Annotated in this window: 41 protein-coding genes and 2 pseudogenes; 16 read left to right on the top strand and 27 right to left on the bottom strand. The window is 62.6% G+C overall.

The window, feature by feature from the left end; genetic code table 11:
* The coding region (locus J7E80_RS21510; protein ID WP_215054246.1) for an IS30 family transposase at nt 1–467 on the top strand (467 nt) is incomplete at its 5' end.
* A gap of 91 nt (nt 468–558) precedes the next feature.
* Here J7E80_RS21510 and J7E80_RS21505 read toward each other — a convergent pair.
* Complete coding sequence (locus J7E80_RS21505) at nt 559–927, bottom strand: hypothetical protein (RefSeq protein ID WP_215054245.1); 369 nt, start codon at nt 925–927, stop codon at nt 559–561.
* Between the two features lie 116 nt (nt 928–1,043).
* On the opposite strand from J7E80_RS21505, the gene J7E80_RS21500 reads away from it, so the two are divergent.
* A complete protein-coding gene (locus tag J7E80_RS21500; protein ID WP_311380909.1) occupies nt 1,044–1,307 on the top strand; it encodes a hypothetical protein in 264 nt (87 codons plus the stop codon).
* Nucleotides 1,308–1,417: 110 nt separating this feature from the next.
* Nucleotides 1,418–1,533, top strand: a pseudogene (locus J7E80_RS24075) (cupin); the annotation flags it as partial.
* A gap of 37 nt (nt 1,534–1,570) precedes the next feature.
* Here the strand turns inward: J7E80_RS24075 and J7E80_RS21495 are convergent.
* From J7E80_RS21495 to J7E80_RS24485, 3 genes are all read right to left on the bottom strand, one after another.
* Nucleotides 1,571–2,032 (bottom strand): HtaA domain-containing protein, encoded by a 462-nt coding sequence (locus J7E80_RS21495; RefSeq protein ID WP_215054244.1) that lies wholly within the window; start codon nt 2,030–2,032, stop codon nt 1,571–1,573.
* Complete coding sequence (locus J7E80_RS21490; protein WP_215054243.1) at nt 2,032–3,246, bottom strand: cytochrome P450; 1,215 nt, start codon at nt 3,244–3,246, stop codon at nt 2,032–2,034. The genes J7E80_RS21495 and J7E80_RS21490 overlap by 1 nt, the downstream gene beginning before the upstream one ends.
* A 78-nt stretch (nt 3,247–3,324) precedes the next feature.
* Nucleotides 3,325–4,302 carry a PDR/VanB family oxidoreductase gene (locus tag J7E80_RS24485; RefSeq protein WP_215054242.1) on the bottom strand — a complete coding sequence of 326 codons (978 nt, stop codon included), beginning with the start codon at nt 4,300–4,302 and terminating at the stop codon, nt 3,325–3,327.
* 157 nt (nt 4,303–4,459) lie between these two features.
* Between J7E80_RS24485 and J7E80_RS21480 the strand changes: the two genes are divergently transcribed.
* A complete protein-coding gene (locus J7E80_RS21480) occupies nt 4,460–5,356 on the top strand; it encodes an IclR family transcriptional regulator (protein WP_215054241.1) in 897 nt (298 codons plus the stop codon).
* Between the two features lie 450 nt (nt 5,357–5,806).
* Here J7E80_RS21480 and J7E80_RS21475 read toward each other — a convergent pair whose 3' ends face one another.
* Nucleotides 5,807–6,595 (bottom strand): phenylacetate--CoA ligase family protein, encoded by a 789-nt coding sequence (locus tag J7E80_RS21475; protein ID WP_215054240.1) that lies wholly within the window; start codon nt 6,593–6,595, stop codon nt 5,807–5,809.
* A 57-nt stretch (nt 6,596–6,652) separates the two neighbouring features.
* The gene (locus J7E80_RS21470; RefSeq protein ID WP_215054239.1) at nt 6,653–6,856 is read right to left on the bottom strand and encodes a hypothetical protein; all 204 of its coding nucleotides are present in this window, start codon (nt 6,854–6,856) and stop codon (nt 6,653–6,655) included.
* 172 nt (nt 6,857–7,028) lie between these two features.
* On the opposite strand from J7E80_RS21470, the gene J7E80_RS21465 reads away from it, so the two are divergent.
* The 6 genes from J7E80_RS21465 (at nt 7,029) to J7E80_RS21440 (ending at nt 14,351) form a co-directional block, all read left to right on the top strand.
* A complete protein-coding gene (locus J7E80_RS21465; RefSeq protein WP_215054238.1) occupies nt 7,029–8,660 on the top strand; it encodes a tannase/feruloyl esterase family alpha/beta hydrolase in 1,632 nt (543 codons plus the stop codon).
* A 468-nt stretch (nt 8,661–9,128) separates the two neighbouring features.
* Nucleotides 9,129–9,584 (top strand): hypothetical protein, encoded by a 456-nt coding sequence (locus J7E80_RS21460; RefSeq protein WP_215054237.1) that lies wholly within the window; start codon nt 9,129–9,131, stop codon nt 9,582–9,584.
* 244 nt (nt 9,585–9,828) lie between these two features.
* Nucleotides 9,829–10,593, top strand: a complete 765-nt coding sequence (locus J7E80_RS21455; protein ID WP_215054236.1) for an IclR family transcriptional regulator — start codon at nt 9,829–9,831, stop codon at nt 10,591–10,593.
* Between the two features lie 100 nt (nt 10,594–10,693).
* The gene (locus J7E80_RS21450; protein WP_215054235.1) at nt 10,694–11,665 is read left to right on the top strand and encodes a PDR/VanB family oxidoreductase; all 972 of its coding nucleotides are present in this window, start codon (nt 10,694–10,696) and stop codon (nt 11,663–11,665) included.
* A gap of 28 nt (nt 11,666–11,693) precedes the next feature.
* Nucleotides 11,694–12,902 carry a cytochrome P450 gene (locus J7E80_RS21445; RefSeq protein ID WP_215054234.1) on the top strand — a complete coding sequence of 403 codons (1,209 nt, stop codon included), beginning with the start codon at nt 11,694–11,696 and terminating at the stop codon, nt 12,900–12,902.
* A 114-nt stretch (nt 12,903–13,016) separates the two neighbouring features.
* On the top strand, nt 13,017–14,351 hold the full coding sequence (locus J7E80_RS21440; RefSeq protein ID WP_215054233.1) for an MFS transporter: 1,335 nt from the start codon (nt 13,017–13,019) through the stop codon (nt 14,349–14,351).
* Between the two features lie 358 nt (nt 14,352–14,709).
* Here J7E80_RS21440 and J7E80_RS21435 read toward each other — a convergent pair whose 3' ends face one another.
* From J7E80_RS21435 to tkt, 8 genes are all read right to left on the bottom strand, one after another.
* A complete protein-coding gene (locus J7E80_RS21435; protein ID WP_215054232.1) occupies nt 14,710–14,934 on the bottom strand; it encodes a hypothetical protein in 225 nt (74 codons plus the stop codon).
* A 527-nt stretch (nt 14,935–15,461) separates the two neighbouring features.
* Nucleotides 15,462–15,620, bottom strand: a complete 159-nt coding sequence (locus J7E80_RS21430) for a hypothetical protein (RefSeq protein ID WP_215054231.1) — start codon at nt 15,618–15,620, stop codon at nt 15,462–15,464.
* Nucleotides 15,614–15,970, bottom strand: a complete 357-nt coding sequence (locus J7E80_RS21425) for an MFS transporter (protein WP_215054230.1) — start codon at nt 15,968–15,970, stop codon at nt 15,614–15,616. Before J7E80_RS21425 ends, J7E80_RS21430 begins: the two co-directional genes overlap by 7 nt.
* A 146-nt stretch (nt 15,971–16,116) precedes the next feature.
* Nucleotides 16,117–16,929, bottom strand: a complete 813-nt coding sequence (tpiA, locus tag J7E80_RS21420; RefSeq protein ID WP_215054229.1) for a triose-phosphate isomerase — start codon at nt 16,927–16,929, stop codon at nt 16,117–16,119.
* 109 nt (nt 16,930–17,038) lie between these two features.
* Nucleotides 17,039–17,350 carry a putative quinol monooxygenase gene (locus J7E80_RS21415; protein WP_215054228.1) on the bottom strand — a complete coding sequence of 104 codons (312 nt, stop codon included), beginning with the start codon at nt 17,348–17,350 and terminating at the stop codon, nt 17,039–17,041.
* Between the two features lie 102 nt (nt 17,351–17,452).
* Nucleotides 17,453–17,659, bottom strand: coding sequence for a hypothetical protein (locus J7E80_RS21410; RefSeq protein WP_215054227.1), 207 nt, complete (start codon nt 17,657–17,659; stop codon nt 17,453–17,455).
* Nucleotides 17,660–17,749: 90 nt separating this feature from the next.
* Nucleotides 17,750–18,865: a transaldolase gene (gene tal / locus J7E80_RS21405; RefSeq protein WP_215054226.1), complete on the bottom strand. Its 1,116-nt coding sequence runs from the start codon at nt 18,863–18,865 to the stop codon at nt 17,750–17,752.
* A 29-nt stretch (nt 18,866–18,894) separates the two neighbouring features.
* The gene (gene tkt, locus J7E80_RS21400; protein WP_215054225.1) at nt 18,895–21,045 is read right to left on the bottom strand and encodes a transketolase; all 2,151 of its coding nucleotides are present in this window, start codon (nt 21,043–21,045) and stop codon (nt 18,895–18,897) included.
* A 175-nt stretch (nt 21,046–21,220) separates the two neighbouring features.
* On the opposite strand from tkt, the pseudogene ribB reads away from it, so the two are divergent.
* A pseudogene (ribB, locus tag J7E80_RS21395) lies at nt 21,221–21,820 on the top strand (3,4-dihydroxy-2-butanone-4-phosphate synthase); the annotation flags it as partial.
* Nucleotides 21,821–21,853: 33 nt separating this feature from the next.
* On the opposite strand, the gene J7E80_RS21390 reads toward ribB, so the two are convergent.
* The 9 genes from J7E80_RS21390 to J7E80_RS21350 all read right to left on the bottom strand — a co-directional run bounded on the left by J7E80_RS21390 (nt 21,854) and on the right by J7E80_RS21350 (nt 31,521).
* Nucleotides 21,854–22,624, bottom strand: a complete 771-nt coding sequence (locus J7E80_RS21390; protein WP_251037210.1) for an SDR family oxidoreductase — start codon at nt 22,622–22,624, stop codon at nt 21,854–21,856.
* A 17-nt stretch (nt 22,625–22,641) separates the two neighbouring features.
* Nucleotides 22,642–23,622 carry a sugar-binding transcriptional regulator gene (locus J7E80_RS21385; RefSeq protein ID WP_311380908.1) on the bottom strand — a complete coding sequence of 327 codons (981 nt, stop codon included), beginning with the start codon at nt 23,620–23,622 and terminating at the stop codon, nt 22,642–22,644.
* Between the two features lie 58 nt (nt 23,623–23,680).
* Nucleotides 23,681–25,168 (bottom strand): sugar ABC transporter ATP-binding protein, encoded by a 1,488-nt coding sequence (locus tag J7E80_RS21380; protein ID WP_215054222.1) that lies wholly within the window; start codon nt 25,166–25,168, stop codon nt 23,681–23,683.
* A 71-nt stretch (nt 25,169–25,239) separates the two neighbouring features.
* Nucleotides 25,240–26,202: a substrate-binding domain-containing protein gene (locus tag J7E80_RS21375; protein ID WP_215054221.1), complete on the bottom strand. Its 963-nt coding sequence runs from the start codon at nt 26,200–26,202 to the stop codon at nt 25,240–25,242.
* Nucleotides 26,203–26,269: 67 nt separating this feature from the next.
* Nucleotides 26,270–27,196 (bottom strand): ABC transporter permease, encoded by a 927-nt coding sequence (locus J7E80_RS21370; protein WP_251037209.1) that lies wholly within the window; start codon nt 27,194–27,196, stop codon nt 26,270–26,272.
* Nucleotides 27,197–27,313: 117 nt separating this feature from the next.
* Nucleotides 27,314–28,120 carry an SDR family NAD(P)-dependent oxidoreductase gene (locus J7E80_RS21365; protein WP_215054219.1) on the bottom strand — a complete coding sequence of 269 codons (807 nt, stop codon included), beginning with the start codon at nt 28,118–28,120 and terminating at the stop codon, nt 27,314–27,316.
* A 5-nt stretch (nt 28,121–28,125) separates the two neighbouring features.
* Nucleotides 28,126–29,682, bottom strand: coding sequence for an FGGY family carbohydrate kinase (locus tag J7E80_RS21360; RefSeq protein WP_215054218.1), 1,557 nt, complete (start codon nt 29,680–29,682; stop codon nt 28,126–28,128).
* On the bottom strand, nt 29,675–30,646 hold the full coding sequence (locus tag J7E80_RS21355; protein WP_215054217.1) for a transketolase family protein: 972 nt from the start codon (nt 30,644–30,646) through the stop codon (nt 29,675–29,677). The genes J7E80_RS21360 and J7E80_RS21355 overlap by 8 nt, the downstream gene beginning before the upstream one ends.
* Entirely contained in the window at nt 30,643–31,521 is an 879-nt protein-coding gene (locus J7E80_RS21350; RefSeq protein ID WP_215054216.1) for a transketolase, read from the bottom strand. Before J7E80_RS21350 ends, J7E80_RS21355 begins: the two co-directional genes overlap by 4 nt.
* Before the next feature lie 166 nt (nt 31,522–31,687).
* On the opposite strand from J7E80_RS21350, the gene J7E80_RS21345 reads away from it, so the two are divergent.
* The 5 genes from J7E80_RS21345 (at nt 31,688) to J7E80_RS21325 (ending at nt 37,142) form a co-directional block, all read left to right on the top strand.
* The gene (locus J7E80_RS21345) at nt 31,688–32,182 is read left to right on the top strand and encodes a ribose-5-phosphate isomerase (RefSeq protein ID WP_215054215.1); all 495 of its coding nucleotides are present in this window, start codon (nt 31,688–31,690) and stop codon (nt 32,180–32,182) included.
* Nucleotides 32,183–32,380: 198 nt separating this feature from the next.
* Entirely contained in the window at nt 32,381–32,833 is a 453-nt protein-coding gene (locus J7E80_RS21340; protein WP_215054214.1) for a 6,7-dimethyl-8-ribityllumazine synthase, read from the top strand.
* Between the two features lie 764 nt (nt 32,834–33,597).
* Nucleotides 33,598–34,878 (top strand): glycosyltransferase, encoded by a 1,281-nt coding sequence (locus J7E80_RS21335; RefSeq protein WP_215054213.1) that lies wholly within the window; start codon nt 33,598–33,600, stop codon nt 34,876–34,878.
* Nucleotides 34,879–35,954: 1,076 nt separating this feature from the next.
* Nucleotides 35,955–36,269 carry a DUF3892 domain-containing protein gene (locus tag J7E80_RS21330; protein ID WP_251037208.1) on the top strand — a complete coding sequence of 105 codons (315 nt, stop codon included), beginning with the start codon at nt 35,955–35,957 and terminating at the stop codon, nt 36,267–36,269.
* 111 nt (nt 36,270–36,380) lie between these two features.
* Complete coding sequence (locus J7E80_RS21325) at nt 36,381–37,142, top strand: adenylate/guanylate cyclase domain-containing protein (protein ID WP_215054212.1); 762 nt, start codon at nt 36,381–36,383, stop codon at nt 37,140–37,142.
* A 1-nt stretch (nt 37,143) separates the two neighbouring features.
* Here the strand turns inward: J7E80_RS21325 and J7E80_RS21320 are convergent, their stop codons facing one another.
* The 4 genes from J7E80_RS21320 to J7E80_RS21305 all read right to left on the bottom strand — a co-directional run.
* On the bottom strand, nt 37,144–37,863 hold the full coding sequence (locus J7E80_RS21320; RefSeq protein WP_215054211.1) for an antibiotic biosynthesis monooxygenase: 720 nt from the start codon (nt 37,861–37,863) through the stop codon (nt 37,144–37,146).
* A gap of 83 nt (nt 37,864–37,946) precedes the next feature.
* On the bottom strand, nt 37,947–38,405 hold the full coding sequence (locus J7E80_RS21315; protein WP_215054210.1) for a hypothetical protein: 459 nt from the start codon (nt 38,403–38,405) through the stop codon (nt 37,947–37,949).
* A gap of 124 nt (nt 38,406–38,529) precedes the next feature.
* On the bottom strand, nt 38,530–39,981 hold the full coding sequence (locus J7E80_RS21310; protein ID WP_215054209.1) for an FAD-binding protein: 1,452 nt from the start codon (nt 39,979–39,981) through the stop codon (nt 38,530–38,532).
* A gap of 63 nt (nt 39,982–40,044) precedes the next feature.
* On the bottom strand, nt 40,045–41,472 hold a 1,428-nt coding region (locus J7E80_RS21305; protein ID WP_215054208.1), incomplete at its 5' end, for an aldehyde dehydrogenase.

The following is a 41,472-nucleotide window of genomic DNA, read 5'->3' as shown; positions in this document are numbered from 1 at the left end:
CACAACAACACCGTAAGGAAGGGGATTTAATAATCGGCAAGGGAAATCAGTCCGCGATCGGGACGCTGGTCGAGCGGACCACCAATTACACGATGCTCGTGCACCTGCCGGACGGGTACAAGGCCGAGCAGATGCGTGATGCGCTGGCCGCGAAGATCAAGACGCTCCCTGAGTCGCTGCGGCATTCCCTGACCTGGGATCAGGGCATCGAGATGCAGGACTGGAAAACCATGAAGATCGACACCGGCATCGAGATCTACTTCTGCGACCCGCACTCGCCCTGGCAGCGCGGCATCAATGAAAACACCAATGGCCTGCTGCGCCAGTATTTCCCCAAGGGCACGGACCTGAGCATCCACAGCGCCGCAGACCTCGACTGGGTTGCCCAGGAACTCAACGACCGGCCGCGCAAAAGACTAGAGTTCAGGAAACCGATCGAACTGATCGAAAACCTCCTGTTGCAATGACCGCCTGAATCCGCCGACCGGCTAACGGGCACTGAGCCGTTGGCCCCCACCAACGTAACAAAGGCATGCGTCGCCTTGTCGGCATTGCCCCCTACGCGACGATTGCCAAGGCCGCTACCAGAGTCTTAGCTGCCTCTGCAGCCTTCACCAAAGCCCTGGCGTCGAACCTCCAACTATGAACGGCGAGCAACGTACCACCGGCAGCCCGCGCCGCGAATTCGGCATCCCACGTGTGATACCAGGTGTCGGTTCGGTCGCTACCACCCCAGGCTGTGCCGTTTACGCCGAAGGCTTGCACAGGAGTAGCGTCTATGAAGAAACCGTTCTTGTCGTAGACAATCACGGCTACCGTCCCGACGTAGCCGCCAAACCAAGTTACCGATTCAGTCCTAGTCCACGCAGCAATTCCCCCGTTGTCGTAGAAATCAGCGTGCGTTCGCATGTAGTGGCCAGCGCCCATATTCTTGGACCTCGTCGCCGCACGCACCGGCCTCCGCGACCACGAAGCCGTCGCCGCCGGCTACACCCCGCAGCGGAACCGCGATCGCGGACGACCACAAGGCGTACTATCCAGGGGTGAAGCCGCTGAGCATCCGCATCACCGGCGACACCGACACCGGACTCCTCCTCGGCGCGCAGCTCCTCGGCGCCCGCGGTGCCGAGATCGCCAAACGGGTCGACACCTACGCCACCGCCCTGCACCACGGCATGACCGTCGACGCAATGAGCGACCTCGACCTCTCCTACACACCCCCGCTCGGCTCCCCGTGGGACGCCGTGCAGGTCGCCACCCAGGCATGGAGCCGGCAACTCCGCGCCGCAGGCATGGTGACGATCTAGCCGAGAACGTTGTTTCACGGGCTCGTCAGCAGCAGGTTCATCCGTCGGCGCATTTGGGGCATACAGAGGCGTTCCGAAGGTGTCACCTCTCTGGACACCGCACGATGAGGGGCGCGCGTCGAGCGGTAGGTCTGACCAACCCGGGTCTGCCGGGCACCGGCACGCCACCCCAACGCTGTGGCGTGCCATTCAGTACTTGGCTGGATTCGAGACTGCGCCGGAACACGGTAGTGATGCCCCTCAACTGAGGTCGTCCCTCGATCTCACCATTGCACGGTGAGGGGCTCGAGATGAGTACCGACAGGGTAGTTGTCATTGAAGAAGAACTTGCCTTCTTCATCAAGGGATGTCTCGAACACTTCACGAATGCCAGGGGTAACGGCCGCCGGATGGGGAGTCCTGAGGCGTGCCAGGACAAATCGCGATCCTCCCGCCTCGAGATCGATCGCCGACAGCGTCCCGCCCTCCGCCTCTGTGATGGTGAGGCGCAAGCCAGTCAGTTCGAGGTCAAGCGATCCTCCGTGCCCGATGATTCTCAAGCTCCCCGAGAATTCCGCAACGACCGTGTCGCCGAGCACGGTCGTTGCAGTCAGCGGCCAGAAATAGCGTCCGTCCTCGGTCTGACTCATGCCTGACGCGAAATGAGCGCCCCCCGCTGCCTCAAAGACGTATTTCAGAAAGCTGGTCTTTATGCCCCACGAGAGCCCAGGTGCCGTTTCGGGCATCACTTCAGGGTGATCCTCAGCGGGAGTGTCTCCCACGCCCGGAGTGTGTTGTTGAGGTGTCGGCTGGGCGCGTCGGTCAGTTCGATCGTATCGATTCGTTCGATCATTGCTAGCAGCAGCGTGGCCGCTTCGAGTCGCGCGACGTGCTGCCCGATGCACTGATGGACGCCCATGCCGAAGCCTACGTGCCCGGAGGGATCGCGCGTGAGATCGAAGGCGTCCGGGTTCTCCCACCGACGCGGATCGTGGTTGGCCGAGCCGAGGAACATGAGGATCTTCTGTCCGTCGGGGATGGTGACGCCGTCGACCACGACATCGGTCGTCGCTGTTCTGAAGAAAGTCTGCACCGGGGACTCCAGCCGCACGGCCTCATCGAACGCCGTGCGGACGAGGCCGGGGTCGGCTTTGACCGCCTCCCATTGCTCCGGATTGGTCGCGAAGTAGTACAGCACCGAGCCCACCCCATGCACGGTCGTATCGATGCCTGCGGAGAGCAGGGAGCGAACGATCAGGGGCGCCTGCGCCTCGGTGATGTCTCCTCGGTCCGCGGCGGCCCAGACATCGGCGCCAAGACCCGTCTCTGCTAGCTGGTCCCGGGCACACATGGCGTTCACGGCCGCCGAGAGCTCGCCTGCACGCGGCGCCCCCTTCGCGGTGAGAAAGTTCTCAGGGCCGAAGGCATTGAAGAGGTGATCGCCGTAGGGCAGCAGGAGGTCGCGCCCGTCCTGGCGCAGGCCCACTGCATCAGGAAAGACGCGGAGTGGGAACTGCTCCGACAGAGCCTCGACGCCATCGAACTCGAGACCCGACGAGATGACTTTGTCGATAAGCTTGTCTGCATCATCACGCCAGGCGGGAGCGAGCCGGTTCAGCGAACGAGGGCTCAAGATCTTAGCCAGCGCCGCGCGAGGCGCATTGTGATGCGGTGGATCCGCCTCGAGGAGCAGGCTCGGTGGCCGCCAAGGTTTCTCGAATCGAAAGTTGCTCAGGCCGACTCCGGCCCCCGACTGGAACTCCGGCCAATTGCGGAGCGCGAACTCAACGGTGTCGTAACGGCCCATTGCGTAGGTGCCGTATTTCTCCAAGAGCACGACAGCACCTGCGTCGCGCAGGCGCTCCTGAAACGGCAGCGGATCGTTCAGGATCTCCTCGGAGAAGGGATCCTCATCGCTGACGGGGAGGGACGGGCTGTGAACAGGTGCGGCGATGCTCATGATCGAGTCCTATCTGGTCGTAACGGTCGTTGTCGTGACAGCGGATGCATCCGGCCCTCAGCGGCGCCGGATCCAGATTCACGCGTCGAGGACGAGTCGGTCTGTGAGTGCCCGGGACAGGCAGACGAACATGCAATTCTGTGCCTGGCGCTCCGAGTCATCGAGAATGGCGTCCCGGTGGTCTGCCTCGCCGGCGAGCAACGAGACCTCACAGGTGCCGCAGACGCCTTGACCGCACGAGGTGAGCACGGTGGCGCCGGCGTCGCGGATGGCTTCGGCCACCGTGACATCCGGATTGACGGTGACGAGTCGGCCTGTGCGCGCGAGCTCGATCTCGAAGGGCGCTGTGCGGACCGGTGCGGGGTGCCTCGCGGCCTGGAATCGTTCCAGACGCACCCATCCGGTGCGCCACGATATGGTTGAAGCTTCGACCTCATCGAGCAGTCCGGTCGGGCCGCAGACGAAGACCTTGGTATCTGGATCGGTCGCGCCAATCCAAGCGGCGAGGTCGGCGCGGCCAGAATCGGCGGAGGTATGTATGGTTACCCTGTCGCCATAACGGACCAGGTCGTCCAGAAACGCCATCGTCTCCCGTCGCCGACCGAGGTAGAGCAATTCCCAGCTCGCACCGAGCTGATCGGCCGCGACGATCATCGGCAGGATCGGAGTGATGCCCACGCCCCCCGCAATGAACTTGTAGCGGTTCGACGGCACGATCGCGAAGTTGTTCCGCGGGCCACCGAGCCCCACCGTTGAACCGACGGTCAACTCGTCGTGGATGGAAGCCGAGCCGCCGCGGCCGTCCGGCTCACGCAGCACCGCCACGCGATAGCGATGGGCGTCGCGGGGGTCGCCGCACAGCGAGTACTGGCGGGTGAGACCATTGCCGAGCATGACATCGATGTGCGCTCCCGGCGTCGAATCGGGGAGCCGGCCGCCGTCAGCGCGCTCCAGATCCAAGGTGATCAGCCCCTCGGCCGCCACTTCTCTCGTCGCGATCCGGAGGGTCGACCCCGGCGTGCGCTCCGCGAGGGTGGCACTGCTTATCTCGTTCACGGTACCTCCTGAGTCGCCTTCGACTTCGTGAGACCGACGCTACTCATCAGGGTCGGGGTGAGCGAGGATACTTCCGTTCATCGAGATGCTTTCTTCGAACGGAAACATGCTCGACTAGGCTTACGCTACTTTCGTGTGCGTGGTCCGAAGGAGAATCATGGCGAATCGATCCGACGGCCAGTCCATCCTCAGCCGCTACGTGCAGGTGCTCACCGCCTTCGATGTGGATGCACCGTTTCTCACACTGTCCAAAATCGCCCGCAAAACCGGTCTGGGCTTATCCACGACTCATCGACTCGTCGCCGAACTCGAAAGGCAGGGCCTTCTCGAGCGGCGAGACGACAAGACCTACCGGCTCGGGATCCGGCTCTGGGAGATCGCGTGCCGTACTCCGGGCGCGCTGGGGCTGCGAGAGATCGCGATGCCGCATCTTCAGGATCTCCACTTGTCCATCCGGCAGCACGTGCAACTAGGAATCCTCGAAGGTCACGAGGTGCTCTTCCTCGAAAGATTGTCGATGCGGGATGCTGTGGTCAACATCACTCTGATCGGCGGACGGCTGCCTCTGCACGCCTCATCCTCTGGGCTGGTTCTCCTCGCCCATGCGCCGAAAGAACTCCAAGACGAGGTGATCGCAGCGCCACTAACTCGCTTCACCGACAACACCATCGGATCGGCAGAGGAGTTGCGACGGGTGATCCACTCGGTGAGGCACGGAGGCTACTCCGTGGCCGATGGTCTTATTCACCCGGATGCTCGAGGCGTCGCGGTCCCGGTGTTCGGCCCAGGTCGGTCGGTGGTCGCTGCGATATCGGCGATCGTTCCGAACGACAACTCACCCATCGCTCCCATCGTGCACGGGTTGCGCACGGCGTCCGACGCGATCACCTCGGCACTGCAGGCCGCCTACCTGCCGGCGGGTTCGCCAGGGGCGACTCCGGGGGGGCGGTTCCGACCTCTCGTGAACTCTTCGCGTAAATCGATGGAGTATCTGGCAGCCACCGCGGGCTCGCGCCAGCGCGCCAGCGCGAACGACGGGAGTTCGCCCGCCTGAGCGATTCGCCGGTGCGGCCGGACGGGCCTACCGGAGCCGAGCCAGATCGAACTCGAGAGGACGTGCCGGTGTGCGCCCGAGCAATGCGCTGACCTCGGACTCCACGAATGCGCGCTCCAGTGGGAGGTGACGTGGCCGGTCAGGGCGATGGCGACCTGACACGCGCTCTCCAGCGAGTCGCTCCCGAGGTTGATTTCCGAGCCGTAGGTGATTCGTTACAGCGTGATCGGACCGGATCGCACGAAGGTCACTTCGGCGTCGAGCTTCTGCGCCGACACGTCGAGAGAACGCGGGTGGAAATACTCTGCGACCACGGGACGTGCCTCGTCGGACTCGACCGTCCGAACACGACCGCGAAGCATCGGGGCTCGTTCAGACGCGTTGCCAGTTGCGGCGTGGAGTGCTCATCATCGGACACTGCTCATCCTCCAGGCTCTCGATGACGGGTACTCATGCTGGTTTCAGGAAGCGGAGCTGCGGAGAACTCTCCGAGTTGAGGTTGGTGCACACGGAGATGCCACGCTCGCCCTGGGCGGTCGGGGACAGAGTCTCCCGATCTACAGTCTCCCAGACCTGAATGTCCTCCATGAGGTGGATGAAGTTCTCGTCGTGGCTCTGATACTCCGGGCAGGAATACCCCCCACAGTGGGGTGACGCCTCTGTGCAGCCATAGAACTCGACCGATGTCGCGCCCCACAGATCCTGGATCCGCTCGATCGTGCCCGAGACTCCGGAGAAAGGCTCTCCTCCCTGCACGATCCACTCGACCGAACTCGTGGCAGGGTCGAGCCCGAGCTCCTGCATCGTGCGAGCGAGATAGAGCGTGTACGACGGCGTGCACACAAGCACACGCGGTCGGAAGCGGTCGACCACGCCGGCTCGGGCCTTTCCGTCCATTCCACCACCGGGGATCACCGGTAGTCCCATCTTGCGAAGGGCGTACTGCACGCCCCACGCGAAGACGTGCGGGCCGAAGCCGACCATCGGGAAGGCGCTGTCGCCGCGGCGGAGCCCCCCAGAGTACAGCGCCCGAGCGTTGGCTTGCTCCCAGTACTTCCGATCGAAGTGGGTGTAGCGGAAGACGCGGGGGGTGCCGGTAGATCCCGACGAGGAGAAGAGCATCCAGCCGCGATCCGCCCAGTCCGCGTCGCCGGTGGTCGAGTAGGTGCCGTAGGGAGGGTTCTGCTGGGCGTCCTCCATCATCTCCTGCTTCGTGACGACGGGCCAGTTGGCGATCATCGTCTCGACGGAGTGGGCATCGATGGGGGCGACCCAAAGTCGGTCGAACCGACGGCGCTAGAACGCGCTGTTCTCGTAGAGGAACGGGGTGAGAGATGCGATCTTCTCATCCTGCACCGCACGGATCCGGTCGCGACTCCAAGTGTCTTTATCAGACCAGTAGTACCCGTCGAGCGGCTCGCTGCGATCCTCGTGGTAATTCTCCAGCACGGTCTTCCATGCGGTGCAGGTATCGTCTGCGCGGAACACATGCGTTGTCATCCGATCCTCCTTGATGCTCGACCGAACGCGTGAGGAGATCGTGACAGCGCGCGAGGGCGGGCGGCACCACCCTTCCGTTCAACAGAAACCTCCGTTGCGGCCGATCTTGACCCCCGCTAGGGTCAGTTCACAATCAGAACTGAGCACGACAAGGAAGTTTGGAGCCACTTCGATGAATGAACACAGAAGCCGACTGATCACCTGGATGCCCACCGACGGTTCGACAGAGACCGACGGCGTCGAGCGACGATGCGCGCCCGATGCGATCCAGCGAGGACTAGCTGACATCCCGGGCGCCACGGTCGTATCGGCCACGATCAATCGGGCGGGCGTGTTCCAGCCACCACCGAGCCCGTTCGGGCCTCTGCCTCCGGAGACCGAGCTGCCTCCCTACTGCGACGTGCAGGTCGACTTGGTCAGCGAGGGCGGACATGTCGAGCGCATCGAGGTGTGGGTGCCACTCGCCTGGAACCAGAGGTTCCTGGCCGTCACCGGCGGCGGAAACCGCACCGGGCAGCAGTATTTTCCCGAGTTCGTAAGAGCGGCCAATCTGCCACGTGGCGCCCGCAACGGCTTCGCGACGGCGGCATCGGATGGGGGGAACAAAGACCCGCGCTTCGCCGACTGGGGTCTCAACATCGAGACGGGGGAACTGGACTGGGATCTGATCAGGATCTGGAGCCACCTTGCCACCCACCACACCGCGCTCGTCGGTAAGGCCGTCACACAGGCCATCCACGGGACCGCACCACGCTACTCGTACCTCCAAGGTACATCGGGGGGTGGCCGCCAGACGCTGATGAGCGCCCAGCGGTACCCGGAGGACTTCGACGGCATGTGGGCCGCGGACCCTGCTCTCAACTACGCCAAGCTCGCTATCGGCCAGCTTTGGCCGCTAGTGGTTATGAAGGAATACGGCAACTACCTGTCTCCGGCGAAGCTTTCGGCGTTTCGGGACGCCGCCGCCGAAGCTCTCGATCCCGCTGCGGCCACAGACAATGGTGTGGTCGGCGTGTTCGAAACATGGGAGTTCGACGTGTCACAGCTCGTGGGGAGGGTCACCCACGACGGGCCGATCACCGAGACCGACGCGCTGGTGATGCATCGGATCTGGGACGGCCCCCGAGACGTTGACGGGACTCGACTGTACGGTGGTGTCGTCCTGACGACGGAGACGTGGGGCCAGAACGTCCACCAAACTGGCGTGGCCGTCACCGTGGAAGGGGGCGGCGAGCGTCTCCCCGTCCCTTTCGTGATATCGCAAGCGATGGGCGTCTGGCACTCCGGTGACCCGGCGTGGGATTGGTCCACACTAACAGTCGAGAACTTCGGGGCGTACTTCAACAACGCCGCAGAGCGTTTCGGAGAGTTCGGTGCAATCGACCCCGACCTCTCCCGTCTGCGGGACAGTGGCCACAAGTTGATCCTCAGCCACGGTGTCAACGACGAGGTCATCACCCCATGGGGTCCGCTCGAGTATTTCCAGGATGTCTTGCGTGAGATGGGCGGAGTCGAAGCCACCCGCGACTACGTCCGCTTCTTCCTAGCCGCGGGCGACGGTCACTCGCACATGACGCTCGGGCCGGGCATCTCGCTTGCCGCAGGGATGAGGGCGCTCATGGCGTGGGTGGAGGACGGCGTCGCTCCGGAGGTCATCGACGGGGAGAAATTCGACCTGAGCGTCGAGCGGATCACGCAGACCCAGCCGATCTACCCCTATCCGTATGCTCCGCGGTACACCGGCGGCGGAGACCCACTCGACGGATCGAGCTACGAGAAGGTCCTCGTTCCCGAGCGTAGCTGAGGGCATCACAGGGGGCCGAGGGGAGCGGCCCCGCCCTCGGTGGCCCTCGACGCATCTGGCACGTCCGGTCAGGTGTCTCCTCAGGAGGGCAGCGGCGGTGGACAAAATGGCTCATCTCACTTGAGGGTCCATGCGCATGCGGGCGACGATGGCCATCCGGAGCGCCCAGTTTACGCGGGTCAACGTTGCGATCGACGCTGGTGGCCGCACCTTGACGGCCGGGCGGACGCCGTCATCGGCCCCCGGGATTCGCCGCGGTTGCGTGTCGCGCAGCCGCGGCGACGCGGGGCCAGGGATACCACTATCCGGCATCCGCCGTGGGTTCCGGTGCGTTCAATCATCGGGCTTCCGTTCATCAGGAGCTCTCTTCTGCGGATGCGCGTCCGCGTATTGCGGCCCGGTAACCGCGGCCGGTCCTGTTGACTGAACTTTAGAGGCTGATCCGCAGCCTCGCGGGAGGTGGTCATCGTGGACGAAATGCGGCTGAAGTTGATCGAAGGGCAGATCGGATTGCCGCGCATTGGCGCGGTCCGCCAGAACGCGACGGGCCTGCTGCCGTACGCAGTTGTCGATGAAGCGGAGCGGGAGATCGGAGTGTTTTCGGTTTTTCTCAGCGATCTCGTGTTGACGGACATGAGTCCGTTGACGGTGCGTTCCTACGGGAATGATCTCTTGCGCTGGTGGCGGGTGCTGCAGCTGATCGGTGTCCCCTGGGACGAAGCGGGCCGTGTGGAGGTTGAAGTTCTGGTTGGCTGGATGCGTTCGGCCGTGAATCCGCAGCGAACGAAGGAACGCGGACGCAAGGACATAATCCGTACATCGGACGTTCTACAACAGCCGCAGACACCATTCAGCACCTCAAATACCAGCAACCGAACGAGGTCCACTGCAGTTACCAGCAGCCAGCCGGCTACGGCAGCCTAGAGCAACCACTAATCCGCTGTCCGAAAACTCTGAAGCAGCCTAGCTCAAGACAACTGTCTTCTTCGGACAAGCTGAGGCTGTCACAGGGCATCCTGACTACTAGGGATCGAATGCTCGTTCCCGGGTTTATATATTTCGATTCCCCTCTTGGAGGGGGCGACCCAGCGTCCGCCGCAAGGTTGGGGGTCCCCGGTGTAAAGCGTTGCGTTCGACAAGGATTCGGCGATCGAGGAAGCTGTTGGACATGCCCCGCACCCAAGGGGGAGAGTCAGTACTTTCCCGTGCCGTCAGAATTATTGAGGCCTTCAGCCCCGGTGATACCGCTTTAAGCGTCTCTGAAATCGCAAAGCGGTCAGGGCTTCACATCGCCACCGCCTCGCGCTTGGTAGAGGAGCTGTGCAGTTTCGGCTGGCTCCAGCGGGACGAGGACCGGAAGGTGCGGATCGGGGTCCGGATGTGGGAGGTGGTCGCACGCGCCTCGCCGACCATGAGTCTGCGTGAGGCTGCGATGCCTGTGATGGAGGACCTTCACGCCATTGTCGGCCAGCACATCCAGCTTGGCGTTATGGAAGGCGATGAGGTGCTCTTCGTGGAACGCCTGACAGCACCGGGCGCAGTCATCAACTACACCCGCGTTGCTGGCAGGTTGCCGCTGCACGCATCGTCGTCGGGGTTACTGCTGCTGGCGTACGCGTCGCCGGCGCAACAGGAACGGATTATTGCCCGGCCCCTGAAGGTCTACACGGACAAGACCATCAGCACGCCGTCACAGCTGAGATCTGCGTTGGCGGAGGTACGCCGCCAGGGCTACGCTTTCCTGGCTGGCCACATTCATCCCGCAGCCACGGGCATCGCGGTCCCGGTTCGTGATCCGGCGGGTAACACGGTCGCAGCTCTGGCCATAATCCTGCCCAACGACGAAACTGCCCGATCCCGAATCGCTGTCCTTCAGGCCGCCTCGGCTGCAGTTTCCCGGGCCATGGCCTACCCGGCCCCGCCTATCCCGTAGCCCCAAAATTTTTCGCTCTCAACCATTGAGAGTTCTGTAGTGACCCGCGACACCTTAAAGCGAACCTTGGACAAGAACAAGGCGAGCAAAGGAGCCCGAGATGTTCACTGGAAAGAATAACGTAGCTGACGCGTCACAGGTCAAGCTGGTCGTGACTGCGAAAACGAAGGCCGCCGACGGTGTGGTGGCATTGACGCTGGACCATCCCGAGGGGCGCAGGCTGCCGGACTGGACACCCGGCTCACACATCGATATTGTCTTGCCTTCCGGCATCAACCGGCAGTATTCACTCTGCGGGGACCGGTGGGATGCCCACAGCTACCGCATCGCCGTGCTGCATGAAGCCCAGGGACGAGGTGGCTCCGCCTACATACATGAGCAGCTGACCGAGGGAACGACGGTAGCCTTGGGCGGACCCCGGAACAATTTTCCCCTCGCGCCCTCCGAAAAGTACCTGTTCATCGCCGGAGGCATCGGCATCACCCCCATGTTGCCGATGATCCAGCAGGCCGACCTGCTGGGCGCGGAGTGGAAGCTGCTCTACCTGGGTAGATCCCGGAACACCATGGCCTTCCTGGACGAGTTGGCCGCCTACGGGGACCGGGTGGTCGTCATGGCAAAAGACGAGTCGGGACCGTGCCGGCTGCAGGAACTCATCGGGGACCCGCAAGCTGATACCAAGGTCTATGTGTGCGGCCCGCAGAGACTGCTCACCGCAGTAGAACGCCACTGTGCAGACTGGCCCGTTGGCCTCTTGCGGGTGGAGCATTTCGCCGCGAAGGCCCACGGCGCGCCGGCGCGGGCCACGGCCTTCGAAGTAGAGCTCGCCCGGGCAGGACTTTCCGTGACCGTACGCCCCGACCAGAGCATCCTGGACGCTGTCCAGAACGCGGGGGTCAGCGTTCTGACGTCCTGCAGGGAAGGCACGTGCGGAACCTGCGAGGTCACCGTCCTTGACGGGGATCCCGACCACCGCGATTCCATCTTGGGCGACGCCGACCGGGCGGCCGGGCACTGCATGTTCCCTTGCGTGTCCCGCTCCTGCAGCGACCGCCTCGTTCTTGACCTGTGACCCGGCTTCCCGACGAAAGGCCCCACAAATGACCGCTCCGCTTTCCACGATTGACGCGCCCCTAAGCGACGCCGACCCCTTCAGCTACGACATTCTTGAGGATCCGCTCCCATTCCAGGCTGAGCTCCGCGCCGCAGGCCCCGTTGTCTACCTGAGAAAGTACGACGTCTATGCCATGGGCCGCTATGACGAAGTGCACGCAGCCCTGACAGACTGGCAGACCTTCCAGTCAGCAGCGGGCGTTGGGCTGAGCAATTTCCGTTACGAAAAACCTTGGCGCCCCCCGAGCCTGCTCCTCGAGGCGGACCCTCCACACCACGACGCCCCCCGGGCGGTCCTCACCAAGATCCTCGGCCCGCGCGAAATACGCGGGCTCGCCGATGCCTGGGCCGCCGACGCAGAGGAACTCGTTGAAGACCTGCTGGCGAAGGGCACAGAATTCGACGCGGTCACAGATCTGGCCGCAGCGTTTCCCCTTCGGGTCTTTCCCGATGCCGTGGGCATCCCCAAGGACGGCCGGGAGCATCTCCTGCCCTACGGAGACCACGTCTTCAACGCCTTCGGCCCGCCGAACGAGCTCGTCGCCAAAGGCGCACCACGTGTCGCCGAGCTCTCCGCCTCAATAGCCACCAAATGCGCCCGCGATGTACTCACCCCGGACGGATTCGGCGCGCAGATCTGGGCCGCGGCCGACAGGGGAGACATCACCGAAGCTCAGGCGCCTTTGATCATACGGTCCCTGCTCACGGCGGGAGTCGACACGACGGTCAACGGCCTGGCCGCCGTCCTCTACGCGTTCGCCACCAACCCGGACCAGTGGGCCCGGCTGCGGGAAGACCCTGCTTTGTCCCGCACCGCCTTTGACGAGGCCGTGCGGTTCGAATCACCCGTGCAAACATTCTTCCGGACGACAGCCCGGGACATCGAAATCGGTGGGACCGTCATTCCCGAGGGCAGGAAGATCCTCATGTTCCTGGGATCAGCCAACCGGGATCCGCGCCGCTGGGAGAACCCGGACGCGTTCGACCTTAGCCGGGACCCCTCCGGCCATGTCGGTTTTGGCTTCGGCATCCATCAATGCGTCGGCCAGCATGTTGCACGCCTCGAGGCAGCAACAATCCTGAACGCATTGTCCAAACGGATCGCGTCCATAGAAATTTCCGGGCCGACCCGCAGGCACCACAACAACACTCTTCGGGCGTGGGAATCCCTGCCCGTCCGGGTCAAGCTGGGCTGACCCACAAGTCAGCCAGCACGCAACCATCCCCCAACCTAGTGAACATGCTGTGACTTGGCAGCCGCGCTTCCGCGGCTGTCCGGGTCAGTGCACCCAATTTACAAGGACGTAAACATGGACCTGCTCGACGAAGTCCGCAAGGCACCAATGAGCCGCCTTCAGATCCGTGCCGTTGCCGTGGCAATTGCTCTGATGATGATAGACGGCATGGATGTCGCGGTGGCGGCCTACGCAGCCCCCGCACTGTCAAAAAGCTGGAGCCTTGACCCCGTGACGTTGGGCTTCCTGCTCAGCTCAGGGCTCTTCGGCATGGCCGCCGGCTCGCTCTTTCTGACGCCGTTCTCGGACAAGATCGGCCGACGGAAAATGATGCTGGTGGCCCTGATCCTGGTCAGCGCCGGCATGACCTTGTCCGTCTTCGCTGGCGACGTCGTGCAACTCATTGCCTACAGAGTGCTGGCCGGTCTCGGCATCGGAGGCATGATCGCTAACCTTAATGTCTTCGTCTCGGAATATTCATCGGACAAGCGCCGGGGGAGTATCTTCGGGCTGTACACGGCCGGATTCGCTATCGGTGCAACCCTGGGCGGCTTCATCGCGGGACCACTGATCCCGCAGTTCGGCTGGCGCTCAGTGTTCGTTGTTGGCGCATCAGCCAGCATCCTGATGCTCGCAGTGACGTGGCGTTTCCTTCCCGAATCCCTGGACTATCTGGTCAGCAAGCGCCCACGCAACGCTCTCGCCCAAGTAAACGCCATCCTCGTCCAAATGCGGCGGCCCGCTCTCAGTGCCCTTCCCGAGCTTCCCCAGGACCAGCAGACCGGGCGCGGTATCAAGGACCTGCTGACCGGGCGCATGGCAGCCCAGACGGTCCTGCTCTGGGTCGGCTACGGCCTCATGATCGCTGCCTACTACTTCGCGAGCACCTGGACGCCCAAGCTCATCGCCACCTCCTCGGGCGACGATAACCTGGGCGTAACGATGGGACTGGTCGTGAACTTCGGCGGCATCATTGGCTGCTTCATCTTCAGCATCCTTGCCGCCTTCCTGCGCAGTCGCCACCTGCTGCTCGGGTCCTTGCTGATTTCAGCACTCATCTACGTCGCCTTCGGGATGACGTTCACCCAGACATCCCTAGCCATCGTCATCGGTGCAGCTCTCGGTCTGGTCACCTCAGCAAACGTGGCGGGCTTCTATGCCACCACCCCGGCCTTGTTCCCGCCGGCGCTTCGGGGGACGGGCGTAGGCTGGATGGTCGGTATCGGGCGGCTGGTCTCAATCGTTTCCCCCATCGTCGTCGGCTACCTGCTGGCCGGAGAATGGAAGGCAGAGAACATCTTCATGCTCTTCGGTCTTCCCCTGGTTGTGTCGGCTCTGTCCATGGCCGCCGTCTGGGCACTGTCCACCAAGACCAAACCGTCAACGCCGGTCCCGACCATGATTTCCTGATCTCGGCAGGCGAAAACAGAATCTGGTGGGGCGGCGCCACCGTCCCCACCTCTCATCCCGCCTCAGCAATCCCCTTGACCCGGATCTTGGAAGCATCGACAGGTCCAGAGCTGCTTAAAGGGGGCTAATAGCTGAAGCGAGTTCATCACTAAGAGGTTTGATTCCGTTCAAACCCACCGCCGGAAGGCGTAGCGAACGCCTGCCGAAACGGGTTATGTAGCCCCTAGCAGAAAGCGCGACGCCAGAAAGCTCCGAATTCTGGGCGTGCCGATCAGCTTGGCCATGAGGCCTGTCACATGTGTCTACTAAGAAAACGAAGGTGAGCTCCCTGCGGAAAGTGGGTGAGCTTGGGCTCGAATCAGAGCGAGACCATTCGGCGTTGGAGGCGTTTCTTGGCGCGTTCGGAGTTCGTTTTGTCGAAATGATCGACGCCGAGTGCGTCATAAGCGACTCCGTCGTGGAGCATGTTCCAGACGATGACGAGCAGCGTGTGTTGGAGAGCGACTACGGCACGCAGGGCGCCGACATGGGACTGAATGCGACGGTATTTCACGGCGAGATAGGTCGTTTTTGATCGGGACACGGCCAGCGCCGCGATTCCCAGTGCGGCTTTGAGGTAACGATCACCGGGTCGGGTTTGAGTGACTTGATTCGTCCAGGACTCGTTCTGGCTTTGACACTCCCGCCCACGATGCCACATGGCCCGCAGTGTCAAAGACGTTCATGTCCACGCCGGCTTCGGCGATGCTGCTGACGTTAGCGACATTCTTCGAAAATCCCAGGGACAGTCATCAGCAGCTCCCGGGCTAAGGAAAACGTTCCATCACCCTATCGATGCGGGCGTCCAGGGCCGCGAGGGTCGCGTCGATCTGATCGATGCGGTCCAGATGCAACTGCACCAAGCCGTGAAGCGCCGAGGACCGGCCGGCGGTGACCGGACCGCCTGCCTGCTTTGACGTTAGAGAATGCCCCGTTGTGTAGCCTCTCCCCAAGCCAAACCGAGATCCGATAACCGGCCTTTTGTAAGCTCCAAAGTGTTGGCGGTTACCCCGCCCTAGAAAAGCCCGCTGGAGGAAGCGTCTACGCGACGCTGCCGCTCACGCCGGGGCTTCAACTGCCGAGCGTCGGCAGGCCGCCGGTGAAGGCGAAATAGAACCAGCCGACAGCGGAGCCGAGACGCTTCGCCGGGCTTGCGGCCAGGATCCATACGAGGAAGCCGTACGCGAACAGGGGGTATCCGAATCCACGGACGCCGTAGAGGATCAGCATAGTGCGAAGTCCTGTGCGGGCACGGCAACCGCTAGGAAGAGCACTTCAAATACGCCCCAAATGATCAGCCCGGCCAGCATGACCCGCCGCGGTCCCCATACGTCCGAGAGCGCGCCTGCCAGCCATGAGCCCGCCGTAACGATCAGTCCGTAGGCGGTGATGATAACTGCGGCTCCGGTTTCAGTCCCGGCCCCGTTCGCCACTAGGAAGGGGGCTATGTACCCGGATTCGACTCCGTCGCCGATCATGAATAGGAGAAGCCCGACGAAGCCCCAGATGAGGGGCTTGGGCAGGCCGATCCGGTCCAGGAGTGCCGGGCTGCCGCGACGGGCTGTGTGTGGTGCGGTCATGGGTGGGGTCGTGTGCTTTCTAAAGGAGGCGCTGAGGCTGCAGGAAAGGAAGAATTGCCGGTTGAAGACTTCGAGGGGTGCGGTGCAAGCGGCGTCGCACCCCTCGGGCCGTCGGCAAGGTGGGTCGTCTGAGAACAGAATGTGGTTTAGCCGGCCAGTTGGCGCTCGAAACCTGCGATGTTGGCAAATTCAGCGGCATCAAGGCTGGCCCCGCCGACCAGGACGCCGTCGACGTCGGTCTCGTTCAAGATGGCTGGGGCGCTGGCTGCCTTGACCGAGCCGCCATAGAGGAGCCGGGTCTTGGCTGCGGCATCCGTGTCGAAGAGGCTGGCAAGTTCGGCGCGGATCGCGCCGCACTTCTCCTGTGCGTCTTCCGGGCCGGCGCCTTCCCCGGTCCCGATGGCCCACACGGGCTCGTAGGCAACCACGAGCCGGGCGGCCTGCTCGGTGGAGAGACCGTCGACGCCGGCGCGCAGCTGGGCCAGGGTGTGCTGGACGTGGGTGCCGGCCTGCCGGATGTCCAGACCTTCGCCGACGCACAGCACCGGAGTGAGCTCGTGGCGGTAGGCTGCGCGGACCTTGGCGTTGAGTGTTTCATCGGTTTCGCTGTGGATGGTGCGCCGTTCACTGTGACCCACGAGTACGTACTTACAGCCGAGCTTGGCCAGGAACTGGCCGCTGATGTCACCGGTGTAGGCGCCTGAGTCGAACTGGGAAAGGTCCTGTCCGCCGGTGACCAGGTCCAATCCATCATCCTGGATCAGGGTTTGCACGGCGCTCAGAGTGGTAAAGGGCGGAAAGACTGCAACTTCCACCCGGCCGTAACCGTGCTTTGCCTCAGAAAGGGCCTCGGCCAGGTGTTGCAGCAGGCTGCTGCCCTGGGCATGGTCCATGTTCATCTTCCAGTTGCCGGCAATAAGCGGCGTGCGCCCAGAGTGGGCACCAGTGATTTCATTCATAACTTTCTCCAAAGTGTTGATGTGCAGCCTTGAGTCGTTTGGCGGCTGTTGTACGTGGGGCTTCGGGTGGGACAATCCTGTTGTCCGCCAGGGCCCTTTGGTGAGGCACTCAGAGTTCTCCCTGGCTGGGGTTTCCTGCTGGGAGAGCCTTTAGCCGTGTGACTTCAACCGGTTTTTGCAGCAGCCCTTTGAGTGCGGTGTTGAGGCGTTTAACTGCTGCCCCTGCCTCGTGCTCATCGAGCAGCTCGGCCGATTCCCACTTCTCAATCATGAGAATCTGGCCGTCCGGTGATTCGTGGATGGCATAGAGCAGGCAGCCCGGCTCCTGGTGCACTTCGGCAATTGCTGGGCGGAGGGCACCTACGACCTGGTCAAATGCCCCTTCCTTAGGCGTAAAAAGGGCTGTTACGGCTATCGACATTCAGTGGGCTCTCTTTAGTTGGTGTGCTGTCTGTTCAAAGTTCGATCACGGCAGCGGTATCGCTGGCGGCCCCCAGGAGTGCCATGTGTCTTGGGCATGTTGCTAGGATTCCGGTGCTGCATCGAAGCCGTCGTCAACGTGAAAGAGTTTTCGTCCGCTTCCCACCGTGAGAACCCAGACGAAGGCGCCGTCATCGGTGCGTGCGTCAACAACACCCTGGTATTGATCTCCGCCTGCCCCTGTAAGCCTTACTTTCTGGCCTGGGTACAGTTGCCGCCAGTGGCGTTCCCGCGTTCTTGCGCCTTTCATGAGTGTTTCCTTTACTGCTGTATGACGCTTTGCTTCCTAGGTTGGTGCTCGCGATTCTCTGCTGAGCAAGCCGCTGGCAGAGAATGCAGGTCAGCGCTTCCGTGCGGAGGCGAGGGCACCTTCGACGTCGGCCAGCAGTTCCTTCCAGCTGGCGACGAACTTGTCGAGGCCTTCGGATTCGAGGAGCGCGACGACGTCGTTGTAGGAGACCCCGAGGTTTTCCAGGGCGTTGAGCGTGGCGTTGGCTTCTTTATAGGTGCCGGTCACGGTGTCGCCGGTGATGACGCCGTGGTCGAAGGTGGCGTCCAGGGTCTTTCCGGGCATGGTGTTCACGACACCGGGTGCGACGAGTTCGGTGACGTAGAGGGTGTCCGGGTATGCCGGGTCCTTCACGCCGGTCGAAGCCCACAGCGGACGCTGCGGCAGGGCGCCGGCCTCGGCCAGGACGGCCCAGCGCTCGGTAGCGAACTGCTCTTCGTAGACCTGGTAGGCCAGGCGTGCGTTGGCCAGGCCGGCCTTGCCCTTGAGGGCCTTGGCTTCCTCGGTGCCGATGGCGTTGAGGCGCTTGTCGATCTCGGTGTCCACGCGGGAGACGAAGAACGAGGCGACGGAGTGGATCTTGGACAGATCGTGGCCGTTGTCTCTGGCCTGCTCCAGGCCGCACTGGAAAGCGTTGATGACCGCGCGGTAGCGCTCGAGGGAGAAGATCAGGGTCACGTTGACGCTGATGCCCTCGGCGAGGGTGGCCGTGATGGCCTCGAGGCCTTCAAGGGTCGCGGGGATCTTGATCAGGACGTTGTCCTTGTTGACCTTCTTGTACAGGTGCTTGGCCTCGGCGATGGTGCCGGCGGTGTCCCAGGCCAGGCGCGGGTCAACCTCGATGGAGACGCGGCCGTCAACACCATTGGTCGCAGCGGCGACCGGGGCGAACAGGTCGCAGGCGTCGGCGACGTCGGTGGTGGTGATCTCGAAGATGGTGTCCTCGATGGATGCGCCGGCCGCTGCCTCCTTGGCGATGACGGCGTCGTAGTCGTGGCCGGTGGTTATCGCGGCGTGGAAGATGGAGGGGTTCGTGGTGACACCCACAACGTTCTTCTCTTCGATCAGCTTCTGCAGCGTGCCGGTCTTGAGGCGGCCGCGGGAGAGGTCATCGAGCCAGATGGAAACGCCGGCGTCGGAGAGCTGCTGGGTGGGGGTGGTATTCATGTCAATTTCTCCTTGAAACTGGGGTGCTGTCAGGACTGGAGTCCGGCGAGGGAATCCTTGGCGGCGGCGGTGACAGCTTCCGCGGTGATGCCGAATTCCTGGAAGAGGCGCTTGTAGTCGGCGGAGGCACCGTAGTGCTCGAGGCTGATGGAGCGTCCGGCGTCGCCGACGAACTCCTTCCAGCCCAGGGCCAGACCGGCTTCGACCGAGACGCGGGCCTTGACCGCTGCGGGCAGGACTGCCTCGCGGTAGGCGGCGTCCTGCTTGTTGAACCACTCGACGCACGGCATGGACACCACGCGGGTGGCGATGCCCTCGGCCTGCAGCGCTTCGCGGGCCTGGACGGCAAGCTGGACCTCGGATCCGGTGCCGATCAGGATGACCTGCGGCTCTGCGCTCTGGCCGTCCTTGGACGCCTCGGCAAGGACGTAGCCGCCCTTTGCCACGCCGGCGGTCGACCCGAAGGTGTCGCCGGTGGCGTCGCCTTCGCCGCGTTCCCAGGTGGGAATGTTCTGGCGGGTCAGAACGATGCCTGCCGGGTTCTCGTGGTTGGCGAGCATGGCCTTCCACGCTGCCGCGACCTCGTTGGCGTCACCCGGGCGGACAACGTCCAGGCCCACGATGGCGCGCAGGGAGGCCAGCTGCTCCACCGGCTGGTGGGTGGGGCCGTCCTCGCCGAGGCCGATCGAGTCGTGCGTCCAGACGTACAGCGACGGCACGCCCATGAGCGCGCCGAGGCGGATGGCGGGGCGCTGGTAGTCGCTGAAGATCAGGAACGTGCCGGAGAACGCGCGGGTCTTGCCGTGCAGGGCGATGCCGTTCACGATCGAGGCGGCGGCGTGCTCGCGGATGCCGAAGTGCAGCACCCGGCCGTAGGGGTTGCCGGACCAGGCGTCCGTCTGCTTGGAGGCGGGAACGAACGACGGCGAGCCTTCGATCGTGGTGTTGTTCGACTCCGCGAGGTCGGCCGAACCGCCCCACAGTTCCGGCATGACCGGGCCGATGGCGTTCAGGACCTTCCCGGAGGCGGCGCGGGTGGAAACGTCCTTGCCGGCGGGGAAGACGGGCAGGGCAGCGTCCAGTTCGGACGGCAGCTCGCGGGCCTCGACGCGCTCGAGCAGGGCAGCGGCCTCGGGGTTGGCGGACTGCCAGGCAGCGAAGGACTCTTCCCATGCCTTGCGGGCGTGGGCACCGCGGTCAACGACGCCGCGGGCGTGGGCCAGCACGTCCTCGTCCACCTCGAAAGACTTCTCCGGGTCGAAGCCCAGGACTTCCTTGAGTGCTGCAACTTCTTCCGAACCCAGGGCCGAGCCGTGGATCTTGCCGGTGTTCTGCTTCTTCGGCGCGGGGTAGCCGATGATGGTGCGCAGCGAAACGATGGAGGGCTTGGACGTTTCAGCCTTGGCCGCCAGCAGCGCCGAGTGCAGCTCCTGGATGTCTTCCTTGTATTCGCCCGTCTTGGTCCAGTCGACGCGCTGCGTATGCCAGCCGTAGGACTCGTAGCGCTTCAGGACATCCTCGGTGAAGGCGATGTCGGTGTCGTCCTCGATGGAGATGTGGTTCTCGTCGTAGATCACCACGAGGTTGCCCAGTTCCTGGTGGCCCGCGAGGGAGGAGGCCTCGGAGGTAACACCTTCCTGCAGGTCGCCGTCGGACGCGATGACCCAGACGGTGTGGTCGAACGGGCTGGTGCCGGGGGCGGCGTCGGCGTCGAACAGGCCGCGCTGACGGCGCTGGGAGTAGGCGAAGCCCACAGAGGACGCGAGGCCCTGGCCGAGCGGGCCGGTGGTGATCTCCACGCCGGCCGTGTGCTTGTACTCAGGGTGGCCCGGGGTAAGCGAACCCCAGGTCCGCAGCGCCTGCAGGTCCTTCAGCTCCAGGCCGTAGCCGGAAAGGAAAAGCTGGATGTACAGGGTCAGGGACGTGTGGCCAGGGGACAAGATAAACCGGTCACGCCCGATCCACTCCGGGTTCTGCGGATCATGGCGCATCAGCTTCTGAAAGAGAAGATATGCGGCCGGAGCCAGGCTCATCGCGGTGCCGGGGTGACCGTTGCCCACCTTCTCCACGGCATCGGCGGCCAGCACACGCACAGTGTCCACTGCACGCTGGTCCAGGTCAGTCCAGGACAGTCCGCGGGAAGCGGTATGGCCGGAGGCAGGAACGTTTTCTGCTGACATGTGAATCGTGCTCTCGTTAGACGCAGGGGATGAGGATGAGGCTGACCTTCCACGTTTCTGGGAAGATGGGTCAGCCTGCCGCCGGGTACGTTCCGGGGCATAATGCAGTAGTGAATCATTATTCACTACTGCATTTATATGAACTATAGATTTGGAAAAATCAGACAGGAAAAACATGGCACTTGCTGACATCGATGAGGCAGTCTCTGCCCTCCAGGCCGGACAGCCGATCATCGCGGTGGACGATGAGGACCGGGAGAACGAGGGCGACATCATCATGGCCGCCCAGCACGCAACGCCCGAGTGGCTTGCCTGGATCATCCGGGTTTCCAGCGGCTTCGTGTGTGCGCCGATGACGAACGAACTGGCCGACGCCCTGGAGCTGCCGCTGATGACGGAGGACAACAAGGACTCCCTCCGCACGGCATACACGATCACTGTGGATGCCGCCGGCCAATCAACGACCGGCATCAGCGCGACCGACCGGGCACGGACCTTGCAGGTTCTCGCGGATCCTTCCTCCGGCCCGACAAACCTGATCCGTCCCGGCCACATCCTCCCCCTTCGTGCCGTCGATGGGGGTGTGCGGCAGCGTCCCGGCCACACCGAAGCCGCCGTTGACCTGCTGAAGCTCGCCGGCCTCACCCCTGTTGGTGTCATCGCCGAAGTCGTCGCCGAAGACGGTGAAATGATGCGGCTTCCCGGACTCCTGGACCTGGGGCGCGAAAAGGGCTTGCCCGTGATCAGCATCGCCCAGCTGGCGGCCGCCCTGGATAACTGACCCAGGGCCGCCACCGGACGGCACCGGCTATTGGGCGCAGAAACCGCCGTCGACCAGGAGGTCGATGCCGGTACAGAACGATGCTGCGTCCGAGAGGAGGAACACCGCCGGGCCGGCCATTTCGGACGGGTCGGCGATGCGCTTCATCGGCGTCTCACTGGCGAAAATCTCCATCTGGTGGACCATCTCGGGCCGGGAGTTCATCTTGGTCATGGTGTACCCGGGGCTGAGGGCGTTGACGCGGATACCTCGCTCAGCCCATTCCATGGCCAGGGATTTGCTCAGGTGGATAACAGCGGCTTTGGCGCTGTTGTAGTGCGCCTGCAGCAGGCCACGGTTGACGATAGTCCCTGACATGGAGGCGATATTCACGATGGAGCCGCCGCCGTTCCGCAGCATGGCGCGGCCTTCGGCCTGGCAGCTGAGGAAGACCCCGGTGACGTCAATGTCATAGACCTTCTGCCACTGCGCCAGCGGCATGTCCTCGGCAGGTGCGGCGTTCGCTATTCCGGCAGAGTTGACGGCCAGGGTGAGCGGGCCAAGGTCGGCTTCGATCTTAGCGACGGCTTCTTCAAGTTCATCCGCCTTCGTCACGTCTGCCGCGACGAAGATGGCCCGTCCGCCGGCTTCCTTGATGCGGTACACGGTTTCGTCCGGTCCTTCTCCCGGGAGGTCAACGATGCCGATGGCGCCGCTTTGCTGCGCGATGCCGAACGCGATGGCCTGCCCGATGCCGGACCCGCCTCCGGTCACGAGAGCTGTCCGCCCGTCCAGGGCGAAGCTGAGTTTCGGGTTCAATTGCTGTCCTTTAAGTTTTAGGGCGCCTTGTCTGATTCCAGCTTCAGCGCGGTCGTTTTGTCCGTGATAAGTACGTTGATCCATTTGCCTTCAACGGCCGCCCGTATCGCGGCGTACTTCCTGGTGCCGCCGGCGATGCCGATGCGCCTGTCTACCCTGAGCATCTGCTCAGGGCTGATGCCCAGGACCCTGTCATTGAGTTCGGATTCGATGAGTTTTCCGTGTCTGTCGAAGAACCGAAGGCAGATGTCGCCTACCGCTCCCGAGGCTGCAAGGGCGTTGAGGTTGGATTCGTTGAGTGAATTGCCTGACTGGACCAGCAGCGGTGATGGTTCGATGCTTCCGATGCCCACCAGAAGGGTGTCCAGCCGATCCCAGTCAGCGGCAACCTCAGCGACGAAGGGATCCTCCAGTAGGGCGTCACGGCCGCTGCGGCTGGAAACAATCCCGGGAGCCGGAAGGTAGCGGGGGGTGCCCTTGGTGACCGTTGCCAGCCGGTCCGCCAGGTGCGTCGCCCGTACCTGAACTTCCGGATTCCCCACCCCGCCGATGACCTGGACGATGCTCTCTGCGGTCTTGACGTTCCGCGGGGACATGGCGTCCACCGTCGCCAGCAGCGTCGAGGACCAGGACGACAGGCCGACCCTGTTGCCACCGGTGAGCGTCACCTCGAGATACCCTGCCGCCGTAGCACCGATACCCCTGATGATGGCTGCCTCATCCTCAGTGTGCAGGTCGGCGATGACCACAGCCCGCAGCCCGTACTTGGCCGCCACAGCGTCTTCCAGGTCCGACTCCGTTCCGGCTGGTGCCACGACAATGGTCCTCACGATGCCTTCGCGCACCGCGTCGGTGAGCCACCGGGAGACCCGTGACTGGGAGACATTGAGCTTTTCTGCGATGTCGCCCTGGCTCAGGTTCTGCTCGTGGTACATCCTCGCGGCCTTGACCATCAGGCCCAGTTGTTGGGGGGTGAAAGTCCTGGTTCTCGGTGCCACGGCGTTCCTTCGCTTCTCGTCAGGCAAGGGTGCAATTATTTCACGTTCCTCCTTTCTCTTAGAGTGTCGCCAGTGACATGACTTTGGAGGGAGTGGCCTCGGCGGCGTCCAGGATCCCCTGGTTCCGCCCGCGGGCCAGGACCATAACCCGGTGGGCGAGGCCGAGGACTTCCTCGAGGTCGGAGCTGACCACGATGACGGCGTTTCCATTACGGGCCAGGTCGGCCACGACTTCGTAGATGGATGCCCTCGCCCCGACGTCGATGCCGCGGGTGGGTTCATCGAGGATGATCAGGCGCGGATCCCGTTGAAGCCATTTTCCGATCACAATTTTTTGCTGGTTGCCGCCCGAGAGGGAGGACACGGGCAACGCCACGTTGCCCTTCATCCCAATGCCCTTCGCCACGGTTGTGGCGAAATTGCGCACCTTGGACGGTGCTATCCAGCCCGATGAGCTGACCTTGCCCAGGTTGGGCAAGGCAATGTTGTTCTCGATGGTGTCACTGACGACCAGCCCCTGCTGCTTGCGGTCCTCGGGAATCAGCACGACACCTGCTTTAATGGCTGCCATCGGGTCGTCCGGCTTCAGGGCTTTGCCGTCGACGACGACCGTGCCCAGCCGATGCTCGGCGCCGGCTATGGCGCGGACGAGCTCGGTGCGGCCGGCTCCCACGATGCCGGCGATGCCGAAAATTTCCCCGGCCCGGACCGTGAAGGAAACGTCCATGAAGTCCCCGGCCTTGTCATGCAGGTCTTTGACTTCCAGCACGATCTCATCCCTGGGCGGGGGCACTTCGGGGAACAGCCGCTCGACGGGACGTCCGACCATTTCTTCCACCAGCTGGTGGGGGGAAACTTCACCGGAGGCGTGTTCAGTGATCTTCCTGCCGTCCCTGAGCACGACGATGCGGTCGGCGATCAAGGCGATTTCCGCGAGGCGGTGGCTGACGTAGATGAATGATACGCCTTCGGCCTTCAGGGCCCGGACGCACTCGAACAGGGCGTCAGTTTCGGCCTGGCCCAGTGCGGCGGTGGGCTCATCGAGGATGAGCAGTGAGGCATCGAGCATCAGGGCTTTGGCGATCTCGACCTGCTGCTGGCCGGCGACACTGAGGTCCCGGACCTTGGCGTCCATGCTGCCGTTGAAGCCCAGGCGCTTGAGCTGGTTCTTGGCTTTCTCGCGCATGGTCCGGGCGTCGAGGAACCCGTTGCGCATCGGCCACCGTCCGACCATGACGTTCTCGGCAACGGTCAGGTCAGGCAACAGCCGCATTTCCTGGTGGATCAGGCCGATCCCGGCTTCGATGGCGTCGCCGGGGGACGTCGGAGCGTACGGTTCCCCGTTCCAGGTCATGGTCCCCGTGGTCGGCTGGGTGACCCCGGCGATAATGCTGGAGAGCGTTGACTTGCCGGCCCCGTTTTCTCCGAGCAGGGCAACAACTTCCCCGGGGTTGATGTCCAGGTCAATGTCCTGGACGGCGATAGTCCCGGGATATTCTTTCGTGGCGCCGCGGACGCGAAGTCCGCGGTTGTCCGCAGTAGGCATTTGGAGCTCCATTGGCTAGAGAAACGGCCTGGACGGGTGGTGCCCCGGCGGGGCACCACCCGCGGGACGGGTTAGGGGTGCTTGGCGATGAAGGGGTCGACGTTCTCCTTCGTGGTCAGGACGCCTTCCTGAAGCTGCTCAGCCGGAAGCTGCTCACCGTTGGCCAGCTTGATCGCGGATTCAAGGGCGAGCTTTCCCATTCCCTGCGTCGGCTGGGTGATGGTCGCGGCCAAGGTGCCGTTCTTGACCGCTTCCAGACCGGCCTTGTCGCCGTCGAACCCGACGATCGTGACACCCTTGACACCGGCGTTACGGACGGCCTGAGCTGCCCCGAGGGCCAGAGCGTCGGCACGGCCAAAGAAGATGTTGATGCTCGGATTCGCCTGAAGCATGTCGGTAGCGAGCTGGTAGCCCTCATCCTGGGCCCACTGCTGGGAGGCCTGGCGGGCGACTTCCTTGATGCCGGGGAACTGCTTCATGGCCTCCTTGAAGCCGGTGTCACGGGCGACTTCAGGGGTCGTTCCGATCTGGCCCTGGATCACGCCGAGCTGTCCCTTGCCATCGACCTGCTTGCCGACCCATTCGCCCAAGGTCTTCGCGGCCCCGACGCTGTCGGTGGCGATGAAGGTGTCACCGGGTGCGCCTTCTGGGTTGCGGTCAACAGCAACGATGGGAATGTTCGCTGACTTGGCCGCGCGGACCGGGACAGTTGCCGCAGTCGCACCGGCGGGGATGTAGATGATCGCGTCCACCTGCTGCGTGATGAAGTCCTGGATCTGCGAAACCTGGGTGTTGGAGTCACCCTTTGCGTCGGCGACGACGACCTTGACGTTTTGTTCCTTCGCGGCCGCTTCGACGGACTGGCGGATCTGGTTGAAGAAGTCGGCTTGCTGGTTTGCTACGGCCAGGCCGATGGTCTTCTGCTCCCCGCCGCCGCCACCGCCTCCGCCGGTGCCGGCGTTTCCGCCGCCGCAGGCTGCGAGGGAAAAGGTGGTGGCCACGGCAACCGCGGCTACTGCAATTTTCTTAAACATTTCATCTCCATTGATAAATCCGATTTGGGTACTGCTTGGTTGGTGGTGCTGGTGAGGGATGGACCGGTTAGGCCTTCTTGCGGCGCAGCACGTCCGCCATTACGGCGATGGCGATGACGAGGCCGATGACAATCTGCTGAATGAACGGTGAAACACCCAGAAGGTTCAGGCCGTTGCGCAGCACACCGATCAACAGAACACCAATGATCGTTCCGCCGATGCGTCCGACACCGCCATTCAGGCTTGCGCCACCGATGACAACAGCGGCGATGACGTCCAGCTCATATCCCAGTCCCGCGCTGGGCTGGGAGGAATCCAGACGGCTGGCCAACGCGATTCCGCCAAGGCCGGCCAGGGCACCTGCCGCGACATAAACCCAGATCGTGACCTTCTTAACGTGAATGCCGGCCAGGCGGGCGACTTCTGCGCCGCCGCCGATGGCGTAGATGGAGCGTCCGGAGGCCCGGTACTTCAGCCACGCCCAAGCGGCCAGGTACAAGGCCACCACGACCAGCAGCGTGACGGAGAAGAACCCGAGGTACCTTTCGGAGGAAAGGTTGAAGAACCACTCCGGGTATCCGACGATCTGCTGGCCGTCGGTGATCAGGTTCGCCAAGCCTCGCGCTATGGAGAGCATGGCCAAAGTGGCGATGAACGGTGGCAGGTTGGCGCAGGTAATACCCAGTCCGTTGAGGGACCCGGCGAGGGCGCCTACGGCGATGGCTGCCAGCATGGCGGCCCACATTGGCCAGCCGCCCTGGTGGGAGAGCCAGCCCAGGACCATGGTGGAGAGCCCGAGGACAGCACCCACTGACAGGTCGATGCCGCCGGTGATGATGACCGCTGTTGCTCCGACCGACAGGATGCCAAGAACGGTCACCTGGTCCAGGATGTTGATGAGGTTGCGGCCGGTGAGGAAGAACGGCGAGGCGAAGCTCAGGACGATGAACAGGGCGATCAGGCCCAGCAGGGCCCCGCCGCTACCCGAAAACATGCGTGCACTGAGTTGTGAAAACATTGGCGCCTTTGCGCCGTTTACCTGGGGTGCTCCACCGGGCCGGTGGGCTAGTTGTTGACTCATGATTGACTCCGTTGGCAGTAGAGGTTGGCCCTAGTTCATGAACATTCCGCCATCAATATTGATGGCCTGTCCGGTGATGTAGCTGCCCGCGTCCGATGCGAGGAACAGCAGCAGGTTCGCCACGTCGGTTGCTTCGGCGGGGCGCTTGAGCGGTATGCCGTCGATCCACTCCTGGATCAGCTCGCCGGGCTTGTAGTCACCCAGCCGGCTGCCCCATTCACGGTCGTTGTATTCCCACATCTCGGTCTTGACGATGCCGGGACAGTAGCTGTTGACCCGGACACCGGACGGGGCCAGTTCCTTGGCCAGGGACTGGGTAAGACCGATGACGCCGAACTTGCTGGCCGCGTAGTGAGGCGTGAAGATAAACCCTTGCCGACCCTGTCCGCTGGAGGCATTGAGAATGACCCCGTGCTTGCTGGCTTTCAGCAGCGGAGCCGCTTCCCGGCAGCACAGGAACACAGCCGTGGTGTTGACCGCCAGGACTTTGTTAAATTCCTCCAGGCTAAGGTCTTCGAGATTCGAGATGGTGATGATCCCGGCGTTGTTCACCAGGATGTCGAGCCCACTCCAAAGCTCTACGGTCTTGGCAAACGCCGCTTTGACCTGGTTCTCGTCGGTGACATCGGCTATCGCGTGCTCAACGTCAAAACCTGCTGCCCTAAGCTTCTCAGCGGACTCGCTGACCTGGGGGCTGCGGTCAACAAGGAGCACCGATGCACCGGCTTCGGCGAAGGCCTGGCCGATGCCGTAGCCGATGCCGCTGGCTCCGCCGGTTACCAGGGCACGGCGCCCTTTGAAGTGGCCCTGAAAAATCTCAGATCCGATGGTGTTCATTGGTGTCACTCCGTTACTGCCGGGGCCAATGCGGCGTGCATTGTGCCGGGTGAGTTGGGGGCCAGGGTGGTTTCTTCCGGGGACCAGCGTGCTTTGGCCACCGCCCGGGACCAGCTTGATCGCCTGCGGCCCGCGTCGTGGACCGCCATGGCCGGCGCGATCGCCGTCCTGTTCCGCGGGAGATTTTCAACTGCCTCCGGGCTGAGCAGCCCGGTCTCGATCGCGGCCATGTGGGCGACGCCCAGCGCTGAAAGATCCGGTACCGCGCTGCGCAGCACGGTGCGCTGGCTCAGGTCGGACTGCAGCTGCATCAGCCAGGCATTGGAAGTCGGTCCGCCATCGGCCAGAACGGAACTGATGCGCGGCGAGACCGATTTCTCGGCCGCCCGCAGCACATCTTCGATCTGCAGGGCAATGGATTCGAACGCGGCCCGGGCCAGGTGGGCCGAGGTCGTGCCGAGGTTGAATCCACTGATCGTGGCTTCTGCCCGTTCATCCCACCAGGGAGCGCCGAGTCCCGCGAACGCCGGGACAAGGTTGACCCCGCCGCTGTCCTCGACTGTCCGAGCCAGTGAGTCCAGATGCGAAACATCACAATCAAGCACTTGAGACAGCCAAACCGCGGTCGCACCGGTGGCAAGGATGTTCCCTTCGAAGGCATACCGGGGTGCGCCGTCATGCCAAGCCAGCGTCCTCACCAGCCCGCCCATATCGGCGGGATGAACTTCGTCCTGGAGCAGGCCCATGACCGAGCTGCCCGTGCCGTAGGTTGCCTTGACCGTTCCAGGGCCCCGGACACCGTGTGCATACAGCGCCGAGTGTGAATCGCCCATGACCGCCTGCACCCGGGAGCCGCCGGCTAGGCCGCCCAACAACGGCGAACTCGCCGCGTTGGACCCCACGACCTTCGGGAGGACCTGACGAGGCACGTTGAAGAGTTCCAGCAATTGCTGATCCCAATCGACTGTATCCAGGTTCAAAAGTTGGGTGCGGCTTGCGTTACCTGCCTCGATCCTGTGTTCACCGGTCAGGCAGCTCAGCAGCCAGGAATCGACGGTTCCGGCCGCGATCTTCCCCGCCTTGCTGAGCCGGCGGTCCGGGTCAGCGTCATCGAGCAGCCACTGGATTTTCAGGGCTGAGAACATCGGGTCGATCGGCAGGCCGGTGGAGCGGCGGACCAGGTCGCCTGCGCCGTCGCCGATCAGGTTTTTTGCCTGTTCGGCCGTCCGGCGGTCCTGCCAACCCAGAACCGGTCCCAGAGGCTGGCCGGTTTCACGGTCCCAGATCATTGCTGACTCGCGCTGGGTGCTCACACCCAGGCCCAGAACCGTGTTGTCCAGTCCGTTGAGGCTGTCGGTGACCGCCTTAACTGCGCTGTCGCGTATGACGAGCGGGTCCTGTTCGACCCACCCGGGCTGGGGATGCTGCTGCGTGAGACTGACCTGCGCCCGGGCGATGATGCCGCCCGAGCCATCCATGACCAGGGCCTTCGTTGCGCTCGTGCCTTGGTCCACCGCAACGACAACGGCGGATCCGGCAGCGGCAGGGGCCAGGTTAGTCACGGTTCAGGACCTCACGGGCCGCAGCTACGATGTGGTCGGCGGAAAGGCCGAAGTGGTCCAGGAGGAAGGCCGTGCTGCCGGTGGGAGAAAAATGGTCCTTGAGGCCGAGGATCCGCATCGGAACGCGGGCGCCGTCTTCCAGCTGGCCTACGACGCTGGCTACTGCCGCGCCAAGGCCGCCGGCGACATTGGCTTCCTCCGCGGTGATGATCCCACCAGTCTGGCGGGCCGCGTCCTTGATGGCATCCTCGTCCAGCGGGCTCAGGTAGGCGGCGTTCAGGACACGCGCCGAGACGCCCTCGGCGGCGAGTGATGCAGCGGCCCACAGAGCACGGGACACCTCGGTGCCGGTGGCGATCAGGGTTACGTCGGTGCCTTCGCGGGCGACGACGAACTTTCCGCGTTCCAGCCCTGCGTTGTCCCCGGACACCTGCGGAACCTTGAACCGGCCCACACGGATGTACGTCGGCCGCGGGTCGGCCACGGCGTTGCGGAGCGCGGAGCGGGTCTGCGGACCGTCGGCCGGGACGACGATGTCAAGTCCCGGCAGCGGCCGCAGCCAGGAAAAGTCCTCGACGGAGTGATGGGTCGGGCCAAGTTCACCGTAGGCCATGCCCGGGCTCATGCCGCACAGGATGACGTTGTGCTGGCTGTAGGCGACGTCTGCCTTGATCTGTTCCAGTGCGCGTCCGGTCAGGAAGGGTCCCGCTGCGCACACGAAGGGAATGAAGCCGGCGTTGGCCAGACCTGCGCCGACACCGACCATGTTCTGCTCGGCGATGCCGACGTTGATCAGCCGGTCCGGGAACTCCTCACGGAATTTGGTCAGGTTGCTGGAGCCGACAGAGTCGTTGCAGACGGCGACGACTCGGTCGTTGGCCCGGGCCAGATTGATGAGTTCATCCGCGAAGTCCTGGCGGTTGTCGAACGTGGGTGCGTCGGTCTGGACGGTTGTTGTCGTCATGACAGCTCCTGAAAAGCCTGAAGGGTTTGTTCTTTGGACGGTACTTTGTGGTGCCATTCGACGCGGTCTTCGATGAAGGAGACGCCTTTGCCCTTGATGGTGTTGGCGATGACAGCGACGGGGGAGCCTGTGGTGGACGGCCTCGTGGCCTCGATGAGTTCGTTGTAGTTGTGGCCGTCGACGACCCGCACTTCCATGCCGAAGGCGGCGAGCCGGGCATCGAGCGGGTCCAGTCCGTTGGTTTCTTCCGTCCGCGCGCCCTGCTGGAGCCGATTGCGGTCAACAATGAGGGTCAGGTTGTCCAGCTTCTGGTGGGAGGCGCACATCAGCGCTTCCCAGTTGCTGCCCTCCTGCATTTCACCATCGCCCGTGACGACGAAGACGCGGGTGCCGTTGCCCAGCAGCTTGGCGCCGATTGCCGTGCCGACGGCCACCGGGAGGCCATGGCCCAGCGGGCCGGTGTTCGTTTCCACGCCGGGGACCTTCACCCTGTTCGGGTGACCGTTCAATGCCGACAGCGGCGCCATGAAGGTGTCCAGCTCTGCCACGGGAAAGAAGCCGCTGTGGGCAAGAGTCGAGTACAGCGCAGCTGCACAGTGGCCCTTGCTGAGGATGAAGTGATCCCGGTCTTCCTTGCGGTGATCCTCGGGATCGACGTTCATGACAGCGTCAAAAAGGACGGTCAGGATGTCGGTGACGGAGAAGTCTCCGCCGATATGCCCCTGACCAGAGTCGGAAATCATTTTCAGGATCGAGCGGCGGGTGGCCTGGGCGCGCTCGTGCAACTTCTCGGCGCGGAAGTCGGCGTCACCGGCCAAGACCTCCTGGCGGAGGGATCGCCAGGACGCGGCCTGGGAAGCATCTGCAGTTAACATTTTGCATATCCATTCAGTAGTGACTGTATGTGCAATAATGTTACGCATGCCACATTTCCCTGTCAATACACTTCTTGGGGGAGGGGGTTGACAGAGGGGCATCTCGTACCGGGAGAGCACTGGCCCGTTTGGCTCAGGCTCTTTATGAAAAGAAAAGGAAGCTACAGTGACCGAATCTCCTGCATTTCTGCGGGTCCACATCGCCACCGACCACGCCGGGATGGCGCTGAGCGCCCACCTGCTCAGGCACCTGTCGGAGAAGGGCTACGACGTGATAGATCACGGCCCCCGGGAATACGACGCCCTGGACGACTACCCGTCGTTCTGCATCAACGCGGCCCTGGCAGTGGCAGCGGACCAGGAAGCAGGCATCCACGCGCTGGGCGTCGTCCTGGGCGGGTCCGGGAATGGCGAGCAAATCGCCGCCAACAAGGTCAGGGGCGTTCGCGCCGCCCTGGCGTGGAACCACTCCACCGCCACGCTGGCCCGGCAGCACAACGATGCCAACGTTGTAGCCATCGGCGGACGCCAACACAGCGTCGAGGAGGCCACGGAGCTGATCGAGGCCTTCCTGCAGGAACCCTTCAGCAACGACGAACGCCACATGCGCCGCATCGGCAAGATTGCGACCTACGAGACCACCGGCGAAGTCATCGGGTAACTACTGCCGGGGTAGTGACGTACGCCGAAAGCTTGCGATCCGTGGTGGCGGGGGCTCGGGCCGCCAGTATCCACAGTGAATGACGGAACAAATCACCACTGTGCCTGCGCCCCCGGTCCCGACCTTGAACACATATCCGCAAAGGTCAGTATCAGCGTGAAAGAATCCTCCAATAACCTCCGAAGAAAGGAACCTACCTTGTCACCTTCCGCCACTTCCTCTTTCCGGGTAGCGATCGTCAGTGCCCAATGGCATGCCGACATCGTCGATCGCGCCGTGGACAGCTTCCAGACGCGACTCAAGGAACTCGGCGTAAGCAACGTGGATGTCTACCAGGTGCCAGGGGCCTTCGAAATTCCGCTATTCGTCCGACGGCTTGCAGCGTCCGGCCGATACGATGCTGTCGCCACCTCCGCCCTGGTGGTTGACGGAGGTATCTATCGCCACGAATTTGTTGCACAAAGCGTCGTAGAGGCCCTCATGAAAGTTCAGTTGGAAACGGACGTACCAGTATTCTCCGGTGTCCTAACTCCTCACCACTTTCACGAGCACGAAGAGCACCGCAACTACTTTTCCCAGCATTTCGTGACCAAGGGGAAGGAACTGGCAGACGCTCTCGCCTCAACTCTCACATCATTGGCGGCCCTGTAGGTCAATGAGCTCATTTAGATGACCCGGCTGGAACTTTAGGCCTGCTTGGCGGCATCACTGCAGGGCTCTGAGATCAACCGGCGCCGACCCCGACGGCGCCCAACTCGTCCAGTTGTTCCTCTGCCCATGTCGAAATGACGACTGGTTCCGGCACCAGGCTCTGAGCTGGGCTCACGCGGAAACAACTCGTGAAGCGGGACGTTGGGCCTCGACCCCTGCCTCGCGGGACCGACCAAAGGGTGTCACCACACTACAGATCTGCCCCTTCTCAGCGCAGCTTGCGTAACGTGGACTATCGGCCATCGATCCGGTCGTGCATATGCTTGCCTTGGGATGTTTCCGCTCCCAGGAAGCCTGTCAGCAGTCGCTAACAGGCTTCCTAAGTTTTGAGGCACAGGCTGCGCTCCGCTGACATTTGCGTGGTGAAACCTATCGCGGCAACTCGAACCTGCCGAGTCTCCAGACGCCGTATTTTCGCGTCGCTCTCGGCTGATCCCCGAACGCCGATAATGGACCATATGTCGGCTTGCTCGGGAATCCTGCCTTCCTGAGGAGGCCATCGCCACAGGTTGATTCCGTTTAAGGATCATACGTGCGGGCAGTTGCCCACGCTGTCGATCGTCGCTGCCGGTAATCCAGGACTTCAAGGTCCTGATCGCTTTCGACGGATGTTAGGTCGATGCCGTTGGGCCAGGAGGGCCGGGTCGATAAGGCAGGATGGGCTTGCGGGCGAGCACACGTCACACCTGGGAGGAGACTTACCGATGAAGGTTCTGATCATGACACTGGGGACCCGCGGTGACGTCCAACCGTTCGTAGCGCTGGCACGCGGACTGCTCGCCGCGGGGCACGACGTGGTCCTCGCGGCGCCACACCGTTTCGGAGGGTTCGCCGCTGTGCATGGCGTGCCGTTCGCGGGCGTGGACGACGGGCCGATGCGGTTGATGGACGACCCGGCAAATGCCGGCGTGCTGATCGAGGGCGGGATCCGCGCCCGGCTGCGGCAGGCACGGACCATGCCAGCGATGTTCACCCAAGTGCTGGCTGACTGCTGGGCCGTCGCTTCGCACGGCGCGGGCGCTGGTGCGGATGTCGTGGTGCACAACGGCCAGATCATCGCCGGGCAGCATGTGGCCGAGGCACTCGGTGTGCCGGCGGTGCTGGCTCTGCCGATACCCGTGTACGTGCCGACCAGGGAGTTTGCCTGGCCGGGCGTGGGCTTGCCGACGCGGCTGCCTGCCGTGCTCAATCGGGCTACGTACTTGGGGATGAAGGCCCCCGCAGCGATCTTCGGACGGGTCGTCGACCGGTGGCGCGAGGACACTCTTGGCCTCCCGCACCGCCGCGGACGGCACGACCCCTTGCGCCGCCCGGACAACGGCCGGGCCCCGGTGCTGCACGCGTTCAGTCCCGCGGTGCTGCCCCCGCCATCCGACTGGCCGAACACAGTGCACACCACCAGCTACTGGTTCCTCCCGTCCCCGGACGAGGCCCTGCCGCCGCAAGTCGCGGACTTCCTCAGTGCCGGCGACCCGCCGGTGTTCATCGGTTTCGGCTCGATGTCCGGCCCTGACCCCGCCCGTAGCACCGCTCTGGTCCTGGAAGCCGCACGCCTGGCAGGCAAGCGCCTCGTGATCGGCACAGGATGGGGCGGACTGAACAGCGCGCGATGCGAGGGCGTTCTCTCCGTGAAGGAGGTGGACTACCGGAGCTTGTTCCCCCACATGGCTGCCGTGGCGCACCACGGTGGCGCCGGCACATGCGGCACCGCATTCGCCGCCGGGCGCCCGCAAGTGGTGTGCCCATTCGTCGCCGACCAGCCGTTCTGGGCTCGGCTGGCATACCGCCGCGGTGTCGCTCCCGCACCACAGCCGCAACGCCACCTCACCGCCGCAGCCCTCGCCGCCGCTATCATCACGGCCACCACAGATGCCGGCATGGCACGCGCTGCCGAACAGTTGGGCCGCCGTGTACGTGCCGAGGACGGGGTATCGGCAGCGGTGACGGCTCTGGAGCGCATTACCGCGTCACCCCAATGCGGGTGACCCATCCCGAACTCACCGAGCCCACCAACTGGCACCGGACTGCCGGGTCCCGTCAGTCCTGGACCCGGGTGTAATCCGCTAACGCGCCTATGACGCGGGCCGGCAAACGGGGATCGGGGAGTTTGTGATCGTCCCGCAAAGATGACCAATGGGCCAAGTCCTGCCGAACAGCCAGTCAATGCGCGTCCTCCGCACTTGCAAGTCAGACTGTACGCATTCATCTGAGCTGCCAGCACAGTGGTCCTGGGTCAGGCCGCCTCAGCGGTCCTGAATGATGTGGCTTGCCAGCCTAGATGACGAGACTGACAACCCAGTTGGCGAGCCGAGGATCGTGGCTGAAGCGGAGTGTGTCTGAGCCTTGTTGGGCAACGGCGAAGGCAGCTGACCGGGGGACGTGCCTGTCTGAGCAGATCGCGAGCGGATCATGTTGCCACGGGAATTGGCGGTGAGTTCAATTCCAGCGTCGTTCAGGGTCCAACACGTAGTATGGCGATCCTGGTGACATTTTCATACCGACAATTTACCAACTCGCTGACGGGATTCGCCAAGTCCTTTGGCAATCCGCCAACAAGGCTGACAATCCACAAATGAGGTTGACATGCTCACGATACCGGGGCGCCAATAAAACGCCGATATCCGGCGTTTCGTCAGGTTGGCGATGCGTATTGATGGCCGGGATGCCGGCCACGGCTGGATACCAACCCCAGCCCTTTGTCACCGTCTAGAAATGAAGGTTAGCTGGTCCAGCCAAACGAGACTGGAACCTGGGCTGAGGGCCAGAGAACGCCGGTGACAAACGCCCAGCCCTTAGGTAAGCCGCGACGACAACCGGGCAGATAGATGCGGGAGTCTCTCGTCTAGTGACAGCCCACTTCAAACGCCGATAAGCGTGATTACGTCAAGTAAATCATTTGAAGCTTCAACCAACCCCCTCCCAGCGGTGTCCGACCTCCGTTCTGTTGACAAGATTCTCGATGGTTGGCATCCAGTTCCACACGCCCCGGCGCCGCTCGGCAAGTTGAGCGCTTCTTGATCCAATCTTGATATGCAATTGAGAAACATTTGCAATAGTTGACATGGGAAAAGCGGCAACGGAATCAATAGGAGAAGTGTTGGCTGTACGGAATACACATGTTCGTCTTTCGGGCTCGATCGATCATGAGAACATCACTCATTTTCGCTGGGTTGAGGAAGAGAGTTCCAAGACGGGATCGATCGCAAAGGCCTCGCTGGTCGAATGGATCGATATTCAGGGTGGGCGCGCATACGTAGGCTCACCAAACGGTAGAGCTGACGTTGGGGTTATCAGACCCCAGGGCCGAGTTCCCTACCTTCGGACTTACGCGGATGGCGAATGGAACAACAATCTGCTCTCGCTCCCCCGCTTCTAGAGTTCAAGAAGGTACGTGCCAGAAAGAATGTCGTTGGCCAACGATATGTTTCGTTCAGCTTGCCTCGTCCCCTAGTTCGGAGAGCACATGATGACTGAGTACACTGCCGGCATGTTCGGCGACGCCGTCATGGGTGATTTCTCGATTCGTCGTGCAAATAACGGCGTCATGAAAGAGTCTCTCCGCGCTTCCGCGGCTCTGGAGACCAAAGTGCTCGGTCACCCAGCGTTCGAGGCGCTGCGTGTCGGGGAGCGTCTGACTTCACCCATGGTGGTGGTGTTCATCGATCTGACCGACTTCACAGGCCGCAGCTTCTGGGACGACGAGACAGAAGTTGCGGACCTAGCCCACGCCCTCCTCACCGGGTTCATACAAACAGTAACCGCGTTCGGCGGCTTCCCCCTTGGACTCCGCGGCGACGGACTGTTTGCCGGCTTCGGTCCGGGCAATGCTCAAATCGACAGCGTCATGGCGTTAAGCGCCTGCGCCTTTGCCCTGGACGCGGTACAAAATGAAGTAAATCCACGGTTGCAACGCAAGAACATCGAGCCAGTCCAAGCCCGGGCCGGCCTGGACTACGGACGCATAACCTTTGTTCGTAGCGGGAACCACGAGCACAGCGAGGTCAACCCCTTGGGGTTCGCCGCCAATTTCGCAGCGAAATGCGAAAAGCAGGCAAAATCTTGGGAGATCGTGATCGGCCAGGGTATCGCCCAGCAAGTGCCCGATTCCACGACGTATAGCCGGCACGAAAAATCACCGAAGTCCTACCAGCGAGCCGGAGCCAAACATCCGCAGCCTCAGCCCGGCCACCCGGTCCGGGGTTTGGTGGGCGACCGGGCTGTACTGCTGCGTAGCTTCCGCCTGAATTGAGTTAGTGGCGCGACCAGCCGCGATGCGCGCCATCGGCGCTGAGGTGGTTACGTTCGCCGGGCTTGTGCACAATCTGCACGTGCAGATCCGAGTGGACTTCTCCCAGTGCTGTTAACTTTTCCATTACTTCCGATTCCACCCAGGCCTGGGCTTCTTCGGCACTCCTCCAGTGGGTCAGTACAAGGTAGCGAGCGGGTGCAAGCTGCGGGAACTCCTGAAGCGGCCCAGCCAACTGGAACGGTTGATTCTCGAACTTCCCGGCCAGCGTCTCGAACGGCATGGTGTCGAATTCGCTTAGTCCCTGGTCGATGGCCTCGAATAGTGTCTGCAGCTCGTCTTCGGACAAAGCGGTTTGACGCGACAGCGAGATCTCGCTGAAGATGGGGCCCTCAAGTGCCTCTCCAATCTCGGGCAGGCGCCATTTCCGGATGTAGTAGGCATCGAACCACTCCTCATGAGCACGCGACATGACCGGTTGGTGGCTTCTGGCCTTATACCAATTGTCCATATCAACTGAAGATTCAAATTTTCCGCAGAAGTACATCCACTCCGAATGTGCGATCGGGCCGCCAATCACTCCCACGAAGCCTGGCTGTGCGGCAACTACTCGCCCAATTGCCTCTTGGGCTTTCCAGAATCGGTCCTCAGGCCCTTTCGCTAGCTGCATGCAAGCTTCCATGGTGGTCAACGTTTGTGGGCTTGCGACGGGCTGACTGCTCATTTTTGTAGCTCCTAAAGCCAAGTGGGTGGGTGGGTGAGAGGATCCAAATTAACCATATATCGATTTTGTATTTTCCGTCACAGTTACAGCATAACCATCCGGTGCGGGTTGTACGGGAGCCAGGGCGGACATGAGTGTCCTGCGGCCTGGCCGCGGGTCCAAGCACCGGCATCCGTAAGCTGACAGATTTGATGAGAAAGCTGACATCTGAATGCCACATGGACATCAATGTCCGTGTGCCATTCATAAACGTCGTCCATCGCCTTGTATAGACCTGCCCCGATCTCGTCTAGCTCCATTGGACCGTGGTGAGCCGCCTCTACGGCCACGGCCAGTGGCCCAGTGCCGCCCTTCTTTCGGCGGCTGTTGTAGAACGCGGTCTTACCCTCTTCCAGCGAACCCCCAACGGTGGCATGGAGGATTGGGCGTTGCTCCAAGGCTGCTTTCGCCTCGGTGAGTGCGGCCAGGGTATTCGCCTTCGTTGCGGGACGCACTGTTTCGGATTCGGATACCAGTTTTTTGGCAGCTGAATCATGGTTCAAGCGCTCATGTTGGCTGTCACGGTATTTCCGACGACCAGATTGTCTCCGTTGATCAGTTCCGCGCACAGATCCACAACGTGCTGTTCAAGCCACGCGGCCCGTATTCACAGGTCCTTCTCCAGACTTACCGCAGCGATTGGATACTCTCCGCAAAGGCAGAAGCATCGCGTACGGCAAAAGCGTGCTGGGCTGCAAGGCGTCCGAACGTCAGGCATCGCAGGACAGAGGTTGCAACCGGGTAGGCATGATAGAAAGCACCCGTCAGTTCGCCTGCCGCGTATAGGCCTGGGATGGGCACTCCGGAAGGGGTAACCACCCGGGAGTCAGTATCCGTTCGAAGGCCGCCGAAGGTGAAGCAGATGACTCCCGTCAGGGGAAAGCCGATATACGGCGCTTCGTCCAGGGGAACCGCCCAATTGGATTTAGGCGGCGTAATGCCTTCTGTATGTTTGCTATCAAGACGGCGCCAGTCAAACGCATCGTCCGTTACAGCCGCGTTGAACTCCTCGAGGGTTTTACGGACGGATTCAAAGTCGAGCCCCAACTTCTCAGCGAGTTCCTCAAGAGTGTCAGCCCTTTCCGGTGCAAGGTCGCTCAGCCAGCCATGCTCGATGTTCGGAATTGCCAGTGTCTTCGCGTCAGCAATCCAGTAGGCCTTTTGGTTCTGGTTCTTCCAAATTTCGTAGCCGATTTTCTCGAACGAATTGTCCCAGGTTTCGGCGCCTTCGTCATAGAACCGCTGGCCCTGTTCATTGACGAAGATTCCGGTTGTAAAGGTATAGATGACCGAGTCGGCCGCTTGGCTTCTGGTGTCCGAAGGCTCGGCATGGATCATGTCGAACTGTCCTGCCGTGTCTGCGCCGAGCTCGAGTGCCATGCGTAGCCCGTCGCCTCGATTGCCCTGAGTGCCGGGCGCAATTTGCGGAAGGTCACATGCCCTGTCCCCCAAGTACCGGGTAAGCATTTCCGGGTTGCCCTGAAAACCTCCTGATGCCAACACAACTGAGGGCGCGGAAAGCGTTCTCAGCAGGCCCTCGCTGTTTCTGACGACGACACCGTTAACTTGTCCATCATCAGAGGTCGTCAGGCGTACTGCTTCGGTCTCATACAGGAAGTCAACGTTCTGGTACTGCTCCAGCGCGGTCGAGAGGGCCTCAACGATGGCCACGCCCCCGCCCTCCGGGCGCCCGGGAGGGGTGATTCCGGCCACGCCATTGTCGAAGGTGTGAGCGAGCGGAAACTCCTCGAACAAGAGCTTGACTCCATGATCCCTCAGGAATTTTATCGTGGTCGGCGTTTCGGCCTCGAGTTTCCGGCAGTACTCTCGATCAGAAAGCCCGCCCGATACCTCCGTCATGAAGTCGACCCAGTTAGGGTCCAGGTTTCCTTCGGGGTCGATCCTTAGGAATGCTCCGGTCCAGCGTGTAGCGCCGCCGCGCTGTTCGCGTGGTCCACGGTCCAGGATCGCAATGCGGCCTGGGTGAGGATCAGAGGCCGCAAGTTCTGCATAAGCCAGCGTTGCGGCCAACCCGGCGGCGCCGTGACCGACGACGATGAAGTTGTATTTGTCTGACATGAGTGCTCCTAAATCTCCGTTGATTTGTGTGAACTGGGCCAGGTGAATCTAGTGTTTCCTGGGTTATCGAAGGGAGAACGGGTCCGTGATTGCGTTCTCGTTTGACTCGAACCAGATCGATTTGGGCTGCGTGAACTCTGCAAATCCATCAAGGCCGTTTTCGCGGCCGTGTCCGCTGTCTTTCAGCCCGCCAAAGGGGGTGGCGTACTGAAGGGTGCGGTAGGTGTTCACCCATACAGTTCCAGCCTCCAACTCTCTGGATACGTGGTGGGCCCGCCGGAAGTCGTTCGTCCACACCCCTGCTGCGAGGCCAAATGGAGAATCGTTGGCGATGGCCACGGCTTCGTCATCGTCACTGAAGCGGATCACGGAGAGCACCGGGCCGAAGAGTTCCGTCCTTGCGACCTCCATCTCGTTCGTGACGCCGTCAAGGACTGTCGGCGCGAAGAACAGGCCTTTTGCTGGAACGGGTGCGTCCACCCCGCCGGCCAGCACCTCTGCACCATCTGCTATAGCACCCTTGACGCGTTGGATAACTCCGTCAAGGATTTTCGGCTGGGACATCGGCCCCATCTCCGTTTCCGCCTTGGCTGGATCACCCAGTCGGATTGAACGGGCACGTTGGGATACCAAATGGACCAACTCGTCCGCGATGCTTTCGTGAACGAGCAACCGCGAGCCAGCGATGCAGGTTTGTCCTGCGGCAGCGAAGATGCCTGTGACTACGCCGTCGACTGCTCGGTGAACATCGACGTCTTCGAAGAAGATATTGGCGGATTTGCCGCCCAGCTCAAGGACCGTTTGTTTGAGGCCTTCCGCAGCCCGCGCGGATACAAATCCCGCCGAGTCAACGCCGCCCGTAAAGAAGACCTTGCGGACGAGAGGATGTCCGACCAGCGAGTCTCCCGCTTCGGCTCCATATCCGTGGACTATATTCAGAACTCCGTCCGGCAGGCCGGCTTCCTTGGCAAGTCGGGCCAACAGCAGCAACGACTGTGAATTGACCTCCGGGGGTTTAACAACCACGGTGTTGCCTGCCGCGATGGCCGGGGCGAGACTCATAGAGCCCAACATCATCGGTGAATTAAACGCAGGAATCACACCGATGACGCCGTAGGGCTCGCGGATGGTTACCGCCAAGAGCGTTGTGCTGTCGTGTGGAATCTGCCGCCCCTCCATCTGGTAGGACAACGACGCATAATAGTGATACCAGTTGCGAAGCATCAGTTGCTGGGTTTTCACTTCGCGGATGACTTTTCCGGCGTCCCTTGACTCTAGTTGGGCCAGCTGGTCCGCGTGTTCACCGATAAGGTCACCGAGTCTCCACAATATTTGGGCCCTCATGCTCGGACCAGTACGGCGCCATCTCAAGAACGCGCGCTGTGCACTCTGGACGGCGTGGTCGATGTCCCTAGCATCGCCGCGGCCTATTTCAGCCCATGGCTCCTCTGTCATAGGGTCGAAGCTCGGTAGATACTGACCGGAGGCTGG

Origin of the sequence: Arthrobacter sp. ISL-28 (assembly GCF_018613875.1) — a bacterium.
Classification (GTDB): Bacteria; Actinomycetota; Actinomycetes; order Actinomycetales; family Micrococcaceae; genus Arthrobacter.
Note: the sequence above shows the minus strand (reverse complement) of the source record. Positions and strands in the feature narration are given on the sequence as shown.

What these genes read in the sequence shown, in the direction of transcription:
- J7E80_RS21505 (WP_215054245.1), bottom strand. Translation starts at nt 927, where the DNA reads ATGGGCGCTGGCCACTACATGCGAACGCACGCTGATTTCTACGACAAC.
- J7E80_RS21495 (WP_215054244.1), bottom strand. Translation starts at nt 2,032, where the DNA reads ATGCCCGAAACGGCACCTGGGCTCTCGTGGGGCATAAAGACCAGCTTT.
- J7E80_RS21490 (WP_215054243.1), bottom strand. Translation starts at nt 3,246, where the DNA reads ATGAGCATCGCCGCACCTGTTCACAGCCCGTCCCTCCCCGTCAGCGAT.
- J7E80_RS21480 (WP_215054241.1), top strand. Translation starts at nt 4,460, where the DNA reads ATGGCGAATCGATCCGACGGCCAGTCCATCCTCAGCCGCTACGTGCAG.
- J7E80_RS21475 (WP_215054240.1), bottom strand. Translation starts at nt 6,595, where the DNA reads ATGATCGCCAACTGGCCCGTCGTCACGAAGCAGGAGATGATGGAGGAC.
- J7E80_RS21470 (WP_215054239.1), bottom strand. Translation starts at nt 6,856, where the DNA reads ATGACAACGCATGTGTTCCGCGCAGACGATACCTGCACCGCATGGAAG.
- J7E80_RS21465 (WP_215054238.1), top strand. Translation starts at nt 7,029, where the DNA reads ATGAATGAACACAGAAGCCGACTGATCACCTGGATGCCCACCGACGGT.
- J7E80_RS21455 (WP_215054236.1), top strand. Translation starts at nt 9,829, where the DNA reads ATGCCCCGCACCCAAGGGGGAGAGTCAGTACTTTCCCGTGCCGTCAGA.
- J7E80_RS21450 (WP_215054235.1), top strand. Translation starts at nt 10,694, where the DNA reads ATGTTCACTGGAAAGAATAACGTAGCTGACGCGTCACAGGTCAAGCTG.
- J7E80_RS21445 (WP_215054234.1), top strand. Translation starts at nt 11,694, where the DNA reads ATGACCGCTCCGCTTTCCACGATTGACGCGCCCCTAAGCGACGCCGAC.
- J7E80_RS21440 (WP_215054233.1), top strand. Translation starts at nt 13,017, where the DNA reads ATGGACCTGCTCGACGAAGTCCGCAAGGCACCAATGAGCCGCCTTCAG.
- J7E80_RS21430 (WP_215054231.1), bottom strand. Translation starts at nt 15,620, where the DNA reads ATGCTGATCCTCTACGGCGTCCGTGGATTCGGATACCCCCTGTTCGCG.
- J7E80_RS21425 (WP_215054230.1), bottom strand. Translation starts at nt 15,970, where the DNA reads ATGACCGCACCACACACAGCCCGTCGCGGCAGCCCGGCACTCCTGGAC.
- tpiA (WP_215054229.1), bottom strand. Translation starts at nt 16,929, where the DNA reads ATGAATGAAATCACTGGTGCCCACTCTGGGCGCACGCCGCTTATTGCC.
- J7E80_RS21415 (WP_215054228.1), bottom strand. Translation starts at nt 17,350, where the DNA reads ATGTCGATAGCCGTAACAGCCCTTTTTACGCCTAAGGAAGGGGCATTT.
- J7E80_RS21410 (WP_215054227.1), bottom strand. Translation starts at nt 17,659, where the DNA reads ATGAAAGGCGCAAGAACGCGGGAACGCCACTGGCGGCAACTGTACCCA.
- tal (WP_215054226.1), bottom strand. Translation starts at nt 18,865, where the DNA reads ATGAATACCACCCCCACCCAGCAGCTCTCCGACGCCGGCGTTTCCATC.
- tkt (WP_215054225.1), bottom strand. Translation starts at nt 21,045, where the DNA reads ATGTCAGCAGAAAACGTTCCTGCCTCCGGCCATACCGCTTCCCGCGGA.
- J7E80_RS21380 (WP_215054222.1), bottom strand. Translation starts at nt 25,168, where the DNA reads ATGCCTACTGCGGACAACCGCGGACTTCGCGTCCGCGGCGCCACGAAA.
- J7E80_RS21375 (WP_215054221.1), bottom strand. Translation starts at nt 26,202, where the DNA reads ATGTTTAAGAAAATTGCAGTAGCCGCGGTTGCCGTGGCCACCACCTTT.
- J7E80_RS21370 (WP_251037209.1), bottom strand. Translation starts at nt 27,196, where the DNA reads ATGTTTTCGGGTAGCGGCGGGGCCCTGCTGGGCCTGATCGCCCTGTTC.
- J7E80_RS21365 (WP_215054219.1), bottom strand. Translation starts at nt 28,120, where the DNA reads ATGAACACCATCGGATCTGAGATTTTTCAGGGCCACTTCAAAGGGCGC.
- J7E80_RS21355 (WP_215054217.1), bottom strand. Translation starts at nt 30,646, where the DNA reads ATGACGACAACAACCGTCCAGACCGACGCACCCACGTTCGACAACCGC.
- J7E80_RS21350 (WP_215054216.1), bottom strand. Translation starts at nt 31,521, where the DNA reads ATGTTAACTGCAGATGCTTCCCAGGCCGCGTCCTGGCGATCCCTCCGC.
- J7E80_RS21335 (WP_215054213.1), top strand. Translation starts at nt 33,598, where the DNA reads ATGAAGGTTCTGATCATGACACTGGGGACCCGCGGTGACGTCCAACCG.
- J7E80_RS21330 (WP_251037208.1), top strand. Translation starts at nt 35,955, where the DNA reads ATGGGAAAAGCGGCAACGGAATCAATAGGAGAAGTGTTGGCTGTACGG.
- J7E80_RS21325 (WP_215054212.1), top strand. Translation starts at nt 36,381, where the DNA reads ATGTTCGGCGACGCCGTCATGGGTGATTTCTCGATTCGTCGTGCAAAT.
- J7E80_RS21320 (WP_215054211.1), bottom strand. Translation starts at nt 37,863, where the DNA reads ATGAGCAGTCAGCCCGTCGCAAGCCCACAAACGTTGACCACCATGGAA.
- J7E80_RS21310 (WP_215054209.1), bottom strand. Translation starts at nt 39,981, where the DNA reads ATGTCAGACAAATACAACTTCATCGTCGTCGGTCACGGCGCCGCCGGG.